The sequence below is a fragment of the Amazonocrinis nigriterrae CENA67 genome, assembly GCF_016056305.1.
Lineage (GTDB): Bacteria > Cyanobacteriota > Cyanobacteriia > Cyanobacteriales > Nostocaceae > Amazonocrinis > Amazonocrinis nigriterrae.
This window is the reverse complement of the sequence record NZ_JAECZC010000100.1, coordinates 1-50,181: the sequence shown is the minus strand read 5'-3', so window position 1 is coordinate 50,181 and position 50,181 is coordinate 1. Positions and strand designations below refer to the sequence as shown.

The window sequence follows — 50,181 nt, the reverse complement described above, 5'->3', positions numbered from 1 at the left end:
GGCCGAAGCGCCTCCTCGCCGAGATGGCGAAGCTCCAGCAGTTCACGTTCGTGTGCCCAGCCGAGCCGCCAGCCCGTCATCGCGTAGGTCTTGCCAAAGCCCTCGACGACCAGCACGTTCTCGTCCCACTCGGCCGGGCTGTGCGCCGCGCCGTCGTAGTGGAACGCCCGGTAGATCTCGTCGCTGATGAGGAGGACGCCGCGCTTCCGGGCCAGTTCAGCCACCGCCTTCAGTGTATCCGGCTCGGCCACGACGCCGGTCGGGTTCGACGGCGTGGAGAGGAGGATCACCTTCGTCCGCGGGGTGAGCGCGGCGGCGATGCGGTCCGGGTCGAGTTTGAAGTCCGGGTAGCCGGCCACCGCCACCATCTGGCCGCCCGCCAGCGTAATCATGTGCGGGTAGGCGACGAAATACGGGTCGGGCGTTATGACCTCGTCGCCGGGGTTCACCGCCGCCATCAGCGCCAGCAGCAGCCCGCCGCTAGTACCGCCGGTGACGAGCACGTCGCGGTCCTGGCCGGGGAAGCGCGCCGCGGTGTCGACGGCGAGGCGCTCGCGCAACTCGGCAACGCCCTGGGTGACGGTGTAGCCGTTGTGGCCGGCGTCGATGGCCGCCTTCGCCGCCTCCCGGACCGGCTCCGGGACCGGGAAGTGTGGCTGGCCGATGCTGAGGTTGACCGGGTCTTTGAGCGACTTGCCGAGCTCGAACACCTTGCGGATGCCGGACAATTCGATCTGCCGCGTGCGGTCGGCCAGCCAGGAATCCGGGATCATGCGTCGGGCTCGGTGTGTCAGGGCGGCGGCTTGTCGGAGACCCGGTCGATGTCGCCGATCCGGGCGACCACCCAGGCGAAAAAGATGATGATGGCGACGACGCCGGCGACCATCAGCCAGCCGAGGGTCGGGTCGCCGTGGTGCGCCTCGCCGCCGCCGGTGTAGGTGTACCCGGCGGCCGGCGGGTCGGCGAACAGGGCCGTCAGAAAGCGGCTCATGGTGCGCCCTCCGTGCGGGTGGCGGCCGGCCAGTCCGGCCGCTCTGTCCATCTGACACCGCGGTCTACCCTATTGTTCGCACGCCGCCGCCCAGTCTGCGCGGAATCCGCGCGAAATCGGCGGAAACCCCGGCCCGCACGGGACGAACGGCCGTCTCATACCGAATCTCGTGGATCAGTTTCGGCCTCCAACGGGTGAGGAGGCCAATCGTGACCCGATTCCACGTTGACGAACACCTACCGGCGGACGAAATCGACCGCCGGTACAAGGCCTGCCCCAGCGCCCGGGAGAAGACCCACTGGCAGGTTCTCTGGTTGCTCACCCGCCCCGATGGGCCGCGGACGGCCGCGGCCGTCGGCCGGGTCGTCGGGCTCACCCCGACGTGGGTCCGCACCCTGGTCCGCCGGTGGAACGCCGACGGCCCGGCCGGGTTGGCCGACCGCCGCAAGGGCAACGGCCCGGCCGACGCCCTGACCCCGGAGCGGCAGGCCGAGTTGTACGCCGCCCTCCAGGCCGACCCGCCCGACGGCGGGCTGTGGACCGGCCCGAAGGTCATCCGGTTCGTCCGGGACCGGTGGGGCGTCGAGGTGGTTCCGCAGACCGGGTGGCGGTGGCTCAAGAGCCTCGGGTTCTCCCTCCGGGTGCCCCGCCCCCGGCACCCGCGGGCCGCCACCGCCGAGCAGCAACGGGTGTGGCTTTGACCGGCTCGCCGCCCGCGTCGCGGGCCTCCGGGTCGCCCACCCCGACAAGGTCGTCGAGGTGTGGGCCGAGGACGAGGCCCGGCTCGGGCTCAAGCCGATCGCCCGGCGGGTGTGGTGCCTCAAGGGCCACCGCCCCAGGTCGAACGGGCAGTCGAAGTTCGCGTCGCTTTACGTGTTCGGGTTCACCCACCCGGCGACCGGCCGGACCCGCACCCTGGTCCAGCCGAAGGCGAATACCGGCACGATGGGGGTTGCCCTGTCCGACTTCGCCCGGTGGGCCGATCCCGAGGGTCGGAAGGTGCTGGTGACGATCGTGGACAACGCGGGGTGGCACGTGGCCAAGGCACTGCGCGCCCCGCCGAACGTGGTCCTCCACTACCTGCCGAGTGGCACCCCCGAGTTGCAACCGGCCGAGCCCCTGTGGCCGCTGGTCCGGGAGGCCCTGGCGAACAAGACGTTCCCCACCCTCGCGGCCCTGGAGGAGCCGCTGGCCCGTCGGTGTGAGTGGCTGGCGGACCACCCTCACGTCGTCAAAGGGGCGGTTGGATTCCACTGGGCCGTCAGACTCGGATGACAACTGATCCGCGAGATTCGGTATGAGGCGTCGAGGATTTGCGCCTGGTTATACGAGGCCGGGTGCAGCCCTTTGCGGACCTCTGGGTCGGTGACGACCACGAAGGTCCACGGCTGCAACCCGTAGGACGACGGCGCCAGCACGACCGCCTGTTCGAGCGCGGCCCAGGTGGCGGGGTCAATTCGGCGCGCCGGGTCGAACCCCTTCGTGGCGTAGCGCCAGCGAAGGGCGGTGAGCACGGCGTCGGGCGAGGCGGGCATCGGGACTCCGGGGTCAGGCGGACAGGTCGTTGGCGAGCACGATCCGGTAGCGGGCTTTGCCGGCCCGGAGGTGCGCGAGGGCCTCGTTCACTTTCGACATCGGGAACGTCTCGGTTACGGGACCGATCTTGTGGCGGGCGCAGAAGGCGAGCAGGTCGGCGGTCGTCACCGGGCTACCGAGCGGCGAGCCGGACAGCGACTTCTGCCCCATGATCATCGGGAACACGGCGACCGGGACCGGTTCGAGCACCGCCCCGACGAAGTGGAGGCGCCCCTTCGGGGCGAGTGCGGCGATGAACGCCGGCCAGTTCAGCGTGACGTTCGCCGTGACGAGGATGAAGTCGAGCGTGCCGGCGAGCTTCGCCATCGCCGCGTCGTCGCGCGAGTTGACGACGTGGTGCGCGCCGAGCTTCTTCGCCTCGTCACTCTTCCCGGCGGACGACGAGAACGCGGTGACCTCGCAGCCCCACTTGTTGGCGAACTGCACCGCCATGTGCCCGAGCCCGCCGATGCCGACGATGCCGACCCGGTGGGTGGGCCGCACGTCGCACTGCACGAACGGGTTGAACGCCGTGATCCCGCCGCAGAACAGCGGCCCGGCGGTAGCCGGGTCGAGACCGGCCGGCAGCGGCGTGACCCATTCGGCGCTCGCGCGGATCGTGTCGGCGAACCCCCCGTGCCGGCCGACGATGGTCTGCTCGGCGGTGGCGCAGAGGTTGTGGTCGCCGCTCATGCACGGGCGACAGGTCATGCAACTCTTCGAGAACCACCCGAGGCCGACGCGGTCGCCCGGCTTGCGCGTCGTCACCCCGGCGCCGACCGCCTTCACGGTGCCCGTCACCTCGTGCCCGGGGACGAACGGGTAGGCGGACATGCCCCAGTCGTTGTCGAGCATGGACAGGTCGGAGTGGCAGATGCCACAGTGCGAGACGGCGATCTCGACCTGCCCCGGCGCGAGCGGCCCGGGCTCGAACTCGAACGGCTTCAGGTCGCCCTTGGCGGCGGTGGCGGCGTAGGCCCGGATCGGCATGGTGGTCTCCCGCGAGTGGTGCGAACGGTGCTATTCCTAGCGACGCGGCGGGTGGCGGGGCTAGTCGGCGTGGCGACCGGCCCCGTGGCAGCGGTACACTGCAACAGCAGGAGGACGCGATGACCCCGTTCAGACCCCGACGCCACAACCGGTTCCGCCGCGACTGAACTTCACGTTACGGACCACGGGGTGGTAGACTGCGGTCGAGGAATTCGTCCGTTTTCACGGCCACGAGTCGGGTGTGGAGCTGGTGAAGGGGCGCGTAGTGAGGACGCCCATGCCCGAAGCTGAACACGGCGAAGTCTGCCTGAACGCCGGCGCCTTGATCCGCGACGCGGCGAAAACCGGCAGCCTGGGTCGTGTCATGGGGAATGACACGTTCGTCCGTGTCGCAACGAACCCCGATACCTACCGCGGCGCGGACGTGTGCTTCATTTCTTACGCACGTCTGCCGAAGGGCCAGCCCCGGCCGAAGGGACCGCTGGAGGTGCCGCCCGACCTCGTCGTGGAGGTGCGCTCGCCGACCGACCGGACGAGTGACATCTGGGTGACGGTCGGCGAGTACCTCGGGGCCGGCGTCACAGTTGTGGTCGTTCTCGACCCTGCGCTCGAAGCTGCGGCCGTGTACCGGCAAGGTGATGATTTCCCGCAGCGGTGGCACAACGGCGACGAACTCACACTCCCCGACGTGCTCCCGGGGTTCGCGGTGCCGGTGCGACGGTTATTCGAGTAGCCGCCCGCACGACCGGACCGATTCGCACCGAATCCCCGCACTTCCGCGGATGATAGCTCCTACCCCCGTGTCGGGCACGGTGTTAGCATAGCCGGCGTCGCCGCCCGGCGCCTTCTCCTTCACCGAGGCTCGCTCGCCATGCGCTCTGTCCTCGCCCTCATCCTCGGCGGCGGCCGGGGCAGTCGGCTGTTCCCGCTCACCAGCCAGCGGTCCAAGCCGGCCGTCCCGGTCGCCGGCAAGTACCGGCTCATCGACATCCCGATCAGCAACTGCCTCAACAGCGGGCTCACCCGCATCTACGTGCTGACGCAGTTCCTGTCTGCCAGCCTCCACCGGCACATCGGCAACACGTACAAGTTCGACATGTTCAACCGCGGGTTCGTCGAGGTGCTCGCCGCCCAGCAGACGAACGAGAGCGCCGACTGGTATCAGGGCACCGCCGACGCCGTCCGCCAGAACATCGCCTACATCGAGCGCGAGACCACCGAGCACGTCCTCGTCCTGTCCGGCGACCAGCTCTACCGGATGGACTTCCGCGACCTGTACAAGACGCACGTCGAGAAGGAGGCGGACGTGACCCTCGCCGCCATCCCGGTGAAGGAGGAGGACACGCCCGGGTTCGGCCTGCTTAGCATGACCGACGCCGGCCGGGTGACCGGGTTCGTCGAGAAGCCGAAGACGGTGGACGAGCGGAAGCCGTATCACGTCCCCGCCGAGTGGATCAAGAGCCGCGGGATCGAGCCGCACGGCCGGCACTACCTCGCCAACATGGGCATCTACCTGTTCCGCACCGAGGTGCTACTCGATCTCCTTACCGCCCGCCCGCTCGCCACCGACTTCGGCAAGGAGGTGTTCCCGCGGAGCCTGGAGTCGAAGCAGATCTACGCGCACCTGTTCGACGGCTACTGGGAAGACCTGGGCACGATCAAGAGCTACCACGAGTCGAGCCTGGCGCTCGGCAGCGAGACCCCGCCGTTCGACTTCTTCGCCCCCGAAGGGGTGATCTACACGCGGATGCGCAACCTGCCGGCGAGCCGCATCAACGGCGCGACGCTGGAGCACAGCTCGGTCGCCGACGGGTGCGTGATCGGCCCGCGGACGCGGATCGAGAACAGCCTAGTCGGCGTGCGGACCCGGATCGGCTCGGACTGCATTATCCGCGACACGGTGATCACCGGCGCCGACACATTCGAGACCGACGCCCAGCGGGCGGCGAACGCCAAGGCCGGGCGGCCGAACCTGTCGGTCGGCGACGGGTCGATCATCACCCGCGCGATCCTCGACAAGGACTGCCGGATCGGCAAGAAGGTGCGGCTGCTGAACGAGGCGCGGAAGGAGACGTTCGACGGCCCGGGCGGCACCTATTACATCCGCGACGGGATCATCTGCGTCCCCCGCGGCGCGGTCATCGCCGACGGGACGGTGGTGTGAGGTTGACCGGCGGCCCGCCCGGTGGTACGGGCGGGCTTTCGGGTGTCCCATGCCGCCGTACACCGTCGCCCTCGACGCCTTCCACGGCCCGCTCGACCTCCTCCTCTACCTCGTGCGGAAGAGCGAGGTCGACGTCCTCGACATTTCGATCGCCGCCGTCACCGACCAGTTTCTCGACTACCTCCGGGTGATGCGCGACCTCGACCTCGAGGTCGCCGGTGACTTCCTGGTCATGGCCGCGACCCTCATGGAGATCAAGAGCCGGGCGCTGCTCCCGGCCGATGCCGCGAGCCCGGCCGACTCCGACAAGCCCGACCCGCGGGCCGAACTCGTCAAACAGCTCCTCGAATACCGCAAGTTCAAGGACGCCGCCGCGGCGCTCGAGGAGCGTGCCGGGCTCCAGGGCAGTCGCGTGGCCCGACACGAGCCGCCCGACGCGACCCCCGCCGCCGGCCCGGTCGTGAAGCCGGTCGAACTCTGGGACTTGGTCAGCGCCTTCGCCCGGCTCGTACGCGAGACGCAGGCAGCCGGTGCGACGGTCGCGGTCGATGACACCCCGCAGCACGTCTACGAGGCGCAGATCAAGGACCGCGTTGCCGCCGAGGGGCGAGTCCGGTTCCTCGACGTGTTCACCCCGCCGCACCACAAGACGCGGCTCATTGGCATCTTTCTGGCGGTCCTTGAACTCATCCGCCACCACGGTCTCGGCCTCGACCAGCCCGACCCGGGCGGCGACATCTGGCTCGTTGCCGTTGCGCTGCCGGCGGCGGAGTGATTCTCGTACCGATTTCCCCTCGCGGACGATCGGGCGCGGTGGTAGCGTACCGAGAGCGGCCTTGCACGTCTGTCCGTCGGCCGCCCCGTCCCGTCCGGGCACGGGTCTTGCTCTACCTCTTCCACGGCCGCGTCGCGGCCACCTTCGAGGGCGAGACATGAGCGAATTCAGCCGGATCGACGACCACGGGGACGAGCGCGGGTTGTGCAAGGGCTGTCGCCACTGGGACGCCGAGCACGACAGCCCCACCGCCGAAGATGCGACCGTCGGCCTGTGCATGCATCCCGAACTCACGCACTTTTCGCTACAAGTGACCGGGCACAGCGGGTGCAACCGCTACGCCCCGATCCACGTCGCAACCGAGGCAGCCACAGGCTGAGGCCCGAATGACGAAGGACGAATGAACCAATGACGAAGGACGGGACCGGGCGCCCCTCGTCATTGGACCTTCGTCATTCCGGGGTATACCAGCCGGTATGGACTTTGCCGCCGTGCGCCGCGACTCGCTCGTCCGTTACCTGCGCCGGCACGTCGCCGGCGAGGTGCGGTTCGACGAGACGTCGCGCCGCCTCTACGCCACCGACGCCAGCCACTACCAGGTTCAGCCGCTCGGCGTGGTCGTCCCGAAGACGGTGGACGACCTCGCGGTGACGGTACAAATCGCGTCCGAACTCGGCGTGCCGATCACCGCCCGCGGGGCGGGGACGAGTCTGTCGGGTCAGTCGATCGGCCCCGGCGTGGTGCTCGACTGCTCGAAGTACCTCAACCGCGTCGGCGAGGTCGACGTGACCGGCCGGCGCGTCACCGTGCAGCCGGGCGTGGTGCTCGATCAGCTCAACCGCGAGCTCGCGCCGTTCGGGCTGATGTTCGGCCCGGACGTGGCGACTGCCAGCCGGGCGACACTCGGCGGGATGATCGGGAACAACTCGGCCGGCTCGCGGTCGATCGTGAACGGGCAGACGGTCGATCACGTCCGCGGCCTGACCGCCGTCCTGTCCGATGGGACGGTGAGCATGTTCGGCGCGCTGTCCGCGTCCGAGTACGAGCGCAAACTGGAACTGCGCACGCGCGAGGGCGACGCCTACCGCGCCGCCGCCGCGGTGGTCCGCGACCACGCCCCCGAGATCGTCGCGCGCACCCCGACAATCCAGCGGAAGGTGAGCGGGTACAACCTCGCCTCGCTCGTGGGGTCGAGGGTCGAGGGGCGGAGGACGAGCCCGGGGCAGCGGAACGGACTCGCCCCCCGCCCCTCGACCCTCGACCCCACCTCTCTCGTCCCACTGCTCGTCGGCTCCGAGGGTACGCTGACCGTCACCGCCGGCGCCGAGCTGAACCTGATCCCGAAGCCGCGGCACCGCGGGCTGCTCGTTCCGCAGTTCGCCACGCTTGCCGCCGCGCTCGACACGCTCGCCGCGTGCCTCGAACTCGGCCCGTCGGCGGTCGAGTTGATGGACCGGATGCTCATCGAGCTCGCGTCGCAGCAGCGCGGCCTGAAGGACACGATGGCGGCGGTACGCGGGCGGCCGGAAGCGCTGTTCATGGTCGAGTTCAGCGGCGACGATCCGGCCGACGTATCGTACCGCGTCCACGAGCTCGAACGCCGCCTCCGCGGCGTACCCGGACTGACGGCCGCGGTTCCCGCAATCGAGCCGGCCGTCCGTGACCCGCTCTGGAACCTCCGCAGCGCTGCGCTGCCGCTCCTGTTCGGCACCGTCGGCGACCGTAAGCCGGTGACGTTCGTCGAAGACTGCGCCGTCGCCCCAGAGCGGTTGCCGGAGTTCACCGCCCGGTTCCGCGATATCCTCCACCGCCACGGTACCGACGGCTGCTTCTATGGCCACGCCTCGGTCGGCTGCCTGCACATCCGCCCGGTGCTGAACCTGCACGACCCGGCCGACGTGCGGACGATGCGGGCCATCATGGCCGAGGTGGTGCAGCTCACGCTGGCATTCGGCGGGAGCCTGAGCGGCGAGCACGGCGACGGGATGGTGCGGAGCGAGTGGAACCGGGTGATGTTCGGCCCGGTGGTGTACGAGGCGTTCCGCCGGGTGAAGCGCGGGTTCGACCCGGGGAACGTGCTCAACCCCGGCAAGGTGGTGGACGGCCCGGCGATGGAGGAGAACTTCCGCCACCCGCCCGGCCGCCCGCTGCCGACCGCGCCGACGGTGTTCGACTACGAGGCGCAGGGCGGGTTCTTCCGCAGCGTGGAGTTGTGCAACGGCGTGGGCGTGTGCCGCAAGACGCAGGGCGGCGCGATGTGCCCGAGCTACCGCGTGACCCGCGACGAACGCGACACGACCCGCGGCCGGGCGAACGCGGTGCGACACGCGCTGGAGGCCAGTGGGGGAGTGGGGGAGTGGGGGAAAGGAAAAGGTTTATATACAGTTCACCTTTTTCACCAAAACTTATGCAGTGAAAAACATGAATTTTGCAACTGATACCAATTCTCTATAAACTTGCAATAAATTATCAGCTTTCTCTTCCTTGGCGTTCTTGGCGTCCTTGGCGGTTCGTTTTTTAAAAAGTCTGGTAGGGTGCGTATCAGCGAGAGTACGGCACCACAAATCTCTGACGGTGCGTTAGGACTATTGTCCATACCCCCGTAGGGGCGTACAACTGTACGCCCCTACAGTCTCTTTATGTTATTGAAATTTACTTTTGCAAAGACTGGCCTGGTTGATTTTGATTTTGAGGTTGTGGATTTTTAGGTTGGTGCGAAATCAACATACCAATTAACCCTAATATTGCTATTCCTCCAATCACCGCGCCTATGAACCATTGGGGTTTTTCTTCTAAAGTTGGGGAATTATTAGTGGTATGGTCAACAGCGATCGCAGAATCAGGACTATTAACTTGTTCTGCTGCTGTAGTTTCACTGGTTTGTTCCACTACAGAGGATGCTGCTGTTGTCAGTGGAATTTGCTGTTGCTGGTGAGATGGACTAACTGTTGCAAGGGGCTGATGCAATTTTTGACAAGTCTCTGCTAGTGCTGCTATACCAGCGCTATGGATGAAGTAGACAAGATGGTCGCAAGGGACTTGTTGAATTTGGGGTTGGGGCTGGCGATCGCTACTCACATTTGTAATACTATACACTGTGGCAAAGATGTCGTTTGGTTCTCCGAAAAAGGGCAATGCTACAGTTTTATTAAACAATTTCCGCAGCAGTCGCTCGATGGCATTGAGTTGATTGTTTGGTGAGTCAATAGCAGCAGCAATAATTGATGTGTCACCAGCAATAATTGTGTAACCAACACCAGGGTCAGCACTAGCAGCTAACGTTTTCAATAATTCTGAGTCTGGGCGCATCTGGTCTAAGGAAACATCAATTTGTTCAATGGCTTCAACATTTTTATTGATTGCTTTCAGCAACGTTCCTAACACTGGTACAGGCCAAGTCATTGCTGATAAACCATTTAACCCAATACTCAAAGTGGCTAACGCCCAATCTTGGAGAGTAGACCAAGGGGAACCAGCGTTTGGTGTACCTAACATGATTAAGTGTTGAACAACTTGATTACCTACTTCACGTTCAATAAACCAGCGAGCAATTAAGCCGCCTATGGAGTGGGCGACTATGTGCAAAACTTTGCCGTGATTTTCTCCTAAATTAATAGCGGCAAGTTTTTGTTTGAGTTGTCTGGCATTTTCTTCAATTGATGTGTTCAGAGTTTCGTAATCAAAGGTGAGAACTAAATCATATAATTCATGCAGTTTTGCCTTTTGCACACTGCCAACTATACTTGGTGTTTCACCAAGAAAACCGTGAATATAGAGAACAATTCGGTTTGCTTGGGCAACTCGTGTTTTAATCTCGTCTATTTGCCTAGTATATCTAATAGTTTCCTCGGAAATTACATCTGCGATCGCTAAAGCTGGATAATCAAATTTCAAGCCTAGCTTATCACTCACAATTTTTTGAAACAGAATTTTAATAGAACCCCCCAGGGAACGATTACCCTCACTGACAGGCTGGGTTAAACGTTCTAGGATAATTTCTGTTTTGCCATCAAGGGTACTTTGAGCGCGTCCCAAAGGCAAGAAAAACTCGCCATCATAGCTGATGGGTAATAATTGCTCGTCTGGTCTTAATGGTGTGTCAACAATTAATTTCAAAGGTTGAGCAGGTGTCACCACCGTTGCATCTTCAACTTGAGTTAACTCTAATACATTGCCAGTTGGTTCATTGCCACGAGTGACAGGAAACTGAAAAGATTGAATGCCTGAACGAGTTGACTGTAATATGGTCGGCAAAATATTATTGTTTACATCTCTGGTAGATGAATTAACTGTGGTTAGATGAGCATTAGCTTTGAAAGTAGGATGTGATTGCAACTTGACACCAGTTGCTAAGAAAATACTTGCGTTTCCTCTAGGAATTGATTGTTGGGGGCGGATAGTTGTTATGGTAATTTGACTTGTCACCCAATCGTTATATTCTTCCTCGTCATCTTGCATGATACTAAAATCTCGGCTTTGGATGCGATGCATTAAACGGTTGAGTGTTCCTTTTTGTCCCTGTCCCAATGCTCTTTTTATATGGGGCAAATCTAATTTGTCTTGTTCAAGTAATCTGGCGTCAAATTCCGATGTACTGACAATCAATTTGTAGATATCAGTAAATTCGGTAATTCCCTGTGTTAATAATTCGTTGGGAATCTCTGCATAAAGAGTTTGACCTCCTAATGCCCAAGCTTCTTGTCCTGGTTCTAGCCAAACTCCTTCAGTTGCAAATAAACCAGCATCTACTTTATATTGTTGCGTTAAATCTAAAACAGCACAATAAAGTGATTGCTGACTAATATTTTTCAGTTTGATTTTAAAAGGTGGTCTTTTCCACCTACCATTTTCTTGACGATATTCTAAGCTAATTTGCGGGTCTTGAGTTTCTTGTTCTTCCTGATAAATAATCATCTGCACTGCATCAGGTGGAATTCTACTAGTTGCAGGGCTGGAAAGTTCAGCAATATTCGTCCACCGGGCAATATGTTCTAATCTTTGAATAGCTTGCCAAGCAGTTGCAGAGTTGTAACCAGAAATTTGGGCGACTAAAGGACGGTCATCGGCGGGGCGGGTGATGAGGTATTCTTCATCACGGGCTAGCAATTTAAATTCGGCAAGTTCTGGTGTGGTGACTTCTCGCACATATAATGAATATTGATTCTGGGGCCCAGCTTCCATGAGTGCATTGCGTGCTAGTTCTACGCCTGCATTTTCTCCTGTAATTAAAACTCCTTTGGGTGGCAGAGGTAAACTAGTAATAACTGCTTTAAAAGTGGTTTGTAAATTTAAGTCGCTGACACCGTTAATTTGAACTTTACTCAGTTGCGGTAGAACTTGTGTGACTTCCGCTTCACCAATGGCGGCTGAAAGTTGGTGTAATTCTGCGGTGGGAGTGTCGAAGGGAAATAACGCCAGTATTGTCGTCTCACCCGCAGCCGTTTGGGGAATACCGTGAATACTACCGCCGTCAATTGTCCAGCCGTAATCTTGATGATAACTGACACTGAAGTAAGGAGTGTGTGCGGCGATCGCTCCTCCTAAAAATGGTTGTTCTAAATCTCCCATCACCATTGCTTCTATTTGGGGTGATTGAGATGTGACTTTTGCACGAACTAAAGCATGAGTGCGTTTGAATAAATCTCTGTAACTCAAACTGCCATTAGCTTTTTTTAAAGTATCCAGCAAAAAGTAAGAAAATGCTCCCCGGCTTTGCCCTTCTGCGTTGTATTCTTTAGCTTCCTCAATATCGCGGCAAGCTGCTAATAAGATATGGCTTCCTGTGGGCACAGTCCAGCCAGTGGAATTTTTTGCTAAACTGCGGGAATTTAAAAGTTGATCAACTTCTGGTAGGGAGAGGAGAAAGCTGTTTAAAGGTCGCTGGCGGTAATCAATGGGTGCTTTACGGACTGCGGTTTCTGTTTCTAAATCGCCACGAGTCCCAGAACCAGAGTGACAACAGTCCATAATAATGGCAATGTGAGGATTTTTCTCGGCTACCTCAGCAATCAACTGTGCTAATTCTTTATCTGCTAAATCCCAATTGCCTAAACTGCGGCTATCATAACAAACTAAAGTTTCATTTAATCGGTCTGGTTCTAAAGACCAAAATTCTTCCGGTGCTTGTTCTTGACTACCATGCCCTGAATAGTAAAAAAAAGCAACGTCTTCACTGCCAGCTTGGCATAGATGTTGACGGAAACCATCGATAACTGCTTGACGGGTGGCTTCTTGATTTAAAAGTGTGCGTAAATGTAACTGGTATCCATCGCTCTGCACGCGCCCTAATAAATATTCTCTAACTGCCGTAATGTCGTTGACACAACCCCTCAAGGGAGGCACTGGACTGACGTATTCATCAATACCAACAAGCAATGCATATATATTCATGATAATTCCTAATTCGTAATTTCAGATACATAGCATCAGACTTAATACAGGCTGTTTTGAATACTGGACTCTCTTATTCAAAGAGTATAACTAATTTAAATTTTCTGGTATTGTTTCATCATTTTTTAATATTTATTTTTAATTTTATTGTCAAAAATATGCTTATATTTAAGAGGTTGTTTGAAAAGTATTATTGCTAACATCAAAACCTAAAAAACCTAACCCCCCTACCCCCCTTCCCTACGAGGGAATGGGGCTTTTAAAGCCTCTCTCCCTGTGGGGGAGAGGTTTGGAGAGGGGTTTTTAGTATACTTTTCTACTTTTCAAACATCCTCTAAGCCGAAAGACAACTTGAGTAGCTTGTTAAAAACTTTGTGTCTTTGTGCCTTAGTGGTAAAAAAATATCAACCACAAAAGACACAAAGACACCAAGATTAATAGCGGATTCGCGGGTCAACATAAGCATTTAAAATATCAATTAAAATGCTGGCGCTGACAACGATCGCTCCAAAAAATACTAATACTCCTTGGACTGTGGGATAATCGCGATCGCTAATTGCTTGATAAAGTCGATTTGCTAACCCAGGCCAAGAAAAGGTAACTTCTGTTAAAATTGCTCCTCCCAACAGAGAAGCAAAGGTGAGTCCTAAAACTGTAATCACTGGAATTAAGGCATTTTTTAAAGCATGGGAAACTAAAATTTTATTTTCACTGATTCCTCTGGCTCTTGCTGCTTCTACATAATCTGCTTGCAAGGTTTGCTTTAAATTCACTCGCACAATGCGCTCAAAAATTCCACTTAGCAAAAGCCCAAGGGTGACACTAGGCAGGGTAAGATGGTGCAAAGATGCAAAAAATTGAGTTAAATTACCATTCAGCAGACTGTCAATTGTATATAATCCGGTGATGGGCGTAGGTGCAGCTAGACCAGGGGGAAAACGGTTAGAGTTCGGAAACCAACCGAGTTGTACTGAGAAAATCAACTGCAAAATCATCCCCGCCCAAAACATTGGCAGTGCGTAGGTGATAATACCAAACAACCGTCCGCCAACATCAAAATATGTCCCAGGACGAGAAGCCGAAAGAGTACCAACCAAAACCCCAATGAACAATGCAACAGCCATGCTACACACAGCTAACTCCACTGTTGCGGGAAAATATTGTGTGATTATTTGCCAAACATGTTGACCTCGACTTGTTAAAGAGGTTCCCAAATCAAACTGTATTATGCTGCCTAAATAATTCCAGTATTGTAGCCACAGGGGAAGGTCTAAGCCGAGTTGTTTCCGCAATGCTTCTTTAGCAGCTTGTGGGGCATGTCCACCTAGAATAGCATCAGCTGGGTCACCTGGGGTTGCTCTCAGTAATAGAAATACAATTGTGATAATCGTCAACAGTTGCAGTGGCGCTAAAAGCAACCGCAAGACAATGTAATATTGTAGGGCTTTGGAGCGAGACATAAGTTAGTTGTTAGTTGTCAGTTGTGAGGCAGTGCGTTGGGCGGCTTTGCCGACTTGAAGCAACTGCCGAACCCGAAGGGTTAGTTGTCAGTTGTTAGTTGTAGGGGCGGGTTCTGCAATGTTACTCAATTAGTAGCAAGTTATCTGGGTAAACCCGCCCGTACAGTCATCAGTCATTACTAACTACTTTTTAATTGTCTTGTACACCAAAATTTGAGTAGGATTAAGTTGCACATTGCTAACGCCTGTTTGGGCAAATACATAGTCTTTGTTTTGCCATAAAGGTACGTAAGGTACATCAGTAGCTACTTGTGCTTGAATGTCTGCAAAAATTTTCTTACGGGTTTCTGGGTTGATTTCTTGGCGTTGCTGATCTATTAGTTTATTGACGGTTTCATTATAATAAAATGAACCTTGACTTTGACTACCTCCATCTTCGCATCCTTTAGCTTCTGAGCCTTTTTCACAAGATAAAAATGGCTGCACGTAATTATCTGGATCTAAAAAGTCTGGATACCAATCAAGCATAGATGCTGGATATAAACCTCTGGTGATGTCTTTAAAGAAGGTTGGCGCTTCGACGGCGATGGTTTCAAATTGGATAAGGCCATCCATTTTAGTATCAGCTAGGGATTTAATTGTTTGTGCTGCTAAACTCCGGGTGGGTGAACTTGAAGGATACCAAAGTGAAATTTTTGCAGGATTTTCTTTTGAGAATCCAGCGGCTGTTAATAATTGTTTAGCTCGATCAAAGTTAGCATCACCATATTTATCTTTAAATAATGGCTGATAAACATTAAATGTAGTGGGAATCAGGCTGTAAAGTGGATCGGCTTGACCATATAACACTCGCTGCATAATCAAGGGACGGTCAATAATTGATGCGATCGCTCTTCGTACTTCTGGTTTATCTAAAGGCTTTTGATTGCGGTTCAATGCCATGTAACTTACTACACTACTCTGAGCGCTAATGGCTTGCAATTCCCCTTTTTTACCACTTTCTTCTAAACTGCGAATCTGGTCAGGTTCCATTGACAGGTAAGCGACATCCACAGCTTTGGTACGAAAGGCATTAAATAAGTTAACCGGACTAGTCTGAATTTGTAAGTTAATACCTTTGTTGACTGGTTTTTCTCCCCAATACTGATCAAAAACATCAAATCGTAATGAATCTGTGCCAAATTCTGCTAACTTGTAAGGGCCAGTTCCGACAAAGATATTTGGTTGAAATTTCCCCGCACCAATTTCGTAAGCTTTGGGTGAAACTGCACATATCCCAGGAAACGCCAACAATGAAGGAAATGCTGCAAAGGGTTTTTTTAACTTAATGGTTAATTCATTTTCGCCTGTAGCTGTGACTGTATCTACTATATCGGTTAGTAAAAAAGAAGATTTACCTTTATTTTCAATAAAGCGTTTAATACTAAACTCCATTGCTTTAGCGTTAAAAGGAGTACCATCGTGAAAAACTACTCCGCTACGTAAAGGGATGGTGTAAGTTAAACGATCTTGACTGACTTTAGGTAATGCAGTTGCCAATTCTGGTTTAATTTCTGTGCTACCTGGTTCGTAGCTGTACAGGCGATCGCTCATATTAAATACTAAACCCAAGGATGCCAATTCATAAGCATCAGCCGGATCAAGAGTTCTTGGCTTAGTTGTTGTCCCTACAGTAATGCGACCATCACCGGAAGCACTGGGACTCAGTGTTGCGGTAGTTCCTGCGGTGCCAGGAGGATTTCCACTCGGCTTGCAACTGATGACTAACAACAAACACAGAGAAAATAAAGATAGGAATTGTGTAATCCGACCCCAGCGTCTTGCAAATTGGGAAAACCAAATCATATAATTGAGGTTTTTTTAAATCAGCGGTCAGTCATCATACTACATATTTGGCTCCAATGCCTCCAGTACGCAATTTTTTACAAAAGTTTCGTAGGGTGCGTTACGCCGCAGGCTAACGCACCCTACTGTCCCCAGTCCCCAGTCCCCACAATCAAAAACTTTATTAATTAATTAAGATTTTAAACTTCGTGGCAAATTGCCGTAAATTTTTACTTGTAAGGGAAATAATTTTATGAAATAGCTTCGATAGGTGAGTAGTTGACATTAAAACCTAGCCTGTTGCTAGATAATCTTAAGGTTGCAGCAGCAGGTTCAAACTCTAAAACCGAGAGACTAAAATGAAATATTTCTTTCTTTCTGAAGGATGGACTGTTGGCAGAGTGTGGGCTTCTGAAGGATTATGGCAGATCACCGCATGGCGACGCCAACCAGATATTCAGCGAATGAATATCTGTTTAGTGGAAAAAAATGAATTGCTATGGCTTTATCGAGTTGAAGAAGTCATTTTAACTGTGGAAGTCAAACCCACATCAGCAGTCGTAAATACTACAATTGGTCAAGTAGTTTTAAAACGTCTGATGAGTGCTGAACAAGTAATTGAACGTTTAGGTACAGCTGAGGCGAAGTGTCAGTTACAAAATTTGGAAACAGTGTTTCAGTGATCAGATCAATGTCCCCAAGATAAACTTGCTGTTTTCACCGATGCATCCCATAGCTGAATCATTTCGTCATCTAACTTGAGTAAGGTTATAGAACACCCTTGCATTTCTAAAGAAGTGATGTAAGAACCAATCAAATTTCGCACAATTTGCAGTCCTTGCTGTTCACAGATTTGAGCTAGTTGGCGATAAACAAGATACAGTTCTGAAATAGGAGTACCACCCATACCATTTACGAAAGCTAGCACGCGATCGCCTGTTTTCAAGGGTGGGTCTACCAGTTCTACGTCTAACCATTCTCCCTGATTTTCATCCCACTCCCTCACCACACGCCTATAGGGTGCATCATTAATTATTGTTGTCGCTAAAATTTCAGTAATCTCATTTACTGCCTTGGTGGCAATTCTTTCTCTACCTGGTTCGCCGTGAATACCGATGCCTATTTCTAGTTCCTGATCGTTTAAAGAAAATGTCGGCGTTCCTGTGGCTGGCACTGTGCAAGAGGTGAGGGCAATTCCCATACTCCGCCCATGCAAATTTACCCGTCGGCACAAATTAGCTATTTGTGCTAAATCATACCCAGCTTCAGCCGCCGCACCACAAATTTTCTCAGCTAATACTGTGGTTCCCACACCCCGCCGTCCTTGGGTATAAAGGCTATCCTTCACAGCGACATCATCATCAATCAAAATATTCAATACGCGGATACCTTCACTACGGGCTAACTCCGTCGCCATCTCAAAGTTCATCACATCGCCGCTGTAATTCTTGACGATATAAAGGATACCAGCACCACCATCTACTTGCTTTGCTGCTGCTAACATTTGGTCAGGGGTCGGTGAAGTAAAAACCTCTCCTGGACAAGCAGCATCTAGCATACCTTTCCCCACAAATCCGGCGTGCATGGGTTCGTGTCCACTGCCACCACCAGAAATAATTGCTACTTTACCCTGCACAGGTGCATCAGCTCGATAGACAAAAGTCGGCTGATAATTCACTTTAATTAAATCACCATGAGCTATTGCCATTCCTTCTAGACTTTCCCGTACAAAGTCTTCCGGCTTGTTGATTAACTTTTTCATCATTCGTAATTCATACACCTAGATACATTTTCCTTCATCCGTGCGATCGCAATTTTTTTTGTCTAACTCAACATTAATGTTTTGATGTATCAACACATTAATGACTATAATTATAGACATAACAAAGGCGACCGCCCTGGTTCCTGCAACCAACCGACAACCCAGATGAAGTGATGAGCATTTTACGCAGATATATCAGAGTGCAGTAGAGTTGCGATCGCTATAAAAAACCCCAGTCACTTGGGGTTTTGCTAATGTATATCTAATAACATGTTCGCTTGCAAAGCATTAGTTGCAGCAAAATTTAAAGCTCTATCTTTACAAGTTTGTCCCAAATTCTGCAAATCATAGTATACTCTTTGCAAGAAACTACTCAGAGATCTTCGCAACCTGATTTCGTCAGCGCTTGCTTGTTGAAAACTCAAAGTTTCCACAGCTACACTCACCAGGCTGTTAACCTTCCAACCATACATCCCTCGAATATTTGGTAATGTCACCACCGGCACGACTTGCCCAGAAAACAACTCAACAGTTCTGTCAGTTAACTGTCCGGGGAAACTCACCCGTCCAATATAGTCTTCACTGTCTTGGGGTTGTACCTATCCGGCTAATATTAGCTGCAAAGTTTCGTAGACATCGCCAGCAAATGCACCTTTGGGATCGATGGCGTAAATGGGAGTAATATCATGTCCGCTTAAACACTTATGATATCTGTAGAGGTCGGTAATTGGGAATTGGGAATTGGTAATTGGGAATTGGGAATTGGTAATTGGTGAGCCAGCGCGGTCTTGGGGGTTTCCCCCATGAGCGACTGGCGAACCCGAAGGGTAATTGGTAATTGGTAATTGGTAATTGGTAATTGGTAATTAGATTCTACTATTAGTCATCACATCTCACCCATTACCTATTATCTATTACCAGGCAAAGCGACTATATCGTAAGTAATTAACCGGACTTGATATTATTTGCAGGCGAGTGTTTGATGCGTCTTCGCTCAAATTCATGCCAGTTTGACGCTACTTGCTACCCTGCGGGAAGCCGCGCAAAGCGCGTCTACAACGGGGAGAACCCCTGTTCTTTTTTAATCTATTTGTTTACATTTCTTTAGAGACGGCATCTAATGTGTGTTTGTCGCTGTATCAATATAGATGCATCTATATTCTGCAAATCCAACGCCGCCTTTATGAATACAATTCCTATTTTACCCAACTATATTAATGGTCAGTGGTGTGCATCACAAACTACAGAATATTTAGAAGTTATCAACCCAGCCACCGCAGAATTATTAGCTAAAGTTCCCTCTTCACCTGCATTTGAGGTCAATCAAGCGGTAGAAGCCGCAGCAGCAGCTTTTGTTACATGGCGACGCACTCCGCCCACGGAGCGATCGCAGTATTTATTTAAACTCAAGAATTTGCTAGAAGAACATTTTGAAGATTTAGCCCGCACGATTACCATCGAATGTGGTAAAACCTTGGCTGAGTCAAAAGGTGAAATGCGTCGCGCTATTGAAAACGTCGAAGTCGCCTGTGGTATTCCCATGATGATGCAGGGAACTAACTTAGAAGATATTGCTAGGGGAATTGATGAAATGATGATTCGTCAACCTTTAGGAGTGGCAGCGGTGATTTGTCCATTTAATTTTCCGGGAATGATTCCCTTTTGGTTTTTACCCTATGCGATCGCTTGCGGTAATACTTACATTGTCAAGCCTTCGGAAAAGGTACCGTTGACGATGCAAAAAATCTTTGAGTTGCTAGAAAAAACAGGTTTACCCAAAGGAGTTGTCAACTTAGTCAACGGTGCAAAAGCGGCTGTAGATGCAATTTTAGATCATCCCCAAATTCGCGCAATTAGTTTTGTAGGTTCCACCCCGGTAGCTAAATACATATATAGTCGGGGGGCAGCAAATGGTAAACGGGTACAATGTCAAGGGGGCGCGAAAAATCCGATTATAGTCTTGCCAGATGCAGATATAGAAATGACTACCCGCATCGCTGCTGATAGTGCTTTTGGTTGTGCGGGACAGCGCTGTTTAGCCGCCTCAATTGCCGTTACTGTCGGTGCAGCACGTCATACATTTACAGAAGCGATCGCCGAAACTGCCAAAAAACGGGTAGTGGGTAATGGTTTAGACCAAGGTGTAGAAATGGGGCCAGTAATTACCGCTCTTAGTAAAACCCGAATTGAGGGATTAATTCAAAAAGGGGCAGATGAAGGTGCAAACCTTTTAGTAGATGGGCGATTTGCAAATATTACTAGTTATGAAAATGGTAATTTTATTCGTCCCACAATCTTGCAAAACGTCGATCCAACAGGAGAAATTGCCCGGACAGAAATTTTTGGGCCAGTGTTGAGTTTGATACATTTGGATAGTATTGATGATGCGATCGCTTTAGTAAATAGCGGTCAATATGGCAATATGGCTTGTTTGTTCACTAGTAGCGGTGCAGCAGCTCGTAAATTTCGCTACGAAGCCGAAGCAGGTAATATAGGTATTAACATTGGCGTTGCTGCACCTATGGCATTTTTTCCATTTAGCGGTTGGAAAGAAAGCTTTTTTGGCGACTTGCACGGACAAAGCAACCACGCAGTAGAGTTTTTTACTCAAACTAAAGTTGTAGTTGAACGCTGGCCGAGTGATTGGTCGCGGCAATTTTGACCAAAACTTGGGTGTTGGGTGTTGGGTGTTGGGTGTTGGAGGGATGAGGGGGATGAGGGAGATGAGGGAGATGAGGGGGAGAATAACTAAACTAATAGTTCACCAACCCAAATTTGCCAGGTGGAGGCAGGCAAAGGAGCAAGGGAGCAGGGGAGCAGAGGAGAGGCTTATACAAGTTCTTTCCCCTCTGCCCCTCTGCCCCTCTGCACCTCTGCTGACCACAACACAAAATTCCCTTGGCAGACTACTAATTCCCAATTCCCAATTCCCAATTCCCTACTTCCAATAGGCAGAACCATCACGTTTTCTGTTAATCAATCCTTTTTCAAACATTTCTCTTCGCAACATGGCGGGGTCACAGAAGGTATGATGATGATTTAAAAGTGCGTTGACTTCTTTTTCTGTATAGATGACACCAACCTCAAACTTTGTCGCTAGGTACTCCAAAACTAGCTTTTGGAACTTTCCTTTATTTCGCTTAGAGGGCCATTCTTTGATGCGTCCTTGTTCATCTAGATACCTTTCGAGTTCAGTTAAATAATTCATGGTTTTGCTATTCAAGTTACTTTTTATAATCAGGGGAGAAATTCGAGTCAATGCAAATAATTCAGAAATGGTTGGCTCGAAAAACTCATCAATCAGTACTTTTTTTGCTGGTTGGGGGACTACTATTTCGAGCCATAATTGCTTTCTTTTCTTACCCCACTTTTGATGAAGCTTATTACTATCTTTACAGCCTGCATCTTGATTGGAGTTATTTCGATCATCCTCTGCTAGTGGCGCTGACAACTGGTTTTGGGCCGTGGGTAACTGGAGTTGTATCCCAATTCACGATTCGCTTAGGAGCGCTGATTTTACATACAGGCAGTTTGCTGTTATTGTATTTGGCTAGCAAGAGACTATTTTCTGCTAAGGCTGCCAATTTGACATTAGCGATCGCCACCATCTGTCCAATTTTTCAAATTGGCTTTGGTGTCCTCAGTCTACCCGACAGTCCACTAATGTTTTTTTGGTCGGCAAGTTTATATTGTGCAATTGATGAGTTTTTTCGCCAACCAAGTAATCAAAATCACAGTCTATTGCAGGATCAATCTTGCTCATCTAATACCCATTTCCCAAAAGATATCACATTTATAAATGACGAACTTAACCAATTAAAATCCCCCTCATCCCCCTCATCTCCCTCATCCCATCTCCTAACTTTAAATAAAACTCAGTATGACTCATACACCCCTAGTTACCGTTTAGCATTGCTTGGTATCTTAGTTGGATTAGCCTGTCTCAGTAAATATCACGGTTTCGTTTTAGGTCTGGGGTTAATTGGGTTTTGTTTAACAAGTCCACGCCATCGTTGTGTTTGGCGTTCTCCTTGGGCATGGCTGGCGTTAGGCTTATTTATCATTACTATCTCGCCAATTTTGTTGTGGAACATTCAGCATGATTGGGTATCCTTTCGTTTTCAATCAGAGCGAGCGGTGCCCAAGAGTGGCTACAATTTGTTGAATGTAGTACTGGTTTGTTTGGCTGGAGTAGCTTACCTGTTCCCAACTATAGGATTACCGCTTTGGTGGCTAAGTTTGCGATCGCTCTTCAGTCGAGTTATTCAATTTTTCTCTCGGCAATCACGAGTTTATAATGAAAACTCAGACACAACAAAGCTACTGATTTTATGGGTATCACTGCCCATAATTTTCGGTTTTACTTTCATCGGAGGATATCGGCAAATTTTGCCGGCTTGGTCTATGCCAGGCTTTTGGGGTATAACTTTGCTTTTAGGGCAACAAGCTGTGACTTGGCAAAAGCGATCGCGGCGTTGGGTGCGACGATGGCTGATAGGTTCGGGAATTATGATTAGTAGCATTTTACTCATTCTTCTGTTGCAAGTCACAGCAGGAATAGTGCAAAAGCCTGGTCAATATGCCCTCATGGGTGGTTTCTTACCTCCCAAAGACGACCCCTCAACCGAACTAATTGATATTCAACAACTACGGCGCGGCTTTGGTGAATCTCCGGTTTTGAGTGCGGCGTTAGAGAAATCTAGCTTTATATTTACAAATCGCTATTACTTAGGTGGGCCCATTGCCATGGCCCTAAAACCTCTAACTAACACACCAATTACTTGCTTTGATATTGGCAAGGATATGCGTGGCTTTGCTTTTTGGTCAAAACCTGAACAATGGCTAGGAGAAGACGCACTCTATATTACTACTGCACCGTTTATTAGCAGAAATGACTTAATGGCTAGTTATCAAAGCCACTTTAGCAGCCTGATAGAGATTGGTACAGTACCAATTCAACGAGGTGGGGTGGTGATTAATGTGATTCATGTCTATCAAGCTAAAAAACTCCTCAAGCCTTATCCTCGGTCTTACGGAATTTAATTTGCACAACAAATGAAAACTCTTTGTGTCTTTGTGGTTTAAGATTTTTAACCACAAAGGCACTAAGCCACAAAGTATTATATTGAATATTTTTGATAAATTTCTGGTGTGTTGATGTCTAGTAATACATCTGGATTTTGAAATTCTACTTTGTGAATTAGAGGATAAAAGTCTTTAATAATTTGGCGTAAACCCAAAGTTTCTTCACGAATATTTACTAGGTGCGATCGCATGTCATTTGCAAATAACAATGGATGCCCTATTTTACCTTGATGGGTCGGTGCAGTAATCAAGGCTGAAGTTTCTTCATGTGCTTGTAATAGTTGTTGGTAAATATTTAATTCTCTTGGTTGATCAATTGCGGAAATAGCTAATATTTCAAAGTCTGGAGGTGTTTGATTTAATCCAGCTAGTAAAGACGAGGTTTTGCCTGTAGAGGTGTGAGGATTAATAACTACTAAACTGCCGATAGGACAATCTTTTTGTCTGTGGCTATTATGAGAACCCAATACTACTAAAGGTGTAAAACCTAAGTTTAACCACTGTTCCAACTGATAAGTTAATAATGTTTTACCTTCCCGCCAAAGTAGGGAACTTTTACAAGTACCCATACGAGTAGATGCACCTGCGGCAAGGATAATAGTAAAATATGCCATTTTCTAGTTTCTCTCTGCGTCTTTGCGTCTGGTGCGTGGTCAAAATTCATAATTTTACTCAGCTTGATATTTTCGCAGATAATGAAACCCCAGTTCCACCACGCATAACTTTAATTAATTCCGCACAAATACTAACCGCAATTTCCTCTGGTGCTAAAGCACCAATATCTAAACCAATTGGTGCATATATTCTTTGCCAAAATTCTGGTAATTTACCCTTTGTCTGCAACATTTGGTAAACAGTATTAACTCGTTTTTGACTGCCAACCATGCCAATATATTGTGTTTGTAGATGACACAAAATTTCTAAAGCTTCTAGATCTTGGGTATAACCCCTAGTTACCAAAGCAACGTATAAATTAGGAATATTTTGTAATATTTCTTGAATTGAGGCTATGGGTTGTGCTAACACTAAAGCTGCTTGGGGAAATCGCTCTTTTGTGGCAAATTCGGGGCGATCGTCTTGTACAATAGTTTTAAAACCTGCTATTTTCGCAATCTGTGCTAGGGGAATAGCAATATGTCCAGCACCAATAATTAATAGTGTGGGTGGCGGTAGTAAGGGTTCTACTAAAGCATGATTTTTCACCAGTGGTAAATTTGGGATATCTGTTGTTTCTAAATAAGGTTTTTTGCCTGGATGAAATGGGGTGACAATGGCAAGCGATCGCCCTAATGTTAAGATATCTATAATTTGATTGACTAAATCCAAGCTTTCACTACCTAACCATAACTCTAACCATATCAGCATTGTGCCACCACAAATGCCTTGGGTTTCTCGTTGCGGTGTACCTGATAAATCAATTTCTACAAATTGTTTTTCACCTGTGTGCAATATTTGTAAGGCTTGCTGATAAACTTTTGCTTCTGTTGCACCACCGCCAATTGTACCGTGGGTTTTTCCATCGGCACGAATGAACATTTTCGCGCCTACTTCTCTCGGTACGGAACCTTTGGTACTGGTGACGGTGGCTAAAACTACGACGCCTTGATTTAAGGCTGTTGCTAGTTGTTGGTAGAAGTCAAGCATTTAATAACGAACCGCCAAGACGCGGAGGACGCAGAGAAATGAGAGGGTGAGAAGGTTATGTGAAATGTTTAATCTTTAATTCTTGAAAAACTCTTTCGGGTGTCATGGGGAGTTGGTATAATCTGCATCCTGTGGCATGAGCGATCGCGTTGGCTATGGCTGGCGCTGTACAATTGGTGGTGATTTCTCCTACTCCTTTTGCACCAAATGGGCCGTAGGGGTCTGATTGTTCTACTAAAATTACTTCTATTGATGGGATGTCTGCTGCTGTGGGGATGCGATAATCGCGTAATTTAGGGTTAATAATTGTTCCTTGTTTGTCAAATAATAATTTTTCCATCAACGCATAGCCTATCCCCATTGCGATACCACCTGTTACTTGTCCGTGACAAATTCGCGGATTTATTGCTTTGCCTAAATCAATTGCTTGGACACATTTTAAAATCTGAGTTTTACCTGTTTCTATATCAATTTCGACTTCTACACCTTGAACTGCAAAGGTTAATGTTGATTCATCTGCTGTATAGGAAATTTCTACGCTATTTTCGTTGGTGGTAAGGAGTTTTTCGGCTGCTAGTTTAACAGCTTGTCCAGAAATGTAAACTGTAGCGGAAGCATAAGAACCTGCATCAAAGGGTGTTTGTTGGGTGTCGCCGGAGATAATATTAATATCTGCAACTGTTACGCCTAAAATTTCTGCTGCTATTTGTCGTAATGTTGTATCTGAACCTGTGCCAACATCTACTGAACCAGTTCTTAATTCATATTTATTATTAGGTAAGCGTGATAATTTCACTTTGGCAAGATGGATTTTAGATAAACCACTACCTTGCATAGAAATAGCAAAACCTACACCACAACGACGAGAACCTTCTACTTTTGCTGGTGTACCGGGAAGGTAGCCAAGAAGTTGTTTAACTTTTTCCCAACATTCTGAAACAGCGTAGCTGCCAATTAAGTTAAAGTGGTCTTCAGATTTACCTAAATTAATTATATCTCCTGGTTGAATGACGTTTTTTAAACGCATTTCTATCGGGTCGATATTAAGCTGTTTGGCAATCTCATCGATTTGGCTTTCCATTGCAAATGTACCTTGTGTTGCACCATAGCCGCGAAATGCACCGGCTGGCATTGTGTTAGTATAAACTGCAAAAGCCTGTAATCTTTTATTTGGACAACGATATAAACCTAAAGGTATGTATCCTGATAGAAATACTACGGTTTGCCCATGATTGCCATAAGCGCCTGTGTTGGCAATTATTGTCATGTCTTGGGCAATTAATAAACCATCTTTTTTGACACCACTTTTAAGGTGAATTGTCATAGCATGACGGCTATTAGTGGCAGTAAATTCTTCTTTTCTGCTAAATTCCCACTGTACAGGTTTGCCTGTACGTAGGGTTGCTAACACACATAAATCTTCTGATAAGATTTCTTGTTTGTTGCCAAATCCACCACCAAGTTGTGCTTTATAAACTCGAATCTTTTCTTTAGGTAAATTGAAAAGTTTTGCTAGTAAAGTTTGACAGTGAAATGGTACTTGAGTACTGGAACGCACAACTAATGTACCGTCTGGTTCTAGCCAACTAATAGTGATATGTGGTTCTAGGTGGACGTGTTGAACTGCTGGTAAATAATAGGTATTTTTGACAATTAAATCGGCTTCAGCAAATGCTTGTGCTAAATTGCCAGTTTCCTGAAAGATGTGTCCGGCGATGTTGCGATCGCGATCATAAATTTGTGATGATTCTAATTCATCGTGAATTACAACCCCGCAATCGTTCATTGCTTGTATGGGGTCGATAACGTGGGGTAAAATTTCGTAATCAACAGTAATTAATTGACAAGCTTGTTCGGCAATAGCGGGTGACTCTGCAACTACAGCCGCCACGCGATCGCCTACAAACCGTACTTTATTATCTAGTAAGTAATGATCTAACGGATCGGGTACTGGTTCGGCATGACCGGCGGTGGTGTAAGCTATTCTGGGTACATCTTCGTGGGTAAAAATGGCAACTACACCAGGAATTGCTTTGGCTGTTTCGGTGTGAATTTTGCGAATACGGGCATGGGGATGAGGCGATCGCACTACTTTTAGATGTAATAATCCAGGTGGTGAAATATCTCCTGTATAAGATGCTTTACCAGTTACAATTGCTACACCGTCTTGTTTAGGAATGTTTTCTCCAACTGAGTGATGACTGTTGACTGATGACTGTTGACTATTGACTATTGACTGTTGACTATTAACTATTGACTCTTGAATTGCTTGATAACCAGTGCAGCGACAGAGGTTTCCTTTTAAAGTGAAGCGAAGTTCTTCTTGTAATAATTCAGGTATTTTTGCCGCACTCATAATCATACCGGGAGTGCAGAAACCACATTGAAAACCTTGTGCTTGTAAAAAAGCTTGCTGTATGGGTGCAAGTTCGCCATCACTAGAAAGTCCTTCAATGGTGGTTACTGATTCATTAGCAATTCGCATTGCAGGATAAATACAACTATGAACTGGTGTATCATTTACCCAAACTGTACAAGCACCACAATCACCAGTTTCACAAACACGATGAACCCCAAACCAACCCAACTGACGTAATAAACTCAAAAGGCTAGTTCCAGGATGACAAGTTACGCTACAAGATTGGTGATTAACTGTAAATTGTAACTCTTCCAGCATTTTTAATTTTTAACTTTTAATTATTGTAGCGATCGCTTGATTAAAAGTGCCGTTATCTCGCGGCGATAATCTGCACTTGCTTTAGCATCGACAATGAAATTTTCATTCTCCAGAGATGTAATTAATTGCCTTTGTGCTGTTTCTATATTTTCACATTCCAGTAGGCGAGGTGCAGCAACACTTGCACCAATTACACAACGCACTTGTTGATCATTCTTAGCAAGCACCACAATTACCAAAGCTGAATCAGTTGTTGCTAAACTAAAATGTTGATAATTAATTTTCCATTTTAAATGAGATAACGGAATTAAAATGCGTCTCAAGATTTCTCCTGGCTGCAAAATTGTTGCTTTGAAACCGATTTGAAAATCTTTTGCCGCAACAATTCGAGATTCTCCCTTTAAATTCCAAATTTCATAACTTGCATCTAATGCCACCATTAACGGTGCTAAAGTTCCCACAGACAAGGCAAGACAAATATTTCCTCCTACCGTGGCCATATTAATTACTTTAAACGAAGCTGCCAGTGTAGCGATCGCACTTTTAAACCCTGCAACTGCTGTCCATTCCTCTAACCAAGGATATTCCAATAACTTAATTAACGGACAAGTCGCACCAATTATTAAATGGTCTGCTTTCACCTCAATTTCAGACCAACCTAATTTTTGCATGTCAACCAATACCTTTAGATGCGGCTGTGGTTCGGAAAATAGCCAAGTACCACCAGCTAACCAAGCCCAACCTTCACCCCAATTTGCGATCGCTTGAATTTGATTAGGACGTAAGTAAGTTTCAATATTTGGCAAATCCATGAATTTACCTAGATATTTTCTAGGAGATATCGCAATTATAAAACATTTTTGATTAATAATAGCCTCTACTTCTTATACTATTTTATATACGAAATTTTGCTTGATTGACACCAGGTTAATTATTAATTGCTCAGATAGCATTTAGCTTTGTGTAAATTATATAGGTGTTTCCACAAAAATCAATAGGCTTTGGCAACGAAAAAGATAGTTGTTATAAGTGCGTAAATTACTCATTTGAGAAAAGATCCAAGCATATCAAAAAAGCAATATGCCGTTTGCTTGCGTGATCTACCAAAATGAGTGCGTGATCTACCGAAATGAGAAAGCAATCAAGCATTTTGAGTAAGCAATCAGGCATTTTGCCTGCGTGATCTACCAAAATGAGTGCGTGATCTACTGAAATGAGAAAGCAATCAAGCATTTTGAGTAAGCAATCAGGCATTTTGCTTGCGTGATCTACCAAAATGAGAAAGCAATCAGGCATTTTGAGAAGGCAATCAAGCATTTTGAGAAGGCAATTCAGTATTTTGCGTAAGCAATCAGGTATTTTGCTTATTCAAATCAACATAATCAAAATTATAAGAATCCAATTTGATTTATGAAAAAATTTAGGTAGATGTAGAGTGTGTTATCGCGTAGCGTAACGCACCTTACTGGCGTGTCAAGGCTAAAGTTGTGCATTAGAAAACTCTTGTGGTGTGGGCTTCTAGCCTGCACCGGATGAGATTAGCTTCAAAATAGTCAAAAGTGTGAATAATTGGCAATAAAAATTTACTATTTTAAACCCCAAAACACTAAATGCGGTGTTACGCTGATGTTTTCAATCCCACATAACATTTCCAATATGTAAAATCAAAATTTACTTGTCTTCTCAATTGCTACTAACTCTCTTGTAAGGTTTGTTCAATTTAGTAGAGAAAGTAAAAAAATGTAAATTTAGTTGTAAATTTACATAAAATATATCATCTACTCCGATAACTCTAAAAAGGCGTTTGTTTAAGTTTCTTTAATATCATTTTGTAACTGCCCAATTTCCCACTAAGAAATTTATTTCTTGGCTGGTAGCCTATTAACTGCACGCTTGATGAACTAAAACTATTATTATCCGGGGCTGCTTTACAACACGGCTGCCTTCGGCTTAGTGTCCTAGTGGAAAAAATTAAAGAACCACGAAAGACACTATGACACAAAGAGTTTTATTCGTTCTAGTGTCGCAATTAATGACGACTTGCGGAATTGCTTTTACCACTGTTGGAGTACTACAACAGTAGTCTGGGAAAAGTTTACTTGATGTAATCAAAAACTTTGTTTCATTCAGGTTTGGCTATCATCTGGAATGCAGATGAAGAGTATGTTTCTACCTCCAGAATTTAAAAGGATTGCTATATGACTCGTTTATCAAGCCCTATTGAAAACATCAAAAGTCACTATCAGGTTGTAGTTGTTGGTTCTGGTTATGGTGGTGGTATCGCGGCTTCGCGCCTAGCGCGTGCTGGACAGCAGGTTTGTGTATTAGAACGAGGCAAAGAATTTCAACCAGGTGAATACCCAAATACAGATGTAAACGCCGTAGGTGAGATCCAAGTAGACTTACCTAATAAACGCATTGGTTCACGCACGGGCTTGTATGATTTTCGTGTAAATAAAGATATTAATGTTTTCCTTGGTTGCGGGTTGGGTGGCACATCATTAGTTAATGCCAATGTGTCATTACAAGCTGAACCTCGTGTTTTTGAAGATCCGCGCTGGCCTCAAGAATTGCGTAACGATGTTAATACTTTATTGGCACAAGGATATCGGCGTGCTGAAGAAATGCTCAAACCCAACCCTTATCCTCAAGACTTACCAGCTTTGCCAAAATTACAGGCATTAGAAAAGTCTTCTAAATACTTAAATGAAAAATTTTATCGCCCACCCATCAATGTGACATTTGAAGATGGAGTGAATCATGTAGGGGTAGAACAAAAGAAATGTAACTTCTGCGGCGATTGTGTATCAGGTTGTAACCACGGTGCAAAAAATACCACTTTGATGAATTATCTGCCTGATGCCAAAAACCACGGTGCAGAAATTTATACCCAAGTTTCTGTACGGAAAGTTGAACGCCAAGGGGAAAAGTGGTTAGTTCACTTTCAATTGCTCAACTCTGGACAGCAGATATTTGATGCCCCCACAATGTTTGTCAGTGCCGATATTGTAGTTATAGCTGCTGGTACTCTTGGTTCTACGGAAATTTTACTGCGTTCTCAACAATCAGGTTTGCCTTTGTCTAACAAGCTGGGACACAACTTTACTGGTAATGGTGATGTGTTGGCTTTTGCTTACAACACCGACCAAGTAATTAACGGTATAGGCTTTGGCAACCGTACAGGTACACAGCAACCAGTCGGCCCTTGCATCACCGGCATTATCGATATGCGCGAACAACCACAGCTAGATAATGGCATGGTAATCGAAGAAGGCTCAATTCCTGGTGCCCTCGCTCCCTTCTTACCGTCAGCCTTTGCTACTGCTGGTAAACTACTGGGTAAAGATACCGATGAAGGTTGGGGCGATCGCATCAAAGAAAAAATCCGCGAAACCCAAAGTTTAACTCAAGGTGCTTACACTGGTGCAGTCCGCAACACCCAGACCTATCTAGTGATGACCCACGATGATGCAGCCGGAGAAATGTATTTAGAAGATGACCGTCTCCGCATTCGTTGGGAAAACGTCGGCAAACAACCAATCTTCCAGCGCGTCAATGATCGCTTAGAAGAAGCCACACGTCCTTTAGGTGGTACACAAATACCTAACCCCATTTGGAGTGATGTATTTGGCCATGATTTAGTTACTGTCCATCCTCTAGGCGGCTGCATCCTCGCCGAAGACGCTGAACACGGTGTTGTCAACCACAAAGGACAAGTCTTTTCTAGCAACCAAGGTACAGCAGCTTATGAAAATTTGTATGTTGCTGATGGTTCAGTAATGCCTCGTACCTTGGGCGTAAATCCATTACTCACAATTTGTGCCGTAGCTGAACGCTGCTGCACCCTCATCGCCAAAGACCACGGTTGGACAATTAACTACGATTTACCTTCAGTACCGCCAAAAACCCCAGCTGAACCGCTCAAAGTGGGAATTCAATTCACCGAAACCATGCGCGGTTACTTTTCCACTCAAGTTAAAGACGACTACAAACGTGGACTAGAACAAGGTAAAAAAGACAACACACCTCTGCAATTTACTTTGACAATAGTGTCTGATGACTTGGAACAGCTGCTTAACGAACCTGACCATGTAGCCAAAATAGTTGGTACCGTTACAGCCCCTAGCCTTGCAAAGGAACCCCTAACCGTCACCAATGGCGAGTTTAATTTGTTTGTTGTGGAACAAGGTCAAGCCAAAAGCAGACAAATGCGCTATCAAATGCACATGACCAGCAAAGCAGGGGAAAAATACTACTTTGAGGGCTTTAAAGAAATTCATGATGAAAAAGGCTTTGATTTATGGCCTGACACCACCACACTTTACATCACCATTTACACTGGCGAAAGTAAAGACGGTGCTGTTGTAGGTAAAGGCATTCTCAAAATTCAGCCTACAGATTTTATCAAGCAAATGACTACCCTTAAAGTCACAAATGCCGTTAGTCCCGCAGAACGCCTAGAAGCAATAGATCGCTTCAGTCGCTTCTTTGTCGGCAGTTTGTCTGATGTTTACTTTTAATAATGCCTGTTTAGCATAGTTTTGCGTGAAGAATGTCAGTTGTCAGTTGTCAGTTGTCAGTTGTGGATTTTTACCACTGACCACTGACTACTGACCACTGACCACTGACCACTGACCATTGACTCAATATGCAAATCGACTTTCATCACGGCGTTACTTACGTAGCAGCGCGGTTGGCTGGGTTTGAACATCAAGCTGCTAGTACCATCGCCTACTGCGCCCAATACGTAGACGATGCAATCAACGACGGATTAATCCGGTTTGATAACGGCGCATTGTTTAGCCGCATTAGTTCCGCTCATAAAATGCTGGACTACCGCAACTTTCAGGAACTAGCAAATCACCGCGTTTGGATTCCGTTTCATTTTCTACCTGGAAACGACGGACTAAAAGCAGGTGAAGACCCTGATGGGAAATTTATCAACAAATTGATTTGCCGTCCCAACAGCGATGTTGCTCAGCAAATGGTACGAGAATGTATTCAGCAGCGTCACACCACCTACGCATTGCATCGCCTTGGTATCACCATGCATGTATATGTGGATACTTGGGCGCATCAAGGCTTTGCTGGAGTCAACCATCGAGTCAACGAAGCTAAAAAGCTGCTAGATGCAAACGGCAATCCAGACTACAACCTCATGGACAAACTTCAGAATTACTTTGTCAGCGAAGCTTTACCACTGGGACATGGCGCTGTTCTCAGCCATCCTGACAAACCGTTTTTGACCTGGGGTTATGTCAACGGACGCGATGAGGAAATTCTCAGAAACAATCCCCAAGACTTTTTAGAAGCTGCTGACCACATGTGCAAAGCCATGCAGCGATATCTAACAGGTAATCCTGATGCAACAGTACCAGGATTACCAGAGCCAGATAAAACATTAATAGAGGCGATGCTGAGAAATATTACTGATGATAGCGGTAGTGTGCGTCACCAAAAATGGTTAGATGCGATCGCTCAGGGTAAATTCAGCTTTGGTCAAGCCAACGTCACCTATATCCCCAAAGGCAAAGATTCATGGAAACACTTAGCCTTAGACACCGAAGACATAGTTGAACGCGGAAACGAAATATTTCCCTATCACCCCAGCTTTTTAACCAGTGATTGGAAACTATTTCACGACGCTTTACAGTCTCATCACTTCTATATAGTCCACGACTTGCTACCCAAGTACGGGATTTGCGTTGGTTGATGGGGAAGGGGAGGAAGGAGAAGGGAGAAGGGGAAGGAAGAGTGTTAATAACAACTGACAAATAAAAAATAACAACTGACAATTTGCCAGTTTACAAATCTCAAGTTTGTATATTCGGAATTGGAGAGATAAAAACGGTAGATGAACAACAGTAGCAAAAAAAATCTAAATAATAGGTCACCTTTTAAAGGCAAAGCGTTTAACTTTTCCCTTACCCTTTCCCTTCTCCCTTCCCCTTCCCCTTCCTCCTTCCCCCTTCCCCTTCTTTAATAACCGAGGTGCTAAATGAATATTTTTGTAACAGGTGGCTCAGGTTTTCTTGGCAAAAGACTAATCAAACGTTTACTCGCTGACAACAATACTGTGACAGCTTTAGCCAGATCTGATTCATCAGCGAAGATTCTTGAGCAGTTAGGAGCAAAAGCTATCAAAGGCTCTCTAGAGAATATTACGCAATGGGAAACAGACCTCCAAGGGCATGACATTGTGATCCATTGTGCTGCACCAGTAGAATTTTGGGGGCCTTGGGAGAAGTTTTATCAAGAGATTACCCTGGCTACAAAAAACTTATTGGTAAGTTCTAGCAAAATGCATGTTAAAAGGTTTATCTATATTAGTTCGGAGTCTGTACTTCAAGATGTAGCTCCTTTAGTTGATATAGACGAACAATTTCCTTATCCAGCAGAACCCAATTCTTACTATGGAAAAGCTAAAAAATTAGCTGAGCAGGAAATCTTAAATTTTCCTACAGAAACTAAGTGTATTATCCTGCGTCCGACTTATATTTGGGGACAAGGCGATAAAACACCTCTAACATTAGAAGCAAAAATCAAATCTGGTCAATTTATGTGGATAGATAATGGCCAGTGTCTTATCGAAACAGTTCACGTAGATAACTTAGTTGAAGCTATATCATTAGCTTGTATAAAAGGTAATGATAAACAAATATATATTGTTACCGATGACGACCCGATAACAGTCAAAGAATATTTCAATAAGATTTTTCAAATTAGAGGTATAAAAGCCCCTAACAAAAACTTACCTAGCTTCATAGCCAATACATTAGCAACAATCGTCGAGTCAATTTGGAAACTGCTAAACATTAAAAACCCCCCTCCACTTTCCAGATTTGACTTATCTTTTGTTGCCATGCCCAGAAAATATAACATTTCTAAAATCAAACAAGAACTAGGATATAAACCAATTATCACAAGAGAAGTAGGTTTCCAACAATTAACTTAATAAAAAAGTAATTATAGCAATGCCAAATTATTCTAAAAACCTCCATTTTCTCTCTTTGCGTTCTCTGCGCCTCTGCGGTTTGTTAAAATCAATTAATTTTTGAAAAGAGTAGAGGGCTGAAGCACAAGTATGATAGAACGAACCGCAAAAGACACATAGACACGAAGTAGCTTCCCGAAGGGTAGGGCACAAAGAGATAAGAGTTTAAAAGAGTGAATGCCTAAGTTATCTAGTCAAAAAAATAATAACAACTGACAACTAACAACTGACAACTGACAAATAACAAACGAGGAAAATCATGGAACGTGAAATAGCACTTTACACCTTAGAAGGCGTAAAAAATGCCGAGATTACAACACATCATTTCTCCACAGAAGATCAGCTGGGATTAAGTATGCTACGCTTCCAGCGTGCAGCCTGCGACGACGTAGTTTTGATTATTCATGGTCTGACTACCTCGACCGATATGTTTATCATGCCCGAACATTACAACCTAGTGCAATACCTATTAGACCAAGGTTTTGGTGATGTTTGGACTTTAGACTATCGCATGAGCAACAGGTATTCTTATAACCTACTAATGCCTCGCTACAACATGGATGATATCGCTTTATTCGATCATCCAGCAGCGATCGCTAAAATGCGAGAACACATTGGTTCACGTCGTATCCACATTATCTGCCATTGTTTAGGTTCTGCATCATTCACAATGAGCTTGTTTGCTAAAGCTGTCACAGGTATTACCAGCGTTATCGCCAATAGTGTGGCATTAACGCCGCGTATACCTAAATGGTCAGAATTTAAATTAAATGTTGCTCCTTTTGCCGTTGAATATATTTTAGGAATTCCTTATTTAAACCCGCGATGGAGTGAAGACCCAGGTATCACCAAAGGCAAAATCTTTTCAAAAATTAACTCAGCATTTCATCATGAATGTGATGTACCTGCTTGTCACATGCTTAGCTTGATGTGGGGAACTGGTTGGCCTGCTTTATACAGCCATGAAAATCTTTTGGATGTCACCCATCGTCGAGGTGGTGATTTATATGGAGGCAACGGTTTACATTATTATCGCCATGTCCTCAAAATGGTAAAAGCAGGTAATCGAGCAGTCAAATTTGAACCGAATAATCCTAAATATGACCGCTTACCAAATGATTATTTTGAGTATGTACGAGAGATAGAAACACCAGTTTTGTTTATGACAGGCGATAACAATCGTGTGTTTACCGATTCTAATATTCTCTGTCACCAAAGACTGGAAGAAATTGTACCAGGTAGACACGAATTACATATTTTTCCTGGCTATGGTCATCAAGATGTTTTTATGGGTAAAAACGTTCATGTTGATATTTTCCCCAGACTTGTGGAATTTTTGAACAAGCATCGAAATCCAACTACAACTACATCTGTAGCAACATCAGTTAATAGTTAGGGACTAGGGACTGGGGACTGGGGACTAGGGATATTAAAGACAGAGATTCATAACTATACGATTACCTGACCATCATCAGTAGACTTCTTGCATAAATCTTTTTTTGTTTCACGCAAAGTCGCAAAGACAAGGCAGCGCCGTGGGCGGGTTTCCCGACTTGAGGCGACTGCCGTGCAAAGAAAAGAACGCTAAGAACGACTTTTGCAAGAGGTCTAGTCATCAGTCATCAGTCATCACTCAACATTATTTAGGAGATCTGACCGTGAGCGATCGCTTTGCACCGTTACCAGAATCATTTATGTTTGGTGTGGCTACAGCTGACCACCAATGCGAAGCCTACGATTCCCGCTATGAGGACATTCGAGACGTGTGGGAACGTCGCCGCGCCCTCACCGTTAGGGGTCAAGCAACTGATTTTTGGAATCGTTACGCTGAAGATATCGCTTTAGCACAATCTCTCGGTTGCAAGGTATTTCGCTTTTCTATTGCTTGGTCGCGGGTGGAACCCCAACCTGGTCAGTTCAGTGATGAAGCGTTTGAACATTATCGCCAAGTGATCGAAACCATCCGATCGCACAATATGGAACCATTGGTGACTCTGCACCACTTTACCCATCCGGTGCATGTAGAAGCAAGGGGGGGTTTAACTGACCCTGAGTTTCCTGCTATTTACGCCAGCTATGTGACAGAAGTTGCTAAGCGTCTCGGTCATTTGTCACGCTACTGGATTAGTTTTAACGAACCGAGTCAGTTAATTTATGGCTACGTCAAACCTTGGTGGGAAAGAGCTTACTTTATGCCTCCCGGTTTGGATCGAGGTGCTAGCATCGCTGATCAAATGACCGCAGTGCAAAAGCTCATGCGGAATTTATTCATCGCCCACACCAGAGCTAGAACCATCCTTAAGCAAGTTAACCCAGATGCCCAAGTGGGAGCAAATCCCATGCTGTTGGGTTTACCTTTATGGGTGCAAAAACTGATAGATCGCAATGTCACTAATTTGCGTCGTCCTGAAGACTTTGTTGCTCAAGGAAAGCGTTTCACTGAGCGGGCTTTGCTGGAAAAAGGAGAGGTGGATGTAGTTATTGCTACCTTGACTATGACGCAAGAGCGACAGCAGGAAGTGGCTTTCTCTGAGGTTTACTTTCAAGCTAGTCAAATTTTGTTAGTCAAAGCAGACAGTTCCATTCAAAAACTTGCAGATTTCAACGGTAAACCTGTAGCAGTAGTGAAAAGTTCTACGGCTGAATCTACTGTAGATAGATTACTTCCCGCCGCCAATGTCCAAGTATTAGAAGACTTTAGTGATGCCTTGAGAGCCTTGGACTACGAACAGATTAGCGGCATCTTGATTGATGACGTGATTGTGTTGGGAGTGTTGGAACAGTATCCAGGAAAATACCGTTTGGTGGGTAATAACGGTGACCAGCTGACAGAAGAAAATTATGCAGCTGCGGTGGTTAAAGGCGATCGCGCTTTGCTAAATGCTGTAGATGGAGCGGTACGATATTTTAAAGAATCTGGTGATTGGCAAGACAGTTTTACTCGTCACTTTCCTAATTTACCTGTTCCTGCTGTGCCTCCCATCGGCAGGCGATCGACTTTAGCCGATATTAGTACTGGTTCTTCTAATTCTCCCACAGCCACTTTTGCTCAATCTCTACCCCTTGCCAAGTCAGGAACGCCGTTACGTCGCATTCAAGACCGGGGTTATTTAATAGTTGCCGTTAAAGATAACGTCCCTGGATTTGGTTATCGTGACCCCAACACAGGAGAATTTAGCGGCTTAGAAATCGATTTAGCTCGTACCGTAGCCAAGCAAATTTTCGGCGATCCCAACAAAGTTAAGTTTTATGCCGTTTCCACAAAAGAACGCCTACCTGTGCTGCGTTCTGCTGTCAAAATCTTTGACCCAATTCAGAAATTATTCAGCGTCCTTTCCACGTCGCTGACAAGTAACTGGTGGCATCTTGGCATGGCTGGGAAGTTGCCAACATTTCTCTGTCCTCAAGAGTGCGTCGGTCAGCAGGATTTTGTGGGGTTTGATTATTACTGGGGTATCAGCAATTTAAGACTCAACCGTATCCAGCAGTTAATGGATGCAGCCTTTGGACGTTTTGGTAATGCGCCAGTTTGGTCTGAGGTACTGTACGACATGCTGAAGTTTCACGCTAACCTGTTCCCAGGTAAGGAAATTCTGATTATTGAGAACGGTTGTGTTGAAGTGGCTGATAAAGTCATCACCCGTGAAGACTACATTCGTAAGCACGTCCAGCAGGTACAGCGTGCGCGTCAAGATGGCGTAAATGTGGTGGCTTATGTCTCTTGGTGCATCACCTCTAACCGCGAATGGGGTCTGAAGTTTGGCCCCGATAGCGATTTTGGGCTGTATCATATTGACCTAGATACTGACGTAAACTTAAAGCGCCAGCCAACTCTAGCTGCGACTGCTTACCGAGAAATTATCAAGAATAGGGGAGTGTAAATATACGACCCTGTTTGTAGAGGCAATTGATCAATTGCCTCTATGCAAATCATATTTAGAATCAGCAATCCTCAAGTTGATTGTATAGATTGATGCAATTTATGTAAAAAAATATGCCATAAATGTAGCAACCATTGGTATAGTGCGAGTAAAATTAGAAACAAATTTTTTACTGTGTAAAACCAAACTGATGGTTGAGGAGAATGATGTAAATGAGTTCTGGCGATCGCATAACTTTCGCCTTGAACCTTGGGGAAATAACTACGAGCCTGCAATTCAGATTAAGGAAGAACTTCCGCTGTCTGAAAGTGATGTTAACCCTACAAGAGAAACTGAAAACTGGGACTGTTTTCAGTCTTCCCAGGCGCGATCGCTACCTAATCGCCTGATTTTTATTGACGGGCGACGGCGGCTAGATGCTGCCCTTGTAGGTGGCAATGATAACACAATTATCTACGGAGTATTTGGCACAATTGCTGTAGGTGCTGTGGTAGTAGATAGAACTATTCCTAAAGCAAGTTATCTTGAAGAACCGAAAATTGATGTTCACCGAGTTGTAGGTTTTAGTGGTGAACAAGAAGCTGTAAAAACACTTATTCCTTGTCCTTTAGGAAGTAAAGCAGAATTATTATACGAACCATTTAACAGTAAATTTGATAATACTCCTGAAGTTCGGCGGGTAATTGTGCAAAATGCCATGTTAGATGCAGAAGAACAACTAATAGGCAAATTAAATGTCAAAGATGCAGATACTTTAGTAGTTCGAGATGGGCCATTGCGATATAAATCACCAACATCTACCTTGGGCTACATCAAGACGATGCATAAACAATTCCTCCCAGAAAAATATGCTGGCTTCCTATGGAAACTGCTACCAGGACAGCGCACACCTATTTTTGAAATTAAAGATAGTAAAGATAGATCCAAATACTCTTGGTATTTGCAATCTGGTGATGCTCAACATTCACCACAACGATTTGGCTACCACGATTTACATGGTATTGTGCGGCTGGAATTATCTAACAAAATTGACATAGAAAGAGTTAAAGAAATAGCAAATCAAACTTGCTATTTAATTCCCTATTACGCTTCCCATCCATCACGAGATCCTCGCGCACCACAAAATCTTGCACCTGTTAGCGCTTTAGAACAGGAATTAGGGCGACAGATGGGTGATGCAGAATTAATTAAGCGACGATTGCAATGCTTTTTAGCATCTATTGGAGGTTAGGAATGACATCTACTCAAGCAATTGGTTATGTACTTGGTACTCAAGAAGCAACTCCTTTAGAATTTTGGATAGCAGTAGACTCGGAAAAAGTTTTGCATCTAGATGATGTTATAGAGGTAAAAACTCATCGTCCTGATAATGCTGGAATTGTTTATTTTTACGGTGTCGTTGATTATGTTCGCACTCAATATGAAGGAGCGCAGTTTGATACTGATACTTTGTTAGTAGCTAAAAAAGGTATTTTGCCAGTCAACATTTCTTACACTGCTCACGTTCAAGTCACAAGAATTGAGCCAGAAGAATATTTACCTCCACAACCAGGCGATGAGGTTTACCTAGCTGTAGATAAGCAACTGGCATCGGCTTTGTATTTTGACAGCATGGATACCCCGATTCCAGCTGGCATTATGAATAATGGCAACGCAGCATATTTTAACTACTCATTTATCAATGGTGAAAAAGGCGCTCATGTGAACATTTCTGGGGTTTCTGGAGTTGCGACTAAAACATCCTATGCTTTATTTTTACTATATTCTATTTTCAATTCTCCGGTTTTAGGTTCTTATAAAGCTAATACAAAAGCGCTAATTTTCAATGTTAAAGGTGAGGATTTATTCTTTTTAGATAAGCTTAATAAAATTTATGGTAATTTTGAAAAACAAAATAATCAAAATAAATATGATCTGATAAAATTGCCAGTACAACCTTTTAAAAGTACAAGTTTTCGGGCTGCACCAAAAAGAGATTCTCGGACTGTTGACTCTGATTTAGAACAGCGTTCTGAAGGCATATCAGTTTATTTATGGAGTATTCGGGAATTGTGCCGCGATCGCTTGTTTCGATTTTTGTTCACTGGTGAAGATTTAGACCGAGGAAATTTATCCTACTTAGTGACGACGGTAGAAGAACGATTAGCACGACTAGCAGAAGAAAATGACCAAAGCGATCAGAAGCGGCGGCGTAAACTGCAAGCTCATTTGCAAGTCGAAGCCTTTGGAGAAGAAGGTAAAACAGAAATTAAAACATTTAGAGATTTAATTGACTTTTTAGAAGATAAATTACTCAACGATGAAGATAGAGAAGAAAACAGGCGTTGGTTAGGGCGCAATGTTCCAGCTACGGCGGAAGCAATGATTCGGCGTTTATACGGTATCAGTAGTGAAGTTAGCCATTTAATTCGGGGCGATTTATCACCGGATGAAGTTGCGAAATATCAACTCAATCCCCTCGCTTCAGATGCTCAACTGACTGTAACTGATATCCACAAACTCAGCGCCCGCGCTCAAAAATTTGTTGTGGGTGTTTTACTACAAAAGCTATTTTTTCAAAAAGAAAAACAAGGCAGGGAACCTGTTGTTTTTATTGTTTTGGATGAATTGAACAAATACGCGCCCCGTGATGGACGTAGCCCCATTAAAGATTTGCTGGTAGACATTGCAGAACGAGGACGTTCTCTAGGAATTATCTTAATTGGCGCACAGCAAACCGCCTCAGAAGTTGAACGGCGTGTGGTGGGACAAGCGGCTATTCGTGTTGTAGGTAGATTAGATTCCGCCGAAGCAGAACGCCCCGAATACAACTTTCTCACAGGTTCGTGTCGTAAGCGAGCTTTATTTCTTAAATCCGGGACGATGTTTGTGCATCAGCCAGAAGTTCCCGCACCAATTTTAGTTAATTTCCCCTTCCCAGCTTACGCCACACGCAAAGAAGAAGTATTTTTGAGCCAAGCAGAAATTACCAGCATCGAAGCTGATATTGACCGTTTTTAGGAGGAATTGATGCGTTTAATTCATACATCTGACTGGCATTTGGGGCGTAACCTCAAAGGAAAGGAGCGCACCTCAGAAATTGAATTTGCTCTCAAAGAACTTTTGCGACAAGCTAAAGAATTAGAAGTTGATGCAGTGTTAATTGCAGGCGATATTTTTGAAACTTCTAATCCTCCAGCAGAAGCCGAGAGAGTTTTTTTTCAGTTTTTTGAAGGGTTACAAAACGCCAAAATTCCCGCAGTTGCAATTGCTGGTAATCATGATTCCGCCTCCCGCTTGGATAATCTAGCTAATCTTTTATCTTTAGCTGGCGTGCGGATTTTAGGGAAACCTCGTCGTGTTAATCAAGGGGGTTTAATCACTCTAGAAACGCCTAATGGTAAACTGCGTGTAGCTGCTATGCCTTTTGCTTCAGAACGGCGACTATTGACAGTTGAAAATCTGTGGCTAATGGGCGAGTTAGAGCAAATAAACCACTACAGAGAAAGGGTAGGCTATTTGCTCAACAACTTAACCACTGGTTTTCGAGATGACAGTGTGAATATCATTATGGCTCACCTCACTCTCGATGGTGCTAGATTAGCCAATTCCGAAGCCCGTCATCACACCAAAGAAACATACGCTTTGGCTGGACAAAGCTTACCTGCTGAAGCTCAGTATATTGCTCTGGGACACATTCATAAACCCCAACAAATTCCGATTGCAGCTCCTACTTATTATTCCGGTTCTTTGATTCAAGTGGACTTCGGTGAAGCTGGAGAAGATAAGGGATTTTATCTCATTGATGTTGAACCTGGTTCTCCAGTGAAAAAACCAGAGTTTATATCTATCCCCTGTCAAAAACCATTGCAAATAGTCGAATGTGAATTGAGAGATTACGAAGAAAAGCTAGAACCTCTGCGTGATTATTCTGGTTATCTCAAAGTAATTATCAACCTCCAAACACAGCAAACGGGATTAGCTGACAAAATTCGCAAAATTTGTGGTGATAAAGTCCTGCAAATTGAACTGCGTATTCCACAAGTGGAATCAAAGCGAAAAAAATCTGTAAACCCGGAAGAGTTTGATCCAGTAGCAGAATTTAAACTCTACTTCCAAGAGGAATTAAACACAACACCAAATCCTGCTGTTATCGCCAGATTTGCCGAACTATACAAAGAAATAAAGGAAACCCAAGATGCGACCACTTAAACTGACTTTAGAAGGTTTTACCAGTTTTCGTAACCAGGTAAATATTAATTTTGAAAACCTGGAATTATTCGCTATTACAGGCCCAACTGGTGCAGGGAAATCATCTTTGCTTGATGCCATGACTTTAGCACTTTATGGGAAAGTGGCAAGGTTGAACGGTAAGAGTCAACACAATGACTTATTGAGTCAGGGTAGCTTAAGATTACAGGTATCATTACGGTTTTTGGTAGATGATGTTGAATATCAAGTTTTGCGCTCATGGCAATATCGTAATCGTACTACAAAACCAAAGAGTAATTTTAGGTTAGAAAAGCGTATTAGAGATGATTGGCAACCTTTGGGGGAACAAAATGCAACAGAAATTGATGCTGCAATTGAGAAGATTTTGAGGATGGATTTTGAGACTTTTACAAAAGTTATCCTTCTACCTCAAGGCAAATTTGATCAGTTTCTCAAAGGTAAAGCTTCTGAGCGTCGGGAAATTTTACGCGAACTGGCTGGCTACCAAATATTTGAAAATATGCGTGAGAAAGCAAAAGAGCGAGCTGGTCATTTTAAAGGTGAATGCGATATTATGCAAAAACAGCTTGATGGGGCTTGGAAGCCATCAGATATAGAAATTAATTCTCAACGTAGTCGCCTTCAAGTTATTGAACAAGAATTACCCCGATTAGAAGCAGGAGTTGTCAATGCCAAAATTACTTTAGAATCAGAAAAAAAATTATTACAACGTCTTGAGAGTTTAGCACACCGCAAACAGCAACTTGAGGAATTAAATAAACAAGCTCCAAAAATCAGTAATTTGAAACGCCAATTAGAACAAGCGCGAGTTTGCGATCGCCTGTCAGCTACTTGGACATCAGTTAATTCGGCTCGTATTCGTTATACTAACACCCAAACTGCTGTAGAAAATGCTGCCCAAGCTTTGAGTGAAAAGCAGTTAGCTTTAAACATTCAGAAAGACAATTTAAGTCAAGCACAAGCCTATCAAGCTGAGATTGCACCGCAGCTAAAACAGCGAGAATCAGATCTCAATGCTGCCAAAATTTACGAAGAACAGTGTCGTCAAATTAAGGATGAATTAAACAGGTTAGAAAAAATATTAGCAGATAAAATCAAACTAGTAACTGAGGCTGATAATGCTGTTCAAAAGGCTGAAACTGAATTGAATGAAAAAACTCAGATATTTACTCGATATAACAATGAACTTTATCAATATTCTCCTGGTGATACAAGACTAGAGCAGCTTAATCAAGTTACACCACTACTAATTAAATGGGAAAGTATACAAAAGCAAGTTGAAAGCGATCGCTCGAAGTTACAACAAATCACTCAACAGTTAAAAACGGCTGAAGATGATTGTCAATCTACTATGTTAAATCTGCAAAAATCTGAGGAAGAATCTGAGCAAGCTCGTCTTGAATTAGATACTGCTAGACAACAAAATTATGCCTCTGCTTTACGCGCATCCCTGCACACTGGTGATGATTGTCCAGTTTGTGGCGGAGTTTACCCAGAACACCACTTATTACCACAATTAGAATCTTCATGCGATATCAAAGCACTAGAAAACCGTGTTCAGGAAGCTGAAGAAAACCGTCAAAAAGCTGCTAATACTAAAACTAAGGCGGAAACGACAAGAGATGAACTGAAAAAACAAGAAATTGAATATCGCCAAATATTAGCCGAAAAAGAAGGTGAGCTTGAGGTAGAAGCACAACAAATTATTGTCATCTTAAAAGCAGAAAAATGGGAAGTTCAGTTACTTCAACAAGAACAGCAATTATTGCAGGAAAGTGATGTTAAACATCAACAATATTTAATTAAGAAAGATAAAGCAGATGGGGAAGTTAAAACCAGTGAACAAAATTTAAACTTTGCCAAAAATAAGTTATCAGATACCCAAATACAGCATCGAGAAGCAGCAACTGAAGTAGAACGCCAAAAAACACAACTTCAAAAGATATCCAACAAACTATCAGAACGTACTGGTGGTGATTCTTACGAAAATTTATTCCAAAAGCTAGAACAAGATAAACGAGATTTAGATAATCGTCTTCAGGAAGTAAATAAGTTTCATCAAACTGCTCGCGATGAAGTTCTTCAAGCTGAACAAAATGATTTAAAAGCACGAGAGGACTTTGATTTAGCTGATGCTGAAAAAGTACAAATAGAAGCTGAATGGCAAACTTGTTTATCATCAGCAAACTTGACAGAAGCAGTATTTCAAGAAAGTAAAACATCATCAGAACAGCAAACTACATGGCAGCAACAAATTACAGAACATGAGCATAAAATACTTGAGATACAAACTATCGTCAACCAAGAGAATAATGAAATCGGTGACAAAACTACCAATGCAGAAATAATTGCCCAGTATGAAAAATCTGTTATTTCTGCTGAAGAAAAGCGTCAGCAAGCACGAAACGAATACAACAATTTAAAATTTTCGATTACTGACGCTGAACAGCAGCGAAAGCAATTAGATAAATTGCAAGTTCAACTATCTAACAAACAGCAAGATTTACAAACTTATAACACCTTATCTTATGAGTTACAATCGAATCGCTTTCAAGCCTATATTCTCGATCATTTTGAGCGAGAGTTAGCAGAACAAGCAACACTATTTCTGCGAGAACTGACAGAACAGCGATATACCTTAAAATACGATGACAAAGAATACTCTGTAGAAGATAACTGGAATGGTGGCGAAACAAGAGGAGTACAAACCCTATCAGGTGGTGAAACCTTTGCTACTTGTTTATCTCTGGCTTTAGCACTTTCAGAAAAGCTGTCAAGAGGAGCTAAATTAGGCAGTTTATTTATAGATGAGGGATTTGGAACATTAGATGCCGAAACTCTACAAAGTGTCTCAAGTATTCTACAATCTCTGGGTGAGCAAGACAAATTAGTCGGCGTAATTACTCATGTTTCTGCTTTAGGAGAAGAGTTAGGAACACAAATCAAAGTAGAAAAGTTTCCAGAAGGCTCCCGAATTATTATGACAGGAACCTGATGAGGTGACAAAGAGGCTACAAAACAACAATTGATTAATTCACTATGTCCAATTGAATTTCACAGTTTAAGCGTTTCGGTAATGAAATTTTGTAAACATCGCCTTGGTTCATTTCATCTGGTGCTTGCATTTGACTCAAGGCGGTGACTACTTCATCGGAGTTTGCCGTGAGGATGACAACCGGGCGATCGCAAGCTATGGGAAAATCATGCCATGTACCAAGATGTAGCAAAAGTCCGTAACCAGGGGGAAATCGCAGCGCTTTAACTTGATTTAAATTTGGTAGGTTTTCGCTGTTTTGATGGTTAGGTGGTGCCATAACCATAATAAATGGTGCTTGTCCCAGAGCGATAAACATCTGGGTCATATGCATGTGTCTTTCTAGCCAGATAATTGGTGGGTATCCTGGTAAAATTTTGGCTGTTCTAAAGGTGGCGGTGCCGCGATAAGTAAAGTCTATATTTTCGCCTTCTATTACTCGTTCTTGATAAAAGGGAATTCCTAATCCTGGTTTGCTAACATCGTCGCCTAAAAGATGTCCGTAGGGTTTGATGTTTTCTGTGTTGGCATCGATTACGGGGATTTTGAGAATTTGGCTTGGTGATGTTGTCATTGTTTTTACGAACCGCCAAGACGCGGAGGACGCAGAGAGAAGAGAGAAGAGAAGGTAAGGATATTTTACTTTTGTTGATTAATCCAATGGTAAATACTTTCGCCTGTGGTTAGCCAGGTATTTGGGTGATTTTTAATATGTAATAAACACTGTTTTAAGTATTTTAATCTTAGGGGTTGACCGACGATAAAGGGATGTAAGCCAATTGCCATTACTCGGCTTTGGGTTTCTCCTTCTTGCCAGAGTTGGTCAAATTGATCTGTTATTGCTTGGGCAAATTCTATGCCAGAAAAGCGGTTACTTAAACATAAGGTAATATCGTTTGCTTCTATTGTGTAAGGTATTGCTAATAAGCGACCGTTAGGTAATGGATACCAGTAAGGTTGGTCGTCGTTTACCCAGTCGGCTGTGTAAAGGATTCCGGCTGCGTGTAATAATTCAAATGTTGATTCTGTAATGGAAAATCCAGGTGTTAACCAACCTTTAGGGATTTGACCTGTGGCTTGCTTTAATAAATCTAAGGTTTGATTAATTATATTAATTTCTGTTTCTTTATCCATGCCACTATGCCCAGTGGAGTTATTAATTCCATGAGCCATGATTTCCCAACCATATTTTTGGATAGCTTGGATGATTTCGGGGTAGAATGTACAAATTTCACCGTTGACTGCGGCTGTCACCGGAATTTTTAACTCGGCAAATAAATCAAATAATCGCCAAATTCCCACGCGATTACCATAGTCTCGCCAACCATAGTTAGCAATTTCTGGGTAACTATTTAAATGAGGTTGAATCGCCGTTCCTAGTTTGCCAAAAGTGAAGTGTTCTACATTCATTACTACCCACACAGCAACTCTGGCATTATTAGGTAATTTTAAAACCGGACGTTCTGTAATTGCTTGAAAAGATGGAGGCAACATAATTTAATTCGTAATTCGTAATTCGTAATTCGTAATTCGTAATTTTTAATCTTATTTAATACAAGTATTCAGCACTCCTAACTCCTCACTCCTAACTCCTAACTCTTAACTTTCAATGAGTTGAACGAAATGGTTGCCCTAATGAAGCGGGTACTCCTAATTGAATGCGTGTGGCATCGTGAGAGATTAACACCAATACCAGGATGGTAGCTAAGTAGGGCAAGGAAGACAACAGGTAGGGCGAAATATCTACGCTAAGTGCTTGGAGAATCAACTGTATGGCACTAACACCACCAAATAAATAGGCACCAAGCAGGATTCTTTGTGGTTTCCAAGTTGCAAACACAACAAGCGCGATCGCAATCCATCCTCTGCCAGCTGTCATATTTTCCGCCCATAGCGGTGTATATGCAAGGGAGAGATAACCCCCAGCTAACCCAGCCATTGCGCCGCCAAAAATTACTGCTAAATAGCGAACTCTGTAAACTGGTAAACCTAAAGCATCAGCGGCTACTGGTGATTCACCAATACTTTGCAGTACCAAACCCGCCCTTGTTTGGCGCAAAAACCACCACACCAACATCACCAAGACGACTGAAGCATATACTAAAATATTTTGGTTAAATAAAGCTTCCCCCAAAATCGGAATTGATTTTAAAACCGGGATGCTAACGGGTTGCAGTCTAGTAACTGTTTTGCCAACATATTCTGCACCAACAAAAGCACTAAGTCCAGAACCAAAGATGCTGAGGGCTAAACCAGTGGCTACTTGATTGGCGCTGATAGTAATTACTAGTAGTGCATAAATCAGCGCGATCGCTATTCCCGATACCAATGCTATGAATAATCCTAAGTAAATATTTCCTAATACTGAAGTAGCGATAAAACCAGCGATCGCGCCAACTAACATCATTCCTTCAACACCCAAATTTAACACCCCTGATTTTTCCGTGACTAATTCGCCTAGTGACGCCAAAATCAGGGGTGTAGCTGACTGTAAAGTATCACTGATGATTAAGCTGATAGTTTGGATGTTCATTATTTGCGACTACAGGTGATACAGCCGTTACTAAACTTTGTTCTTGGGCTTGCATTTGCAGCAGTTCGGGTATTGTCACAAATTTATATCCCTGTGCTTTCAGACTATCAATAATTTGTGGTAAAGCCTTAACCGTTCGGGAACGATTGCCGCCACCATCATGCATGAGTACAATAGCCCCAGGCTTTGCTGCTTTTAGCACATTTTTGACCATCCCTGGCACTTGCGGTGAACGACGTTCAGCGTCTCCCGATGCTTCTGACCACATAATCACAGCATATTTCTGACTTTTGGCGTAGTCGGCTAATCCATTATGCAGAAAGCCACCTGGAGGACGAAACAAAGTCGTTTTGACTCCTGTAGTCTTATAAATAATATCTGCTGTACGATTAATTTCACTTGCCACAGTAGTTGAGTCCATGTGACGATACCAATGATGCCATGTATGGTTACCAATTACATCACCATCAGCTGCCACTTGCTTGGCAATCTGGGGATAATATTGCACCATTTCCCCAACCATAAAGAATGTCGCCTTGATGTGATTTTTCTTTAAAATCTCCAATACCTGTAGCGTATTTTTAGGCCCTGGCCCATCATCAAAAGTGAGGGCGATAACTTTCTCATTCGGTTTCAGTTTCGCTTGATCAATCGTTGTTCCCTCAAAGGTTTTTGGTATTTCTACTGTCTGATTTATGGCTTGAGAAAAACTCTGTGAAGTTGTATTGATTGTTCCTTGAAAACTCGCTTTAGAACTTTCACTTGCTGACTTTTTTATTGCTAAGTGTTCGTTCAACCCACCTTTAGCTAAAAGCGTAGTTAAACCTAGACCAACACCAGCACCAACTAATGTAATTCCTACTGGTAATAACCGAGTTAATTTATTTGCCACCACATTAAGTCTCCTCAAAAAAGTGAGTTGTCAGTTGTCAGTTGTCAGTTGTCATTTTCTTTATCCCCCCATCTCCCCCATTTCCCCATCACCCCATCTCCCTATCTTCCCTGTCACTTTACTCGTATTCGGTTGTGAATTAAGATGTCTGCTGCTAAAAGAAAAAAGAATAAAATACCTTGGAACATTCCAATTAGTGCTAAGGGAAGACTGAGTTTAATTTGCACTAATTCACCGCCTACGTACAAGAGTGCCATCAGCAAACTGGATAATATAATACCGAGTGGGTTTAACCTACCGATAAAAGCAGCAATGATGGCAGTATAACCATAACCGGGAGAAATGTTAGGGCGTAGTTGACCTATGGGGCCGAGAACTTCGCATACTCCGGCTAAACCTGCTAATCCGCCACTGATGAGTAGAGTTAGCCAAATGATGCGATCGCTCTTTATCCCAGCATATACCGCAGCCTCGGAACTGGAACCAACTACCCGCACACTATAACCAAAAAATGTTTGCTGCAACACTCCCCAAATTAACACAGCTGCCACAACTGCGAAAATTACACCCGCATGTAACCGTGTACCAGCAATTAATGGTGTTAAACTAGCGAATTCCGAAAAAGGTGCAGATTCAGGAAAGTTAAATCCTTGGGGGTCTTTTAATGGCCCATGCACTAAGTAGTTCAATAGGGAATTTCCCACATAATTTAACATCAAGCTAGTGAGAATTTCATTAGTATGAAATCGCACTTTTAAGAAAGCGGGAATGCTGCTCCAAACTACACCACCTAAGACACCAGCTATCAAACTCAGTAACAAGATTCCATAGTTATTTACATTGGGAAATATTAAAGCCACAGCACTGCCAAAAATTGCCCCTACAGTCAATTGTCCTTCTGCCCCAATATTCCACACCTTGGCATGAAAACACAAAGCCAAACCAACAGCAATTAATAAAATAGGTGCTGCTTTCACTGCTAATTCTGTCAGCCCATAAAAGCTACTTAAAGGTGAAATTAATAAAGTTTGTAAAGCGGTGATAGGTGGTTTACCCAATGAACCAAATAGAACAATTCCTAAAATTAAAGTTCCTAATAGTGCTAGTAGAGGTGATAGTACTTGCCAAGTTTTTGATGGCACACTGCGGGGTTCGAGTTTAATTAACATTGGCTTGTGAGTATGAGTTATTTGAGGGAGATGAGGGGGATGAGGGGGATGAGGAGGATGAGGAGGATGAGGGAAATAAAATTTATTCGTAATCTCCCCCCACTTCCTCATCTCCCCCTGCTCCCCCGC

The 50,181-nt window shown here is 46.0% G+C and carries 36 protein-coding genes and 2 pseudogenes; 19 read left to right on the top strand and 19 right to left on the bottom strand.

Annotation, left to right across the window (positions count from 1 at the left end; genetic code table 11):
* Window positions 1–773 (bottom strand): pyridoxal phosphate-dependent aminotransferase (locus I8748_RS31265; protein WP_198128370.1); only part of this gene is annotated, 773 nt, incomplete at its 3' end.
* A 17-nt stretch (window positions 774–790) separates the two neighbouring features.
* The gene (locus I8748_RS31260; RefSeq protein WP_198128369.1) at window positions 791–991 is read right to left on the bottom strand and encodes a hypothetical protein; all 201 of its coding nucleotides are present in this window, start codon (window positions 989–991) and stop codon (window positions 791–793) included.
* Window positions 992–1,200: 209 nt separating this feature from the next.
* Here I8748_RS31260 and I8748_RS31255 point away from each other — a divergent pair, with 209 nt between their 5' ends.
* Entirely contained in the window at window positions 1,201–1,692 is a 492-nt protein-coding gene (locus I8748_RS31255; RefSeq protein WP_198128368.1) for a winged helix-turn-helix domain-containing protein, read from the top strand.
* Window positions 1,693–1,741: 49 nt separating this feature from the next.
* Window positions 1,742–2,266: pseudogene (locus I8748_RS31250) on the top strand (IS630 family transposase); the annotation flags it as partial.
* Here the strand turns inward: I8748_RS31250 and I8748_RS36405 are convergent.
* Complete coding sequence (locus I8748_RS36405) at window positions 2,215–2,526, bottom strand: nitroreductase family protein (RefSeq protein ID WP_198128366.1); 312 nt, start codon at window positions 2,524–2,526, stop codon at window positions 2,215–2,217. The pseudogene I8748_RS31250 and the gene I8748_RS36405 overlap by 52 nt on opposite strands.
* Window positions 2,527–2,539: 13 nt before the next feature.
* Window positions 2,540–3,556 (bottom strand): NADPH-dependent aldehyde reductase Ahr, encoded by a 1,017-nt coding sequence (ahr, locus tag I8748_RS31240; protein WP_198128365.1) that lies wholly within the window; start codon window positions 3,554–3,556, stop codon window positions 2,540–2,542.
* A 214-nt stretch (window positions 3,557–3,770) separates the two neighbouring features.
* Between ahr and I8748_RS31235 the strand changes: the two are divergent.
* The 5 genes and pseudogenes from I8748_RS31235 to I8748_RS31215 all read left to right on the top strand — a co-directional run.
* A pseudogene (locus I8748_RS31235) lies at window positions 3,771–4,289 on the top strand (Uma2 family endonuclease); the annotation flags it as partial.
* Window positions 4,290–4,427: 138 nt separating this feature from the next.
* The gene (locus tag I8748_RS31230; protein ID WP_198128363.1) at window positions 4,428–5,720 is read left to right on the top strand and encodes a glucose-1-phosphate adenylyltransferase; all 1,293 of its coding nucleotides are present in this window, start codon (window positions 4,428–4,430) and stop codon (window positions 5,718–5,720) included.
* Between the two features lie 49 nt (window positions 5,721–5,769).
* Window positions 5,770–6,495 (top strand): segregation and condensation protein A, encoded by a 726-nt coding sequence (locus I8748_RS31225; protein WP_198128362.1) that lies wholly within the window; start codon window positions 5,770–5,772, stop codon window positions 6,493–6,495.
* Window positions 6,496–6,652: 157 nt separating this feature from the next.
* Complete coding sequence (locus tag I8748_RS31220; protein ID WP_198128361.1) at window positions 6,653–6,874, top strand: hypothetical protein; 222 nt, start codon at window positions 6,653–6,655, stop codon at window positions 6,872–6,874.
* Between the two features lie 97 nt (window positions 6,875–6,971).
* On the top strand, window positions 6,972–8,933 hold the full coding sequence (locus I8748_RS31215; protein WP_198128360.1) for an FAD-binding oxidoreductase: 1,962 nt from the start codon (window positions 6,972–6,974) through the stop codon (window positions 8,931–8,933).
* A gap of 214 nt (window positions 8,934–9,147) precedes the next feature.
* On the opposite strand, the gene I8748_RS31210 is transcribed toward I8748_RS31215, so the two are convergent.
* The 3 genes from I8748_RS31210 to I8748_RS31200 form a co-directional block, all read right to left on the bottom strand.
* Complete coding sequence (locus I8748_RS31210; protein ID WP_198128373.1) at window positions 9,148–12,891, bottom strand: caspase family protein; 3,744 nt, start codon at window positions 12,889–12,891, stop codon at window positions 9,148–9,150.
* A 428-nt stretch (window positions 12,892–13,319) separates the two neighbouring features.
* Window positions 13,320–14,345, bottom strand: a complete 1,026-nt coding sequence (locus I8748_RS31205) for an ABC transporter permease (RefSeq protein WP_198128359.1) — start codon at window positions 14,343–14,345, stop codon at window positions 13,320–13,322.
* A gap of 183 nt (window positions 14,346–14,528) precedes the next feature.
* Window positions 14,529–16,190 (bottom strand): ABC transporter substrate-binding protein, encoded by a 1,662-nt coding sequence (locus I8748_RS31200; RefSeq protein ID WP_198128358.1) that lies wholly within the window; start codon window positions 16,188–16,190, stop codon window positions 14,529–14,531.
* A 338-nt stretch (window positions 16,191–16,528) separates the two neighbouring features.
* Here I8748_RS31200 and I8748_RS31195 point away from each other — a divergent pair, with 338 nt between their 5' ends.
* Window positions 16,529–16,852: a hypothetical protein gene (locus I8748_RS31195; RefSeq protein ID WP_198128357.1), complete on the top strand. Its 324-nt coding sequence runs from the start codon at window positions 16,529–16,531 to the stop codon at window positions 16,850–16,852.
* A 5-nt stretch (window positions 16,853–16,857) separates the two neighbouring features.
* Here I8748_RS31195 and dhaK read toward each other — a convergent pair whose 3' ends face one another.
* A complete protein-coding gene (dhaK, locus tag I8748_RS31190) occupies window positions 16,858–17,931 on the bottom strand; it encodes a dihydroxyacetone kinase subunit DhaK (protein ID WP_198128372.1) in 1,074 nt (357 codons plus the stop codon).
* Between the two features lie 251 nt (window positions 17,932–18,182).
* Window positions 18,183–18,494 (bottom strand): cyanobactin maturation protease PatG family protein, encoded by a 312-nt coding sequence (locus I8748_RS31185; protein WP_318781301.1) that lies wholly within the window; start codon window positions 18,492–18,494, stop codon window positions 18,183–18,185.
* Window positions 18,495–19,114: 620 nt separating this feature from the next.
* On the opposite strand from I8748_RS31185, the gene I8748_RS31180 reads away from it, so the two are divergent.
* Window positions 19,115–20,593, top strand: a complete 1,479-nt coding sequence (locus I8748_RS31180) for a CoA-acylating methylmalonate-semialdehyde dehydrogenase (RefSeq protein WP_198128356.1) — start codon at window positions 19,115–19,117, stop codon at window positions 20,591–20,593.
* Window positions 20,594–20,869: 276 nt separating this feature from the next.
* On the opposite strand, the gene I8748_RS31175 is transcribed toward I8748_RS31180, so the two are convergent.
* On the bottom strand, window positions 20,870–21,139 hold the full coding sequence (locus I8748_RS31175; protein ID WP_198128355.1) for a DUF2087 domain-containing protein: 270 nt from the start codon (window positions 21,137–21,139) through the stop codon (window positions 20,870–20,872).
* Between the two features lie 50 nt (window positions 21,140–21,189).
* On the opposite strand from I8748_RS31175, the gene I8748_RS31170 reads away from it, so the two are divergent.
* On the top strand, window positions 21,190–22,974 hold the full coding sequence (locus I8748_RS31170; protein WP_225896600.1) for an ArnT family glycosyltransferase: 1,785 nt from the start codon (window positions 21,190–21,192) through the stop codon (window positions 22,972–22,974).
* Window positions 22,975–23,051: 77 nt separating this feature from the next.
* Here I8748_RS31170 and I8748_RS31165 read toward each other — a convergent pair whose 3' ends face one another.
* From I8748_RS31165 to I8748_RS31150, 4 genes are read right to left on the bottom strand one after another with little or no spacing between them, the layout of a single operon-like run.
* On the bottom strand, window positions 23,052–23,630 hold the full coding sequence (locus tag I8748_RS31165; RefSeq protein ID WP_198128354.1) for a nucleotidyltransferase family protein: 579 nt from the start codon (window positions 23,628–23,630) through the stop codon (window positions 23,052–23,054).
* Between the two features lie 58 nt (window positions 23,631–23,688).
* On the bottom strand, window positions 23,689–24,660 hold the full coding sequence (locus I8748_RS31160) for an XdhC family protein (RefSeq protein WP_198128353.1): 972 nt from the start codon (window positions 24,658–24,660) through the stop codon (window positions 23,689–23,691).
* A 55-nt stretch (window positions 24,661–24,715) separates the two neighbouring features.
* Window positions 24,716–27,337 carry a molybdopterin-dependent oxidoreductase gene (locus I8748_RS31155; protein WP_198128352.1) on the bottom strand — a complete coding sequence of 874 codons (2,622 nt, stop codon included), beginning with the start codon at window positions 27,335–27,337 and terminating at the stop codon, window positions 24,716–24,718.
* A gap of 20 nt (window positions 27,338–27,357) precedes the next feature.
* Window positions 27,358–28,149, bottom strand: a complete 792-nt coding sequence (locus I8748_RS31150; protein WP_198128351.1) for an FAD binding domain-containing protein — start codon at window positions 28,147–28,149, stop codon at window positions 27,358–27,360.
* 1,386 nt (window positions 28,150–29,535) lie between these two features.
* Here I8748_RS31150 and I8748_RS31145 point away from each other — a divergent pair.
* The 9 genes from I8748_RS31145 (at window position 29,536) to I8748_RS31105 (ending at window position 45,419) form a co-directional block, all read left to right on the top strand.
* Entirely contained in the window at window positions 29,536–31,857 is a 2,322-nt protein-coding gene (locus tag I8748_RS31145) for a GMC family oxidoreductase N-terminal domain-containing protein (protein WP_198128350.1), read from the top strand.
* Window positions 31,858–31,985: 128 nt separating this feature from the next.
* Window positions 31,986–33,050: a DUF6765 family protein gene (locus I8748_RS31140; RefSeq protein WP_198128349.1), complete on the top strand. Its 1,065-nt coding sequence runs from the start codon at window positions 31,986–31,988 to the stop codon at window positions 33,048–33,050.
* 285 nt (window positions 33,051–33,335) lie between these two features.
* On the top strand, window positions 33,336–34,292 hold the full coding sequence (locus I8748_RS31135; protein WP_198128348.1) for an NAD-dependent epimerase/dehydratase family protein: 957 nt from the start codon (window positions 33,336–33,338) through the stop codon (window positions 34,290–34,292).
* A 298-nt stretch (window positions 34,293–34,590) separates the two neighbouring features.
* A complete protein-coding gene (locus I8748_RS31130; protein WP_198128347.1) occupies window positions 34,591–35,727 on the top strand; it encodes an alpha/beta fold hydrolase in 1,137 nt (378 codons plus the stop codon).
* Between the two features lie 262 nt (window positions 35,728–35,989).
* The gene (locus I8748_RS31125; protein WP_198128346.1) at window positions 35,990–38,212 is read left to right on the top strand and encodes a family 1 glycosylhydrolase; all 2,223 of its coding nucleotides are present in this window, start codon (window positions 35,990–35,992) and stop codon (window positions 38,210–38,212) included.
* A 190-nt stretch (window positions 38,213–38,402) separates the two neighbouring features.
* Window positions 38,403–39,443: a hypothetical protein gene (locus I8748_RS31120; protein ID WP_198128345.1), complete on the top strand. Its 1,041-nt coding sequence runs from the start codon at window positions 38,403–38,405 to the stop codon at window positions 39,441–39,443.
* A 2-nt stretch (window positions 39,444–39,445) separates the two neighbouring features.
* Entirely contained in the window at window positions 39,446–41,212 is a 1,767-nt protein-coding gene (locus I8748_RS31115; RefSeq protein WP_198128344.1) for an ATP-binding protein, read from the top strand.
* A gap of 9 nt (window positions 41,213–41,221) precedes the next feature.
* Window positions 41,222–42,403, top strand: coding sequence for a metallophosphoesterase family protein (locus tag I8748_RS31110; RefSeq protein ID WP_198128343.1), 1,182 nt, complete (start codon window positions 41,222–41,224; stop codon window positions 42,401–42,403).
* Complete coding sequence (locus I8748_RS31105) at window positions 42,390–45,419, top strand: AAA family ATPase (protein WP_198128342.1); 3,030 nt, start codon at window positions 42,390–42,392, stop codon at window positions 45,417–45,419. Before I8748_RS31110 ends, I8748_RS31105 begins: the two co-directional genes overlap by 14 nt.
* A 34-nt stretch (window positions 45,420–45,453) precedes the next feature.
* On the opposite strand, the gene I8748_RS31100 is transcribed toward I8748_RS31105, so the two are convergent.
* From I8748_RS31100 to I8748_RS31080, 5 genes are all read right to left on the bottom strand, one after another.
* Window positions 45,454–46,032, bottom strand: a complete 579-nt coding sequence (locus tag I8748_RS31100) for an ureidoglycolate lyase (protein WP_198128341.1) — start codon at window positions 46,030–46,032, stop codon at window positions 45,454–45,456.
* Between the two features lie 65 nt (window positions 46,033–46,097).
* The gene (locus I8748_RS31095; protein ID WP_198128340.1) at window positions 46,098–46,952 is read right to left on the bottom strand and encodes a polysaccharide deacetylase family protein; all 855 of its coding nucleotides are present in this window, start codon (window positions 46,950–46,952) and stop codon (window positions 46,098–46,100) included.
* Between the two features lie 112 nt (window positions 46,953–47,064).
* Window positions 47,065–47,991, bottom strand: a complete 927-nt coding sequence (locus tag I8748_RS31090; RefSeq protein ID WP_198128339.1) for an ABC transporter permease — start codon at window positions 47,989–47,991, stop codon at window positions 47,065–47,067.
* On the bottom strand, window positions 47,957–48,886 hold the full coding sequence (locus tag I8748_RS31085; RefSeq protein WP_198128338.1) for a polysaccharide deacetylase family protein: 930 nt from the start codon (window positions 48,884–48,886) through the stop codon (window positions 47,957–47,959). Before I8748_RS31085 ends, I8748_RS31090 begins: the two co-directional genes overlap by 35 nt.
* 110 nt (window positions 48,887–48,996) lie before the next feature.
* A complete protein-coding gene (locus tag I8748_RS31080) occupies window positions 48,997–50,052 on the bottom strand; it encodes an ABC transporter permease (protein ID WP_198128337.1) in 1,056 nt (351 codons plus the stop codon).
* Between the last annotated feature and the right edge of the window lie 129 nt (window positions 50,053–50,181).

Excerpts from the sequence above, each read along its gene's own strand:
- I8748_RS31215 (WP_198128360.1), top strand. The coding sequence starts at position 6,972 with ATGGACTTTGCCGCCGTGCGCCGCGACTCGCTCGTCCGTTACCTGCGC.
- I8748_RS31220 (WP_198128361.1), top strand. The coding sequence starts at position 6,653 with ATGAGCGAATTCAGCCGGATCGACGACCACGGGGACGAGCGCGGGTTG.
- I8748_RS31110 (WP_198128343.1), top strand. The coding sequence starts at position 41,222 with ATGCGTTTAATTCATACATCTGACTGGCATTTGGGGCGTAACCTCAAA.
- I8748_RS31155 (WP_198128352.1), bottom strand. The coding sequence starts at position 27,337 with ATGCTGGAAGAGTTACAATTTACAGTTAATCACCAATCTTGTAGCGTA.
- I8748_RS31180 (WP_198128356.1), top strand. The coding sequence starts at position 19,115 with ATGAATACAATTCCTATTTTACCCAACTATATTAATGGTCAGTGGTGT.
- I8748_RS31100 (WP_198128341.1), bottom strand. The coding sequence starts at position 46,032 with ATGACAACATCACCAAGCCAAATTCTCAAAATCCCCGTAATCGATGCC.
- I8748_RS31080 (WP_198128337.1), bottom strand. The coding sequence starts at position 50,052 with ATGTTAATTAAACTCGAACCCCGCAGTGTGCCATCAAAAACTTGGCAA.
- dhaK (WP_198128372.1), bottom strand. The coding sequence starts at position 17,931 with ATGAAAAAGTTAATCAACAAGCCGGAAGACTTTGTACGGGAAAGTCTA.
- I8748_RS31130 (WP_198128347.1), top strand. The coding sequence starts at position 34,591 with ATGGAACGTGAAATAGCACTTTACACCTTAGAAGGCGTAAAAAATGCC.
- I8748_RS31160 (WP_198128353.1), bottom strand. The coding sequence starts at position 24,660 with ATGCTTGACTTCTACCAACAACTAGCAACAGCCTTAAATCAAGGCGTC.
- I8748_RS31135 (WP_198128348.1), top strand. The coding sequence starts at position 33,336 with ATGAATATTTTTGTAACAGGTGGCTCAGGTTTTCTTGGCAAAAGACTA.
- I8748_RS31140 (WP_198128349.1), top strand. The coding sequence starts at position 31,986 with ATGCAAATCGACTTTCATCACGGCGTTACTTACGTAGCAGCGCGGTTG.
- I8748_RS31195 (WP_198128357.1), top strand. The coding sequence starts at position 16,529 with ATGAAATATTTCTTTCTTTCTGAAGGATGGACTGTTGGCAGAGTGTGG.
- I8748_RS31230 (WP_198128363.1), top strand. The coding sequence starts at position 4,428 with ATGCGCTCTGTCCTCGCCCTCATCCTCGGCGGCGGCCGGGGCAGTCGG.
- I8748_RS31175 (WP_198128355.1), bottom strand. The coding sequence starts at position 21,139 with ATGAATTATTTAACTGAACTCGAAAGGTATCTAGATGAACAAGGACGC.
- I8748_RS31260 (WP_198128369.1), bottom strand. The coding sequence starts at position 991 with ATGAGCCGCTTTCTGACGGCCCTGTTCGCCGACCCGCCGGCCGCCGGG.
- I8748_RS31145 (WP_198128350.1), top strand. The coding sequence starts at position 29,536 with ATGACTCGTTTATCAAGCCCTATTGAAAACATCAAAAGTCACTATCAG.
- I8748_RS31120 (WP_198128345.1), top strand. The coding sequence starts at position 38,403 with ATGGTTGAGGAGAATGATGTAAATGAGTTCTGGCGATCGCATAACTTT.
- I8748_RS31115 (WP_198128344.1), top strand. The coding sequence starts at position 39,446 with ATGACATCTACTCAAGCAATTGGTTATGTACTTGGTACTCAAGAAGCA.
- ahr (WP_198128365.1), bottom strand. The coding sequence starts at position 3,556 with ATGCCGATCCGGGCCTACGCCGCCACCGCCGCCAAGGGCGACCTGAAG.
- I8748_RS31150 (WP_198128351.1), bottom strand. The coding sequence starts at position 28,149 with ATGGATTTGCCAAATATTGAAACTTACTTACGTCCTAATCAAATTCAA.
- I8748_RS31090 (WP_198128339.1), bottom strand. The coding sequence starts at position 47,991 with ATGAACATCCAAACTATCAGCTTAATCATCAGTGATACTTTACAGTCA.
- I8748_RS36405 (WP_198128366.1), bottom strand. The coding sequence starts at position 2,526 with ATGCCCGCCTCGCCCGACGCCGTGCTCACCGCCCTTCGCTGGCGCTAC.
- I8748_RS31165 (WP_198128354.1), bottom strand. The coding sequence starts at position 23,630 with ATGGCATATTTTACTATTATCCTTGCCGCAGGTGCATCTACTCGTATG.
- I8748_RS31200 (WP_198128358.1), bottom strand. The coding sequence starts at position 16,190 with ATGATTTGGTTTTCCCAATTTGCAAGACGCTGGGGTCGGATTACACAA.
- I8748_RS31225 (WP_198128362.1), top strand. The coding sequence starts at position 5,770 with ATGCCGCCGTACACCGTCGCCCTCGACGCCTTCCACGGCCCGCTCGAC.
- I8748_RS31105 (WP_198128342.1), top strand. The coding sequence starts at position 42,390 with ATGCGACCACTTAAACTGACTTTAGAAGGTTTTACCAGTTTTCGTAAC.
- I8748_RS31205 (WP_198128359.1), bottom strand. The coding sequence starts at position 14,345 with ATGTCTCGCTCCAAAGCCCTACAATATTACATTGTCTTGCGGTTGCTT.
- I8748_RS31170 (WP_225896600.1), top strand. The coding sequence starts at position 21,190 with ATGCAAATAATTCAGAAATGGTTGGCTCGAAAAACTCATCAATCAGTA.
- I8748_RS31095 (WP_198128340.1), bottom strand. The coding sequence starts at position 46,952 with ATGTTGCCTCCATCTTTTCAAGCAATTACAGAACGTCCGGTTTTAAAA.